This is a genomic window from Nesterenkonia halophila (assembly GCF_009467795.1).
GTDB classification, from domain to species: domain Bacteria; phylum Actinomycetota; class Actinomycetes; order Actinomycetales; family Micrococcaceae; genus Nesterenkonia; species Nesterenkonia halobia.
This window is the reverse complement of record NZ_WIAX01000007.1, coordinates 1-56299: the sequence shown is the minus strand read 5'-3', so window position 1 is coordinate 56299 and position 56299 is coordinate 1. Positions and strand designations below refer to the sequence as shown.

Below are 56299 nucleotides of genomic sequence, written 5' to 3'. Positions count from 1 at the left end.
CGAGCATGAGGATCAGGTTGGCGCTGATCAGCGAGAGCAGCGCGCGGTTGCCGAGCAACGCGCCGAGGCTGCGCATCAGTCCGCGCTGCTCGCGCTGCGGCGGAGCGGGGACCCGCTCCAGAGTCCAGCGGAAGCAGAACCTGTGCATGACCACTGCGCAGGCGGAGAAGCCGATCGCGACGAACACCAGGTTCGTGGGGATCACTTGCGAGCTTCCGTCGATCGTCCCGTAAATGAGCAGCGGCGGCAGCAGCGAGACGATCAGTCCGGCGACGCTGGCGCCGGCACCGCGAAAGACCGACAGCGCCGAACGCTCGCCCGGGTCGTCGGAGACGACCGAGACCATCGAACCGTAGGAGATGTTGACCATGGTGTAGAACACCGACCCCCAGAGCAGGTAGGTCAGCGCGGCGTAGCTGAATTTGGCGGCGTAGGCCCAGTCGGCGATGAACGGCATGTACAGCAGCGCGCTGGCCACACCGACCGGCAGGGCCATGCGACCGATCCAAGTCCGGAATCGGCCGGCCGGACGAGGGCGGTGGCGGTCGAGGAATCGGCCCCACCCGATGTCGGTGAAGGCGTCGACGAAGCGCACCACCAGGAACAGGGTCCCGACGTGCCCGGCATTCAGCCCTGCGACGTCGGTGTAGAAGACCATGAGGTAGGCGGAGGCGAAGATGAACATGAAGTCATTGCCCAGGTCTCCCGTCAGATAACCGAGCTTGTCCTTCCGCCCAAACGGGCGGACTCCCGATCCGCCGGTGGCCGTCGACGTCGTCGCCGTCGTTGACATAGGTGCTCCTCTGCAGTCCACGCACTGCTGTGAACCGAATCACTGATGATGGTCCGGATCACAGTACGGAGCTCAAACGTTTGATACTAGCCCTCAAACGTTTGATCTCACCTCGCACCCGCAACTGGCCGCCCCGATGTCGGCCATCACACACACGAGCGGGCGGGGCGCGCATCCCGCGCACCCCGCCCGCTCGGCGTCGATCTCATCGTCGGTCAGCCGCCGTCACCCGCGCCCTGGGCCGGCGGCGACGCCGACGGTCACTTTTCGCCGGAGCCCTCAGAGGACGAGCTGCCGCCGCCGGAGCCCTCGGATGAGGAACCGGAGCCGCTCGACTCCTCGACCTCGAGCTCGTTCTCGATGTCAGCGTCCTTCTTGAGCTTCTTCACCTCAGCGACCAGAACCTCGTTCTGCTTCTGCTGAGTCAGCTCCTTCTCGATGGAGTCGCGCTGATCCTTGAAGGAGGGGACCTCAGGAGCGCTGCTGGACTCGCCCGAGCCCTGCGACTGCTGGGCCTCCATCTGCGACTCCATCTGCTGCTTCTGCTGCTTGTAGGCCTCCTTGAGCTCCTTCTCGGTAGGCTCCTCGTAGCCCAGGTCCTCGGCCAGCTTCTCCAGCAGCACGCTGTCCTCCGCATTGCCGCGCAGGAACTCCTCGGACACGCCCTGCTCCTCGGCAGTGGACAACAGCTCGTCCACGGAGCTCAGCTGCTGCTGCTCAGCAGCCTCCTTCAGCTGCGCCTCGATCTCGTCGTCGGACGCCTCCAGGTCCCGGTCCTTCGCCTCCTGGAGCGCGAGCTCGGTGTCGATCATCTGCGTGGCGACCTGGGCTTGCATCTGCTTCCGCTGCTCCTCGGGCAGCTCCTGGCCCTGCATCTGCGCCTGCTGGGCGCTGCTCTGGAAGGCGGGCTGGTAGCGAGTCTCGAAATCATCCTTGGAGATCTCTTCGCCGTTGACCGTGGCCACCACGTCGGGCACGTCGGACAGGTCGGGCTCGGGTCCAGCAGACTGGCTCGAGGACGAGCCGGCATCCGCCTCGGAGCCGTCGCCGGAGTCATCGGAATCGCCGCAGGCGCTCAGGCCCAGCACCAGCGCGAGCATCGCCGCGCTGCTCAGCAGCTTCTTGGACATGGAACTACCTCATTCGGGTCGACGGGGGCCGTGCCGGCCTCCGCTCCACACTAGACCCTCTGTCACGCCGTCGGCTGGACAGATCCTCTCCGCGGGCTGATCGCCATGACGCCGACCCCGGCCCCTGAACCACGCCCGCGACGCCGTCGCTCCGGTATCGTCGGCGCCGATGACCACCGCGCTGATCACCGGCTTCGATCCCTTCGCCGGCGCCGACCACAACCCGTCCTGGGACGTCGCCGAGGAGCTGGCCGCCCGCGCCGCCGACGGTCACCTCATCGCCCAGGCCGAGCACACCGGCCTGACCGTCGACGTGCACCGGCTGCCGGTGGTCCACGGGGCCGCGCTGGAGGCCCTCGACGCCGCGATCGCCGCCGTCGCGCCCGACGTCGTCCTCTGCCTGGGCCTGGCCGACGGCACCGACGCCGTCCGCCTGGAGCGGGTCGGCCTGAACCTGCGAGACGCCCGCATCCCGGACAATGCCGGCGCCCAGCCGGTGGACGAGCCGATCGTCGACGGCGGCGCGCCGGCCCTGTTCAGCACGCTGCGCCTGAAAGCCGCCCATGCCCGCATCACCGCGGCTCAGATCCCGGTGCAGCTGTCGCTGAGCGCGGGCAGCTTCGTCTGCAACGAGGTCCTCTACGGGCTGCTCCACCGCCTCCACGGCGGATCGGCCGAGCAGCAGGATGACGACGAGGCGTCCGCGCCGGTCCGCGGCGGCTTCGTCCACGTGCCGTCGCTGCGCGAGGCGGACTGCCCAGTGAGCCTGCAGCAGGCCGTCGAGGCGGTGGATCTGCTGCTCGCCGCCTCGCTGGACGACCGACCCGACGTCGAACACCCGGGCGGCGCGCTGCACTGACGACGGCCTGCGGCGGACCGCGTCCCCGCACCCGGACGCGGAGGAAGCCCCCATCGATCGTCCAGCAGACGCCCAGCGCCGGGCGCTAGAGTCGCCGGTCATGATGACCAGTGCGGCCGCCGTCCGCGAGGGGCCTCGATGACGCCCCGCACCGCCTCCCGCGCCGACGCCCGCGACCCGGGCCCGGCGCCGCAGGCCGCGCGTCGCGCCATGGGCTTCGGAGTCTGGCTGATGGGCGGCATCCTGGTCTACCCGACAGTCCGCGGACTGGCGGAGATCGTGCTGTTCGCCGTGCGTCAGGGGCGACCGGCCGCCGACCTGCCCGTCGCGATGATCGTGCTGGCCGCAGTCCTCACCGCAGTCCCGGTGTTCCTGGGCCTGCTGATCGGCACGCTGCGCGTGCGACGCGCCCTGGCGCACACTCCCTGGATCACCACGCTCTGCTGTCTCCTGGTCGCCGGGACGACGCTGCTGCCCGCGCCGCCGGGCTGAGCCGCGCCCGCCCGCGATACCCTGACTGACGATGAGCGCGCCGAAGAGATCCCGCCCCGAGAAGACCGCGCCGAAGGCCTCCTCGACGTCGGCGTCGAGCTCCGCCTCGCGACCCGCCGGCCGCGGCTCGCGCATGCGCTGGGCCCGCTGGCTGTGGGCAGTGGTGATCACCGTCGTGCTGGGCGCGCTGCTCTTCGAGTTCACGATGGTCTGGACCATCGGCGTCGGCACCTACATGATCACCATGGGCGAGCTGACCGGGCTGTGGTTCCTGGTCGCCGGCTACGTGCTGGCCTGTGTGCCGCCGGCCTTCGGCCTGCTGGTGGGCACCGGCGGCTTCTGGCGCAGCATGACCCACGCGCTGTGGATCGGACTGATCTACGGCGTCGTCGGCTTCCTCTTCCTCGATCAGCTGGCCGGCCTGACCGTCTGACCCGTCGGGCGACGATCCGGGCCGCCCGCGCAAGGGGCCTGCCGCGTGTCCCCGGCGACTCCTAGGCTGTGACCATGGCGGACATCGACGGCCGATCCGTCCCGCCGCCCCCGCCCCGACCAGCAGGAGGCACGCCCCATGGACGCTGCACCCACCACCCCAGGCCCGACGTCGACCGCCGAGACCGGGCGGTGGCTCGTCGTCGTCGACACCGACGACGTCGACGTCCGCCACCGCGAGGTCCCCGAGATGCTGGCCGCCGAGGGGCTGAGCGTCGTCGGCTATTATCCGCGGCTGGGCGTGGCCGTCGTCGAGCGCGACGACGACCGCCTGGAAGGGCTGCGGCTGCGCTGCCGACAGCGGCGGCGCCCGCTGACCCTGCTGCCCGAACGCACGTACCAGGCGCTGGACCGACCGGGCGACGCCGCAGACTCGACCGCTCCGGCCGACCCGCCCTTCGCCGACACCGCCGAGCACACCTGGGGACTGCAGGCCGTGCGCGCCGTCGCCTCCGCAGCCACTGGAGCCGGGGTGAAGGTCGCCGTCCTGGACACCGGCTTCGCCGTGGACCACCCGGACTTCCGCGACCATCAGATCACCGCAGAGTCCTTCATCGACGGCGAAGGCCCCGAGGACGGCCACGGACACGGCACCCACTGCATCGGCACCGCCTGCGGCCCGCGCACCGCCGGGACGGTGCGCGGCTACGGCGTCGCACCGGAGGCCGAGATCTTCGCCGGCAAGGTGCTCGGCGCCGACGGCGGCGGATCGGACGCCTCGATCCTGGCCGGACTGGACTGGGCGCTGCAGCAGGAGTGTGCGGTGATCTCGATGTCGCTGGGATCCGACGTCCGCGAGGTCCACCCGCCCTATGTCGCCGCCGGGCGTCGGGCGCTGGAGCAGGGCTCGCTGATCGTCGCCGCCGCGGGCAACAACGCCTCCCGCTCCGCCGGCGACCCCGGATTCGTCGGAGCCCCGGCCAACAGCCCCTTCGTGCTCGCCGTCGGGGCTGTCGACGCCGAGCTGGGCATCGCCGACTTCTCGGCCCGGACGCTGCCCCGGCGCGGCGGGCAGGTCGACGTCGCCGCGCCCGGCGTGGAGATCTTCTCCTCCTGGGCCGGCGAGCAGCGGCACCGCACGATCAGCGGGACCTCGATGGCGACGCCGCACGTCGCCGGCGTCGCCGCCCTGCTGGCCGAGAGCACCGGACTGCGCGGCCGCGCCCTGTGGGCCGCGATCGTCCAGGAAGCGGTGCGGCTGGACCTGCCCTCGCTCGACGTCGGCTCCGGGCTGACCGTCGTGCCGCCGGTCGAGCAGCTCGCCGAGGCCCCTGCGGAGGAACCCGCCGAGGATCCCGCCACCTGAGCGGCGCCCGCCCCCGGCTCGGACGCCCGAGCCTGGGGCGGGCCCGCCGGGCCGGGCTACGCTGACCCCATGGCACACGATGAGCCGACCACCGCCTGGATCGTCACCGTCGACGAGCGCCGGACGGACTCCCTCGACGCGGTGGCCGCAGCGCTGGAGGCCTGCGGCCTCTGCGTCGACCGGGTGCTGCCCGCCGCCGGGATGATCCACGGCCGGGCGGACCGGGCCCGACGCGAGGCCCTGGCCGCCGTCGACGGTGTGGCCTCGGTGGACCCGGTCCGGGACGTGAGCATCGCTCCGCCCGAGGCCGACGTGCAGTGAGCCGGCCGGTCGGGCTCAGGCCGCCGCGCGGCCCGGCACCATGCCGTGCGGGTCGATGACGAACTTCCGCGCCGCGCCGTCGTCGAACGCCCGGTAGCCCTCCGGCGCACCATCCAGGTCGATGGTCGTGGCGTTGACCGCCTTGGCGATCTGGGCCTTGTCGTGCAGGATCATGTTCATCAGCTGCCGGTTGTAGGACTTCACCGGGCACTGACCCGTGGCGAAGGTGTGCGACTTCGCCCAGCCCAGTCCCAGCCGGACCCCGATCGTGCCCTCCTCGGCGGCGGCGTCGACCGCGCCGGGATCCCCCGTCACGTAGAGCCCGGGGATGCCGATGCCACCGCCCGCCGTAGTGACGGTCATACAGTCGTTGAGCACAGTGGCCGGCGCCTCTCCGGCACCTTCGCCATGAGCCCGCGCCTCGAAGCCGACGGCGTCGATCGCGGCATCGACTTCGGGAGCGCCGAGCACCTCGGCGATCTTGTCGGCCAGCTCACCGTCGGTGCTGAGGTCGATGCCCACGCAGCCGAAGCTCTCCGCCTGGTCGAGTCGAGCCCGGTTCATGTCGCCGACCAGCACCGCCGAGGCGCCGAGCAGCTGGGCCGAGTGCGCGGCCGCCAGGCCCACGGGCCCCGCCCCGGCGACGTAGACCGTCGATCCGGTGGTGACCCCGGCGGTGTAGGCACCGTGATAGCCGGTGGGGAAGATGTCGGAGAGCATGGTCAGGTCCATGATCTTGTCCAGAGCCTGGTCACGGTCCGGGAACTTCAGCAGGTTGAAGTCCGCATAGGGGACCATCACGTACTCGGCCTGCCCGCCGATCCAGCCGCCCATGTCCACATAGCCGTATGCGGCGCCGGCGCGGGCCGGGTTCACGTTCAGGCAGATGCCGGTCTTGCCCTCGTCGCACATCCGGCAGCGGCCGCAGGCGATGTTGAACGGCACCGAGCAGATGTCGCCCTCGCCGACGAAGAGCACGTCCTCGCCGGTCTCGACGACTTCGCCGGTGATCTCGTGGCCCAGGGTCTGGCCGACCGGGGCGGTGGTGCGGCCGCGGACCATGTGCTGGTCCGAGCCGCAGATGTTGCTGGTGACGACCTTCAGGATCGCGGCATGCGGAGCCTTCTTCGGGATGCCGAAGTGGTCCGCCACCTGACCGGGGATCTCCAGGGAGGGATAGTCCATCGACTGGACCTCCACCTCGCCGGGCGACTTATAGGTGACGATGCGATTCGAGCTGCTCATGGCTGGACTCCTGCTTCGCTGAGGATGATGTGTGTCACATTCCGCTCCTCACACTCACAGCCGCAGGCTCCCGTGGCAAGAGGTGCGGCCCTGCCTTTCCGAAGCCGCTGAGGTGGACCTCCGAGGGTCGGTCAGCTCGCCGCCGGGGCCAGCTCCCCGACGTCGACCCAGGCGCCCAGCACCCGGGCGATGCCCTCGTCGTCGTGGGTCGCGGTGACGACGTCGGCGGCCTCGCGCGTCTCGGCGATCGCGTTGCCCATCGCCACCCCGACGCCGGCGGTGCGCAGCATGGTCACGTCGTTGCCGTTGTCGCCGAAGGCCATGGTCTGCTGCACCGCGATCCCCTCGGCGCGGCAGAAGTCGGTCAGCGCGCTGGACTTGTCCACTCCCGAGATGGTCGCCTCCAGGTAGATCCGCGAGGAATACGTCAGCTCGATCTGCTCGGCGAAGCGCTCGCGCAGCGCGGCCTCGAGCACCTCCAGCTCGGCGCGCTCGGCGCAGAAGAGGATCTTGGTCGGGTCGAGGCCGGGCCGGGCGACGTCGTCGACCGCACGCAGCGCGAGCCCGTTGCCGGCGGCCTCGTGGATCGCCTGCGGGTGGGCGTCGTCGCCGACCACCAGCTCGTCGTCGTGCGGCAGCATGATCAGCACGCCGTGCTCGAGCCCGCAGGTGATCAGCGGCTCGGCCAGCGCCGGATCGACCGGATGCCGGGCCAGCTCCTCGCCGGAGGCCTGGTCGACGACCACCGACCCGTTGAGCCCGGCGAGGATGAGGTCCTCGCCCAGTCCGCAGCGCTCGGCCAGCGCCCGCAGCCCGGGGATCGGCCGGCCGGAGGCGAGCATGATGCGCGTGCCCGCCGCGCGCAGCCCGTCCAGCGCCCGCAGCGTGCCCGGCTGGGGCCGCTTCGTGGAGTCGAGCAGAGTGCCGTCGATGTCGAAGGCGACCAGACGGGGCGGGGCGGAGAAGGTCTCGGGCGTCATCTCAGTCGTCACGCCCCGATCCTATCGGCCGGGCTCACCGGTTGGTCATCTGCCGGTCGGCTCCCCGTCGCGCCGTCGCCATCTGCATCGAGGAGGATCGGCGACGGCCATCCCCGCGTTCGACCCGAGAGGGAGCATCGTGACCGACCGTCGCACCCATGTCCTGGCCGGCCTCGCCGCCGTCGCCTTCATCTCCGTGCCCACCGCCGCCCATGCCGCGCCCGCCCAGGCCGCCGCGTCCGCGCAGGACGGGCGTCCCGCCCACGTCGCGGTGACCGAGGTCGCCCACCGCGGCTCCAGCGCCGAGGCCCCGGAGAACACCCTCGCCGCCGTGCAGGAGGGCATCGCCGACCGCGCCGACTATGTGGAGATCGACGTCCAGCGCTCCGCCGACGGCGAGCTGGTGGTCATCCACGACGTCGACCTGACCCGGACCACCGACGTCGAACAGGTCTTCCCGGAGCGGGAGTCCTACCAGGTCGGCGACTTCACGCTGGCCGAGCTCAAGCAGCTCGACGCCGGCTCCTGGAAGTCCGCGGAGTTCGCCGGCGAGCGTATCCCCACCCTGCAGGAGGTGCTGGACGTGCTGCGCCCCTCGGCGTCCGGGCTGCTGCTGGAGATGAAGTCGCCGGCGCTCTACCCGGGCATCAGCGAGGACCTGGTGGCCGCGCTGCAGGCGCAGCCGGGCTATCTGCCCTCGACGACGGCGAACGACCGGCTGGTCGTGCAGTCCTTCGACTGGGAGTTCATGACCGAGTTCAACCAGCAGCTGCCGCAGGTCACCGCCGGGCTGCTCGGCGAGCCCACCGACGCGCAGATGGAGGAGTTCTCCTCCTGGGCCGATCAGATCAACCCGCATCACAGCGTGGCGACGCCGGAGTTCGTCGACCGGGTGCACGAGCTGGGCATGGAGACTCTGGTCTACACGGTCAACGACCCGGCGCGGATGGAGACGCTGGTGGACAACGGCGTCGACGGGATCATCACCGACGAGCCCGATGTGCTGGACGAGGTGCTGCGCGGGCTCTGAGCTGGAGTCCTGGGACGCCGCTCACCGCTGCGGCGCGTGCCGGGCGATCAGGTCCCGGCCGCGGGCGAGCATCGTCTCGCGCAGATGCTCCGGGGCGCGGACCTCGACGCCGGGCACGGCCAGCAGCTGGGCGGCCGCGATGTCCGCGCGCTCGACGGTGAGCTCCAGCACCAGCCGCTCACCGTCGTCGTCGGCCACGCTGTGGCCGACGGGGTGCTCCAGGGCGCCGTCGACGTCGACGCCGGGCAGCGCGGCGCGCAGCGCCGGGATCGAGGACTCCGGGATCTCCAGCCGCACCCGCAGGTGGAATACCGAGGCCTCGAACTCGGCCCGCGCGGCGCGCCAATGCTCGGCCAGCGAGAAGCACTCCGGTCGCCGGCACGGGTCCTCGCGGACGACGGCGTCGAGGATCCGCGCGAGCCGGTAGGTGCGCACCGTCCCGCGATGGGCGGCGACGAGGTACCAGCGGTCGGTCTTGAGCACCAGGCCGAGCGGGTCCAGCAGCCGGTCCGTCGGCGGGCGATCCGAGCGCTCGTAGCGCACCGACAGGCGCCGGTCCTGCCACACCGCGCGGGAGACCTCGGGCAGCGCCGGCGGGCGCTCTGGCTCGGTGAACCAGCGGCCGTGGTCGATGTGGACTCGCTCGGCCGCCCGTTCTGCTGCGCCGGCCGTCGCGCCGTCGGTCTCGGCGCCCGCCGTCCCGGGACTCGCGGCGAGCATCTTCGCCCGGGCGGCCTCGAACTCCGCGGCCAGGCCGAGCTCGCCCGCGCCGGCCGCGCCGATCAGCAGAGCCTGCACCTCGGCACCGGTCATCCCGGTCAGCGGCGAGCGCCAGCCCTCGACCAGCCCGACGCCGCCGGCCGGGCCCGTGCGCGTCCACAGCGGCACCCCGATCTCCTGCAGCGCGACCAGATCCCGCTGGACGGTGCGCTCAGAGACGCCGTGCCGGTCGGCCAGCCGGGCGACGGTGGTGCGGCGCAGCCGGGTGAGCTCCATGAGCACCGCGATCAGCCGTGAGGTCCGCATAGGAGGAATCCTAGAGATTCCCGACGCCGGTTGTCGTGGATCGCCGGCAGACTCACCGGCACGGCACATCCGTGATCGACGAGGAGGCATCCGATGACCGCACGTACCGAGCCCCATTCCACAGAGCCCGCACCCGCCGCCCAGCCGTCGACGCCGGACCTGACCGGCCGCATCGCCCTGGTCGCCGGCGCGACCCGCGGGGCCGGCCGGGCGATCGCCGTCGAGCTCGGCCGTGCCGGCGCGACCGTCTACTGCACCGGCCGCTCCACGCGCGGGGCTCCGTCGGACTACGGGCGCGACGAGACGATCGAAGGCACTGCCGAGCTGGTCGCCGCGGCCGGCGGGACCGCGCATCCGGTCGTCGTCGACCATCTGGACCCCGAGGCGGTGCGCGGGCTGATCGAGCGCCTCGACGCCGAGCAGGGCGGTCTGGACATCCTGGTCAACGACATCGGCGGCGAGGCCTACGTCGAGTTCGACGTCCCGCTGTGGGAGTACGACCTCGAGGCCGGACGGAGGCTCTTCGACACCGGGTTCCTCACGCATCTGACCACAAGCCAGCGTGCGCTGGAGCTGCTGATCCGACGGCCCGGCGGGCTGGTGGTGGAGGTGACCGACGGGACGCGGGACTACAACGCCGACCATTTCCGCGGCACGGTCTTCCTGGACGTCGCCAAGACCGCCGTGGATCGGCTGGCGTTCGCCGAGGGCCACGAACTGGCCGCCCACGGCGGGACGGCGGTGTCGGTGACGCCGGGCTGGCTGCGCTCGGAGATGATGCTCGAGGGCTTCGGCGTCACCGAGGAGACCTGGCGCTCCGCCGCGGAGGCCAACCGCGGGGTCTCCGGGGCGATGCCGCCCTACGAGTTCGTCATCTCGGAGACACCGACGATGCTCGCCCGCGGGATCGCCGCGCTGGCCGCCGACGACGAGCGCGCGGCGTGGAACACCCGTTCGACCAGCTCCCACGAGCTCGCCGAGCATTACGGGCTCACCGACGTCGACGGCTCCCGTCCGAACGCCTGGACCTTCATCCCGCTGCTGGAGACGACTCCGGCCGAGGAGATCGACGTCGCCGCGCACCGGTGAGCGACGCGACTCCCCGCGTCGAGCGGCGGGCGCTCACCGGCCATGGGCCCCGCCTGCCGCCTCGTCGCCGTCGTCGTCCTCGGTGACCGACCGCTCGGCCCGGCCTCTGGTCGGGTGCGGATGGTCGCGCCGGTAGCGGATCGTCTCGACCACGAAGTAGGCCAGCGGCCCGAGGAGCGGCACACAGACGATGATCACCGCCCAGGTCGCCGCCCGTGCGGGAGGGTGCCGGGCCTGGATGAGTGCCATCACCGCCGCCAGGGCCAGCATCCCGGCGGCGATCAGCCCGATGCGCAGCCACCAGGGGGCGACGACGTCGCCCGAGGCGTCCTGCGCGGCGGTGAGGACGAGCAGCGGCAGGTCGGTCATAGTCATGCCAGCGTAGGCCGCCAGCCCCACCGTTGACATCGACCGGCGGCTCCGCGCGCGATCCGGGTGTCACGTCCTCGCCCTGATGTCACGTCCGGGCCCGGACGTGAGATCAGGGTCAGGACGTGACACCTTGCGGCAGCGGTCCTACAGGTCCTGGGCCATGTCCTGGAAGCGGGCGTAGTGGCCCTGGAAGGCGACGACGATGTCCTTGGTGGGCCCGTTACGGTTCTTGGCGACGATGATGTCGGCCTCGCCGGCGCGCGGGGACTCCTTGTCGTAGACCTCCTCGCGATGGAGCAGCAGCACCATGTCCGCGTCCTGCTCGATCGAGCCGGACTCGCGCAGGTCCGAGACCTGCGGGCGCTTGTCGGTGCGCTGCTCGGACCCGCGGTTCAGCTGGGAGAGCGCGACGATCGGCACGTCGAGCTCCTTGGCCAGGAGCTTCAGCGTTCGCGAGAACTCGCTGACCTCCTGCTGGCGGGACTCGACGCGCTTGCCGGAGGAGAGCAGCTGCAGATAGTCGAGCACGATGACCTTGAGGTTGTTCTTCTGCTTCAGCCGCCGGCACTTCGCGCGGATCTCCATCAGCGACATGTTCGGCGAGTCGTCGATGAACAGCGGCACCTCGTTGAGCTTGTCCACCGCCAGCGACATCTTGTCCCAGTCGTCGTCGCGGATGTCGCCCTTGCGCAGATCCTGGAACTGGATCTTCGCCTCGGCGGAGAGCAGCCGCATCGCGATCTCGTTGCGCCCCATCTCCAGCGAGAAGAACGCCGCCGTCATCCCGTTGGTGACCGCCGCGGCGCGCGCGAAGTCCAGCGCCAGGGTCGACTTGCCCATCGCCGGACGCGCGGCGACGATGATCATCTGCCCGCCGTGGAAGCCGTGGGTGAGGTCGTCGAGGTCGCGGAAGCCGGTCGGGATGCCGGTCAGGCCGCCGTCGTGGTTGGCGTTGGTCTCGATCTCGTCGATCGTCGGCACCAGCACCTCGGAGAGCGCGACGTAGTCCTCACTCTGTCGGTTCTCGGCGACGTTGTAGATCTCCGCCTGCGCCTCGTCGACGATGCTCTCGACCTCGCCGTCGGCGGTATGGCCGAGCTGCGCGATCTTCGTTCCGGCCTCGACCAGCCGCCGCAGGATCGCCCGCTCGCGCACGATCTCCCCGTAGAAGGCCGCGTTCGCCGCGGTCGGCACCGACTGGGCGAGGTTGTGCAGATACGCCGGCCCGCCGGCGCGCTGCAGCTCCTGGCGCTTGGTCAGGTGGTCGGAGATCGTGACGACGTCGGCGGGCTCGCCGCGGCCGTAGAGGTCGACGATCGCGTCGTAGATCAGCTCGTGGGCCGGACGGTAGAAGTCATGACCCTTGAGGACCTCGACGACGTCGGCCACCGCATCCTTGGACAGCATCATGCCGCCGAGCACGGACTGCTCGGCCACCATGTCCTGCGGCGGAGTGCGGGCCTCCATGCTGGGCGGGGCGGCGTCGTAGGCTTCCAAGCTCACCGGTGATCCTCCGTGGGGTCGTGCAGCGGACAGTCGTCGCACAGCGACGCCGCCGGATCGGCGGCACCCTCCATCATGTCACCCTCGCCAGAACGCCGCGCCCGCGCCGGAAGGGCTGTGCAGGAGTCTGCCGGCGGCGCGCGGCCCGCCGGACGCGGACGACGACGGCGGCGCGAGCGGCTCGTGGGCGACCACATGCTCGGCGGCCCGCGCCGGCCAGGCGTCCAGCTGCTCGGGCGTCGCCGCGACCGCCAGCCGCGAGCCCTCGAGGAGCTCGTGCAGCCGCTCGGCGGTGGCGATCGGATGCGCCGGGTCCTCGGTCCAGGCCAGGAGCAGCGTGGGGATCTCCAGCCCCGCGATCCGCTCCGGGTCGGGCAGGTCGGAGTCGGCCGCGCCGCGCAGCACCGAACCCAGCACCTCGGCGGCGACGGCGGGCTCCTCGCGGCGGGGACGGCCGGCCAGCGCCGGCGGGGCCGCGGCCTGGGCACGGGCGCGCACGAAGCTGTCGACGCCGCGGGATTCGACGACGGCGGCGGTGCGGCGGTACTGCCCGGCCTGCGTCGCGCGGGTCTCCCAGGCGGTCGGCGGAGTCAGCAGAGTCAGCGAGGCGAATCGCTCGGGCTCGACCAGCGCGGCGTGCAGCAGCGTCGCCGCGCCCATCGAGGGGCCGACGGCGTGGACGGCCTCGCCGGGGAGGATCGTCTCCAGCACCCTCAGCAGATCCTCGGCCAGCCGCGGCCAGGTGTGGTCGGCGGCGACGGGACGGCCGGTCGAGGCCCCGTGGGCGCGGGCGTCGCAGCGCAGCACCCGGCGCTCGGCCAGCTGCCCGGTCATGTCCAGTCCGGACTCGCCCGCCCGGGCGGTGCAGGAGGTCAGTCCGTGCAGCTGCACGACGGGAGCGAGGTCCTCGCCGCCGGAGCCGCCTGCTCCCCCGGTGGGACGACTGAGCTCGCAGGCCAGCGTCGCGCCGTCGACGGAGATCGTCTCCACGCTGCTGCTCACCTCGTCCATCTGGTCATCGTGCTCGGTCATGGTGCCTGCGCGAAGCCGCCGGAGCCGCCTGCAAGCCTCACGGGCAGACCTCGACTCCCCAGACTACGCCTCGGCGGCCGACCGCGGCGTCCCGGCGTGGGCGCCGCCGGGATGCGCGATCCGCCGCAGCGGCCCGCGCCGTCGTCGCCCGATGCTCGGACGGACGACGACGCGGGCGGGCCGGGTCCTCGCGCCGCGCACCCCGGCCCAGAGGCGGCTCAGACCCGGCTCAGCTCTGTCCGCCGGCGGCCTTGACGCCGCCGGGCACCGGATCCTTCCCCTCGCGGCGACGCAGCACCAGCGATTCGTGGGTCGGGGCCTGGGGAGTGGTCTCCGGCGCGCGGGCGGCGACCTCCCGCCGCAGCACCGGCACGACCTCCTCACCGAGCATGTCGAGCTGCTCGAGCACCGTCTTCAGCGGCAGGCCCGCGTGGTCCATGAGGAACAGCTGACGCTGATAGTCGCCGGCGTACTCGCGGAAGCTCAGCGTGCGCTCGATGACCTGCTCAGGGCTGCCGACGGTCAGCGGGGTCTGCTCGGTGAAGTCCTCCAGCGACGGTCCGCCGCCGTAGACCGGGGCGTTGTTGAAGTACGGACGGAACTCGCGGACGGCGTCCTGGGAGTTGCGCCGCATGAACACCTGCCCGCCAAGCCCCACGATCGCCTGGTCGGCGGAGCCGTGGCCGTACTCCTCGTACCGCTGCCGGTACATCTCGATCATCCGTCCGGTGTGCTCCTTGTTCCAGAAGATGTTGTTGTGGAAGAAGCCGTCGCCGTAGTACGCGGCCTGCTCGGCGATCTCCGGGCTGCGGATGGAGCCGTGCCAGACGAAGGGCGGCACGTCGTCGAGCGGCCGCGGCGTCGCGGTGAAGCCCTGCAGCGCCGTGCGGAAGCGACCCTGCCAGTCGACGTCGCTCTCCCGCCACAGCCGGTGCAGCAGCGCATAGTTCTCCACCGCGAGCGGGATGCCGGCGCGGATGTCCTTGCCGAACCAGGGGTAGACCGGGCCGGTGTTGCCGCGGCCCAGCGTGAGGTCCACCCGGCCCTCGGCGAGGTGCTGGACATAGGCGTAGTCCTCGGCCAGCCGCACCGGATCAGTGGTGGTGATCAGCGTGGTCGCCGTGGAGAACCGGATGCGCTCGGTCTGGGCGGCGAGGTGGGCCATGAGGATCGGCGGGTTGGCCGGGGCGACGAAGGGCGGGTTGTGGTGCTGGCCCATCGCGAAGACGTCCAGGCCGACCTCCTCGGCCTTCTTCCCAATCGCGACCATGGCCTTGATCCGCTCGTGCTCCGTGGGGGTGCGACCCGTCGTCGGGTCCGGGGTGACATCGCCGATGCTGAAGATTCCGAACTGCATGTCCGCTCCTGACGTGATGGGGAGGAGCCGGGTCCGCCGGCTGCCTCGGAGGCTGAGTGTCGACGGCGGGGCCGCCGTCGAATATTTCAGATTTGAATCATCCAGTCCTTCTCAACACCTCGCCCCCGTCGGCTATTCCACCCTGACGGCGTCAGCGGGGCCCACCTCTCGGTGGCTGACCTGGAGCGCACTCTCCGGCGCGACACCTCTGCCCAGAGTGTGGAGATCCTGTGGATAATGGGCGCCCCAGAGGCTTATACACCCTCTGCGGACGGCGCGGCAAGGACTGTCCTCCACGACTCCATCCACGGGAAGAAATCCTGAATTCACAGGTGTGACGCCACGTCGCCCCAGGTCAGAAGCACTACTGGGGATGGCGGGGATGAATATCCACAGCGGGTCCCCAGGGTTGTGCACAGGACACGCCGCACACTTCACACGTTCTCCACAAGCTTGCCCCGGCGACCTGTTGCCAGTCTCACGGACGCGCCATATGGTGTCTGACATCCCCCACTCGCAGGGCGGGTATTGGCTGACTCCTTCGGCGTGCATCCGCCCACCTGCCGACCGGCTGCACTGACCGGCTCGGTCTCGGGAGTGCGGCGGTCGCCCGACCGGTGACCGTCGGTCCTCCGAGCCCGGTCGCAGGCCAGCCCGACCGGCCGGCAGTCGACGGCGGCAGTCACGCCGTCGTGCGAGTGACGGCGGCGAGGCCGACGAGGCCCCGCGCACGCCGCGGGCCGCAGCATGACGATCCGCCGGACCGGCTCGATGCCGGCCGGATGGTCAGCGCGGCGCGCGAGGATCGGGCGGAACACAGCATCGGATCGCCGAGCGTCCGGCGATGGGAAGGGAATCACGGCGCCGTCCGCCCGCGGACGGCCGCGCGGCCCCGGCCGACCGGCGCCGGCTCGACGGGCGACGTCGTGATTCTGCCGGACGCCCGGCGATCCGATCCCGCACGTCATGCCGCCCGGGCGCACCCCGTCCGGACACACCTCGGGCCCCGGAAGGACGGATCCTTCCGGGGCCCGAGGCGTATGGGCGGCCGGGCCCTCACCGGAGTCGCCGGCGGGCCCGTCGCATCACTTCTCCGCGACGACCTGCAGGTCGAGCGAGGCGGTGACGTCCGCGTGCAGCTTGACCGTGGCGGTGTACTCGCCGAGGGCCTTGATCCGCTGCGGGATCTCGACAGTGCGCTTGTCGATCGAGCCGAGGCCGGCGGACTCGACGGCCTGGGCCACGTGGGCCGGGCCGACGGTGCCGAACAGGCGGCCGTTCTCGCCGACCTTCACCGAGATGGTGACCTGGGCCGACTGCAGCTTCTCAGCCGCGGCGCGGGCCTCCTCCACGGTCTCGATCTCCCGGGCGCGACGAGCCGCACGGAGCCGCTCGACGTCCTTCTCGCCGCCCTTGGACCACGCCATCGCGTAGCCCTGCGGCAGCAGGTAGTTGCGCGCGTAGCCGTCCTTGACGTCGACGACGTCGCCCGCGGCACCCAGACCGGTGACTTCCTGAGTCAGGATGAGCTTTGCCATATCTGTGTTCCTTTCCTTCCCAGACAGTCTGAGGATCAGCCGCGGCCTGCGCCGGAGTACGGCAGCAGGGCCATCTCACGAGCGTTCTTGATCGCCTGGGCGATCTTGCGCTGCTCCTGGACGGTCACGCCGGTGACGCGGCGCGCACGGATCTTGCCTCGGTCGGAAATGAACTTCCGCAGCAGGGCGGTGTCCTTGTAGTCGATGACCGTGATGTCTGCAGCCTTCAGCGGGTTCGCCTTGGGCTTCGGCTTCTTGACGTCAGCCTTTGCCATCGTGGTGCTCCTTCACTGGATCGGAGCCCGCAGGTGATCCTGCGGGATGGTGGATGTGGTGTGGATGAGCCGTGGGCCCTCCGCTCCGGTCAGCGCCGGATCAGAAGGGGGGCTCGTTGCTGTCAGGCGTGTCCCAGCCTCCGCCGCCGGAGGGCTGGCCGCCCCACGGGTCGGAGGCGCCGCCGCCGAAGCCGCCGGAGGACTGCTGCGGGGCGCCGCCGAAGCCGCCGCCGGCCGGTGCGCCGCCGCCGAAGCCTCCGCCGGACTGTCCTCCGCCGTTGAAGCCTCCGCCGCCGCGGCCCTGGCGCGTGACGCTCGCCGTGGCGAAGCGCAGCGAGGGGCCGATCTCGTCGACGTCGAGCTCCCAGGCGGTGCGACGCTCGCCCTCCTTGGTGTCGAACGACCGGGCCTTGAGGCGACCCTGGGCGACCACGCGGGTGCCCTTGGTGAGCGACTCGGCGGCGTTCTCCGCCGCCTCCCGCCACAGGGAGCAGCGCATGAACAGCGTCTCGCCGTCCTTCCACTCGTTGGCCTGGCGGTCGAAGAACCGCGGCGTGGAAGCGATGGTGAAGTTCGAGACGGCCGCACCCGAGGGGGTGAAGCGCAGCTCCGGGTCCGCCGTCAGGTTACCGACAACGGTGATGATGGTCTCGCCGGCCATGTTCAGCTCCTAAGAAGGGGGTGCCTGACAGGTGGATCGGCTCGCGGAGGAGCCGGTCCGTGCAGAGGATCAGGCGACGCGCTGGTCCTCGGGACGGATGATCTTGGTGCGCATGATCGTCTCGTTCAGGCGCAGCAGACGGTCGAGCTCGGCAGCCGAGTCCGGGGTCGCGTGGAAGTCGACGACGGCGTAGACGGCCTCGTTGTTCTTCTTGATCTCGTAGGCCAGGCGACGACGTCCCCAGACGTCGATCCCCTCCACGGAGCCGCCGTCGCGCTTGACGATCTCCATGTACTTGGCCAGGGTCGGCTCCACGGTGCGCTCGTCCACCTCGGGGTCGACGAGCACCATCAGTTCATAGTGACGCATTGTGTGAACCCACCTCCTTCGGTCTTGCGGTCACGGGCCTTCCGTAACAGGAGGTTCTCTCTGCGTGTGCTGTCGCCGCCGCGGCGCGGAGGGTTCCGCGCCGTCGCCGCTCATGCCGGAGGGCAGGCGGCATCGGTCGGCAGACAACCTGCACCATGCTACCGGGTCTGCGCCTTCGACACTAACCGGGCGCCGTCGCCGGCGGAACCCCTGTGCAGGAGCGCGGCGGGGCGGGCGGACTCCGGGGCGTCCGCCCTGTCCGGCGCGCGCCTCGGGACTCGAAGTCAGACCCGCCGTCGCGCCGTCGATCCCCGTGCTCCCGCAGGATCACCGTGCTCCATCACGGTGCTCCTGCGAAGACTCGGGGATCCCGGGAGCAGGGACTCCCGAACCGGCCCGGACCGCGCCTCAGGCGCTCAGCTCGGCGGTGAAGAACGCCGCGACCGCATCCCGCAGGTGGGCGACGTCGTCGACGCCGCACATCTCGCGGGCCGAATGCATGCTCAGCAGCGGCATCCCGACGTCGACGGTGCGGATGCCCAGCCGCGTGGCGGTGATCGGCCCGATCGTCGAGCCGCAGGGGATCGCGTTGTGCGAGACGAACTCCTGACTCGGCACGCCGGCGGCGCGGCAGACCTGCGCCCACATCGCCGCGCCGGGGGCGTCGGTGGTGTAGCGCTGGTTCGCGTTGATCTTCAGCAGCGGCCCGCCGTTGGGCAGCGGCCGGTTCGCCGGGTCGTGGTGGCCCGGGTAGTTCGGGTGCACCGCGTGGCCGGCGTCGGAGGAGAGGTGCCAGGAGGCCGCGAGCGCCTGCGCCCGCTGGCCGGCCGTCGCCCCGAGACCCTCCTGGATGCGGGCGAGGACCTCCTCCAGGAACGGCCCCGCCGCGCCCGAGCGCGAGGCCGAGCCCAGCTCCTCGTGGTCGAAGGCCGCCAGCATCGGGATCGCCGCACCCTGCTCGCCGCGCTCGAGCTGCGCCGCCGCCTGCTCGAGCGCGACGACGCCGGCGTGCACGGAGGAGAGGTTGTCCAGCCGGCCCGAGGCGAGGAACTCCCCGCGGCCGCCGCGGCCGGCGCCGAAGCGGGCCGGGGCCTGGGCGTCGGCGACGACGACGTCGTAGCCGTCCACCTGGGCCGGGTCGACGCCGGCGGACTCCGCCACCACGCCCAGCACGTCGGCGGAGGCGGCGGCCTCGGCGTCGGCGGCCACGGAGAGCACCGGACCGGTGTGGGCCTGCTTGTCCAGCGTCAGCCCGTCGTTGACCTGCCGATCCAGGTGGATGGCCAGCTGCGGGATGCGCACGACCGGGCCGGTGGCGGCCAGGCGGGTCGCGCCGTCGCGGGTGACCAGCCGCCCGGCCAGCACCAGCTCGCGGTCCAGCCAGGAGTTCAGCAGCGGCCCGCCGTAGACCTCGGTGCCGGCCTGCACCCAGCCGTGCGAGACCACTGTGGACTTGGGCTTGAGCTTGAAGCCGGGCGAATCGGTGTGCGCGCCGAGGATGCGCAGCGGAGTGGTCGGCGTCGCCGCCTCCGGCACGATCCAGGCGAGGACCGCACCGTCGCGGACCGCCAGGTAGCGCCCCGGCGCCGTCGGCCAGTCCTGCTGCTCGTCGAGCCGGGTGAAGCCGGCGGCGGTCAGTCGGCGCGCGGCCTCGGCGGCGGCGTGGTACGACGACGGCGCCGCGGTCACGAAGGCGCCGAGGTCTTCGACCAGGGCGTCGACGTCGCGCGGACCGGGGCCGGGCACGGACGGTGTCGCGGAGCTGTTCTCAGACATGGGCTCATCCTATGCCGGGGCGGTCGAGGTGCTCAGCCGTACTCCGGCATCGAGTGGCCGCCGATGACGAGAGTTCCGGGCGGCGCGGCCCTGGACGCGGGTCATTCCTCGTCACGAGTGGCCGCTCGATGCGCCGCCCCGCCCCGGGCGGCCTCCGCGCTCACCGCACCAGCCCCGTCTGGTATGCGTAGACCACCGCCTGCACGCGGTCGCGCAGCTGCAGCTTGGTGAGGATGCGCCGCACATGGGTCTTCACCGTGGCCTCGGAGAGGAAGAGCCGGGCGGCGATCTCCGCATTGGACAGCCCCTCGGCGACGGCGAAGAGCACTTCGGCCTCGCGCTGGGTCAGCGGCTCGCGCACCACGCCGTCGTCCAGGGCCGCGGCGATCCGCGCGCCGTCGGGCCGGCTCCGCTCGGCGTCGTCCGCCGCGTCCGGGGGCTCTGCGACGGGGGCCGACGACGGCGCCGCCGACCGGAGCGCCGCCGGCGCCTCGCCGCGCTCCTCCGGCGAGCGCACATAGGTCTCCAGCAGCCGCTGGGTGATCCGCGGGGCGACGACGGCGTCGCCCTCCGAGACCACACGCACCGCGCTGACCAGATCCTCCGGGGCGACGTCCTTGAGCAGGAAGGCGCTGGCCCCGGCCTGCAGCCCGGAGAAGGCGTACTCGTCGACGTCGAAGGTGGTCAGGATGATCACCCGCACCTCGGGCAACTCCTCGACGATCCGCCGGGTCGCCTCGATGCCGTCCATGCGCGGCATCCGCACGTCCATCAGCACCACATGCGGCCGGGTCTCCGGCCGCTGGCCGCGCAGCGTCTCCAACGCCTCGACGCCGTCGGCGGACTCGCCGACCACGTCGACGTCGTCCTCGCCCTCGAGGATCAGCCGGAACCCCATGCGCAGCAGGTGCTGGTCGTCGACCAGCATCACGCGCACCGGCCCCTCGAGCCGCTCCGCGGCGCCCGGACTCCCGGCACCCTGACTCTCGGCGCCGGACGCCTCGCCCTGGGTCTCATCGTCCATCGTGGCCCCCCTCGTCGCTCCCCGCATCAGTCCCCTGATCATTCCCCTCGTTCGTCGTCGCGGGCCCGCCCCGGGCGCCGCTCTCCGGCTGCCGGGGCGGCTCGAGCACCGCCCGGACCACCCAGCCGCGGCCGGCCCGCGGCCCGGCATAGACCGATCCCCGGTAGAAGCCGGCCCGCTCCCCCATGCCGCGGATGCCCTGCCCCGAGCCGACCGACTCGCGCGGGGTCCCCTGGTCGGGCGGCAGGCCGTCGTCGGCGACGGTGAGCACCACCTGCCCCTCGGGGCAGAGTCCCAGAGCTCGCTGGTCCTCGACGGAGAGCCCCTGCTCCTCGTGCCGGGCGCGCTCGTCGGCGTCGTGGCCGGGATCGTGCTCGATGCTGACCTGCACGTCGGTGACCCGTCGACCGTAGCGCAGCACATTGGTCAGCGCCTCCTGCATGATCCGGTGGACGGTCAGCTCGAAGGCCGCGTCCTCGGGCAGCGGCGGGCCGGAGATGGTCACCGTCAGCGGCAGGCCCACGCGACGGAAGCCCTCGAAGAGCTCGTCCAGCGACTCCTGCGCCGGCCGGCGGGCGCTCTCCACGTCCTCGCCCTGCCGGAGCACGCCGATGACCCGGCGCATGTCGGCCAGCGCCGTACGCCCGGTCGAGGAGAGCTCGCCGAGGACCTCCTCGGCCCGGTCCGGGTCACGGCGGGAGACCACCCGGGCGCCGTCGGCCAGCGAGATCATCACCGACAGCGAGTGGGCGACGACGTCGTGCATCTCCCGGGCGATCCGATTGCGCTCGCCCAGCTGGGCCAGGTCGCCGGCGCGACGAGCCCATTCCAGAATCTCCCGCTGATGCTCACGGCCGCGGCGCACCGAAGCGCCGATGCCGCCGGAGAGGATGCCCGCCAGCAGCATCATCGCCACCGACGGCAGCACCGCCTCCTGCGGACTCGAGTAGACCGGGAAGAACTCGTGCCAGAAGTCGGCGTCGGGATGCGCCTGCTGCCAGGCGTCGAAGCGCAGCATCGGCGTGTACCCCAGGCCGATCGCCAGCACCGCGGTGATCATCGCGGTGCGCAGTCCGCGATGCAGGCCGACGCAGTAGAGCGCGAAGCAGGTTCCCAGCATCTGGGCGCCCTGCCAGGGGTAGAGCCAGAGACTCGACGCTTCGGCGGCGGTGACCAGCATGGTGATGACCAGCGGCCACCGGTGCCGGGCGAGCAGCAGCAGCGTGATGGCGCCGCAGGCGGCGGCCACACCCCAGGCCTCGGCCCCGATGTCGAGGAAGGCCACCGGCAGCGTCCAGGCGGCGACCAGCAGATAGATCCCGCTGACGGTCAGGTTCATCACCCGTGGGTGGCGGCGGAACCAGCCGCGCACCCCGCGCTGGCGCACCATGGCCAGCTGGTCCCAGCCCGGCGGCTGCCTCACCTCGGCCGGGCCGACGGCCGGATCGGCGGCGACGCCGTCGTGCGCTGCGCCGCCGCGGGCTGTGGACACGGACTCCATGGTCAAGAGCCTACTGGGCGTCGGCGGCGGGGATCAGCCGGCGGCCGCCCTCCGCCGCCGCCGAGCAGGGCCGGCTCACACGTCCCTCTTCTGGAACAGCACCGCCGCCGGGACGATCACCGCGGCCAGCCAGGCCAGCAGCCCGAGGATCGCAGTGCCGGTGGTCACCGAGAGGTCGTAGTCCTCACCGGTGGGCTCGCTCAGCTGGGTGAGGCTGGTGAGCAGGTTGCCGAACTCCCAGGTGCTCAGGAACTGGACGAACTCGGCGTTCTGCGTCATGCCGGAGAGGATGCCCAGCGCGATCTGCACCACGAACAGGAACATCGTCAGCGTGACGATCGCCCCGGCCGTGCTGCGCAGCAGCAGTCCCAGCCCGCAGGCCAGCAGCGTCACGACGATCATCGACAGCCAGTTCGTCAGCACCGACTGCATGATCTCGCCGGTGTCGGCGGCGCCGAGCAGCCCTTCGCCGGCGGCGAAGGCCAGGATGACCGCCGTGGAGGCGACGACCAGCACCGCGCCGACGACGGCGGCGGTGATCGCCACGGCGGTCATCTTCGCGGCCGCGAACAGCCCGCGGCCGGGGACCGCGCTCATCGAGGAGCGGATCGATCCGGTGCCGAACTCCGAGGAGATCGCGATGATGCCCACGCAGCCCAGCAGGATTCCGGCGAAGGTCAGCCCGCCGGTGCCGGAGGTGAGCAGCTGGCGCATCAGCTCCGCGTCGCTCGACTCGGGCATCTGGGCGCCCGACGAACCCTGCTGCACGGAGCGCATGGCGTTGTAGGACAGCAGGGCCAGTCCGGTGAAGCCGACCATGAGCACCAGCGCGATGCCGGAGAGCCACCAGCTGGAGCGCAGCACGCGGATCTTCATCAGCTCGGCGCGCAGCGCGCGGGGGAAGCTCAGCCGACCCTCGACGGACGACGTCGCCGAGGACGTCGGTGAGCCGGTCGCCGCGACCGCTCCGGTGCCGGGGGAGTCCATGGAACTGGTGTTCAGTCGATCGGCGGTAGTCTGCGGGGTCATCAGCGCACTCCTTCCGGGGCGGCGGCAGCGGCATCGGCCGGGGCGACGTCGGCGACGGCCGCCCCGCTGCGGTACTGGACCGCGTGGTCGGTGAGCTTCATGTAGGAGTCCTCCAGCGAGGACTGCAGCGGGGTGAGCTCGTGCAGCACCGCGCCGACATCCTGGGCCCGACGGCCGACGGTGCGGGCGTCGAGGCCGGTGACCTCGAAGGTCTCGGCGTCGCGGGCGACGAGGGTGACGTCCTGGGCCGACAGCGCGTTCATCAGCGTCGAGGCGTCCTGCGAGCGCACCAGCACCCGCGCCTCGCCCGAGGCGTCGATGAGGTCCTGGATGGGCATGTCGGCGAGCACCCTGCCGCGGCCGAGCACCACCAGGTGATCGGCGGTCTGGGCCATCTCGGCCATCAGGTGCGAGGAGATGAAGACCGTCCGGCCCTCGGCGGCGAGCTGACGGACCATCTGCCGGACCCAGCGCACGCCCTCCGGGTCGAGGCCGTTGACCGGCTCGTCGAAGATCAGCGTGGCCGGGTCGCCCAGCAGCGCGGCGGCGATGCCCAGCCGCTGGTTCATGCCCAGCGAGTAGCCGGCAATCCGCTTGGTCGCCGCCGAGTCCATGCCGGTCAGCTCGATGACGTCGTCGACGCGCCGCCGGCCGATCCCGTGGGTGGCGGCCAGCACCTGCAGGTGCTGCCGGCCGGTGCGGCCCGGGTGGGTCGCGCCGGCGTCGAGGACTGCGCCGACCTCGCGCAGCGGGGCGCGGTGCTCGACCATCCGGCGGCCGTTGACGGTGATCGACCCGTGGGTGGGGCGGTCCAGCCCCATGGCCATGCGCATCGTGGTGGACTTCCCGGCCCCGTTGGGCCCCAGGAATCCGGTGACGCGCCCCGGCTCGGCGGTGAAGCTGACGTCGTCGACCGCGGTCGTGCTCCCGTAGGTCTTCGTCAGGGATTCTGCGGTGATCATGGATCTCCCTTCCCGTGTGATCTCCAGATCCACGCTATGCCGCGCGGCGCCGTCGGTCCTCACCCTGCGGGGGGATCTTGTCCGGGACGAGCGACGCCGGCGGGAGCCCGCCGTCATCCTTCCGGCGGAGGGGCGGTCCGGCGCCGGTCGGCGTAGGTGATCGCGCGCAGCGGGGTCTCCAGCGGACCGGTGCGGAACCGACGCATCCACAGCGCCGAGACCAGCAGCTGCCCGCCCCAGATCCCCAGGACCAGCAGACCGACGACGACGCCGGGGACCTCGCCGGCCAGTCCGAGGCCGAGTCCGGAGAAGAGCAGCGCGAGCACCAGCGACTGGCCCAGGTAGTTGGTCAGCGTCATCCGTCCCGCCGGGGCCAGCGCGGCGATGAGCCGGGCGCCGGGTCGGCTGCGCAGCACCAGCAGGACCAGGACCGTCGCGCCGGTCGCCTGGATCGGCCCGGCGACCAGGCTCATCCCGGAGGACAGCAGGCTCTCGGCCGGATCCGGCGTCGTCGGCGCCCCGGGGAGTCCGTGGCGCAGCACCGCCGCCGTCGTCGACAGCGCGACCCCGACCAGCAGGCTCGGCAGCAGGATCGCGACCAGCCGCCCGGTCGCCGCCGGGCGTGCGGCCGACCGGTCGAGGATGCGCTCGAGCACCTGGGCGCGGGCCGCGGCGAGGCCGACGAGGAAGGCGGCGAAGGCCATGATCCCCTGGCCGAGGAGGATCGACGGCGCCAGCGCGGCCCACCGGGCCAGCTGGAAGGCCAGGTACTCGGGCACCGGTCCGGTGTAGGAGGCGACGGCGGCCGCGGCGTCGGGGGACTCCGGCATCGCCGCGGCGAACCCCGGCGTGCCGGCGAGCAGCGTCGCGAGCACCCCGAAGCCGAGGATCACCAGGGAGAAGCCGGCGGCGACGACGACGGCGAGCGCCAGCGCCGTGCGGGCGCGCATCCCGCGCAGCGCCAGCAGCAGCACCCCGAGGATCGCGTAGGTCAGCAGGATGTCGCCGGCGAAGAGCAGGATCCCGTGCACCACGCCGAGCACCGCGAGCACCAGCATCCGACGCAGCGTCCGTCCGGTCTCCGAGGCGCCGGCGCGCCGGGCGGCGGCCTGCTGGTGGACGAAGGAGAGGCCGAAGAGGAAGGAGAAGAGCACATAGGACTTCGCCTCGAAGACCACGGTGACGACCAGCTCGACCAGCTGATCGGCGGTGCTCTCCGCCGGCGTCGTCGGCTCGCCGCCGATCAGCCGGACCGGGTCGGCGAAGAACCAGATGTTGACCGCGAGGATCCCGAGCAGGGCCAGCGCCCGCAGCGCGTCGACGGCGGGCAGGCGGCGCGGCCGGGTCTCGGCCGAGGGACGAGGCTTCGGGGCCGGACTCATGGCCCCAGCCTAGAGGTGACGCGGGGCCCCACCGTCCCCGTCCATCGGGTGGCGGCTCCCCGCTCGATCTGCCCCCACGACACGGCGTGTCGACGGGGAGATGCCGCGGGGAGCCGCCGCTCGATGCAGGGGGAGCCGCTCAGCGCTCGCGTTCGCCGCGGATGAAGGCCTCCACATGCTCCCGGGCGACGGTGTCATGCAGCTGCTCCGGCGGAGACTTCATGAAGTAGCTCGACGCCGAGGTCAGCGGCCCGGCGAGGCCGCGGTCCAGGCCGATCTTCGCCGCGCGGACCGCGTCGATGATCACTCCGGCGGAGTTCGGCGAGTCCCAGACCTCGAGCTTGTACTCCAGCGCCACCGGGGCGTCGCCGAAGGTGCGCCCCTCCAGGCGGACATAGGCCCATTTGCGGTCGTCGAGCCACTGCACGTGGTCCGATGGGCCGATGTGCACATCCCCAGCGCCGAGCTCGGCGGAGGTGTTGGAGGTGACCGCCTGCGTCTTGGAGGTCTTCTTCGACTCCAGCCGCTCGCGCTCGAGCATGTTCTTGAAGTCCATGTTGCCGCCGACGTTGAGCTGGTGCGTCCGGTCCAGCGTCACCCCCCGGGACTCGAAGAGCGCGGCCAGCTCGCGGTGGGTGATCGTCGCCCCGATCTGCGACTTGATGTCATCTCCGACGATCGGCAGTCCGGCGGCGACGAACTTCTGCGCCCACTCCTCGGTGCTGGCGATGAACACCGGCAGTGCGTTGACCACGGCGACGCCGGCGTCGAGGGCGGCCTGGACATAGTGCTCGGTCGCCTCCTGCGAGCCCACCGGCAGGTAGATCACCAGCACGTCCACCTCCGCGGTGCGCAGCGCGGCGGCGACGTCGACCGGTTCGGCGGAGGACTCGTCGATGGTCTCGCGGTAGTAGCGGCCCAGCCCGTCGAGGGTGGGGCCGCGCTGGACGGTCACTCCGGCGTGCGGGACCTCGGCGAGCGTCATGGTGTTGTTCTGCGAGGCGTGGATGGCCGCGGAGAGGTCCAGGCCGACCTTCTCCGCGTCGACGTCGAAGGCGGCGACGAACTGCACGTCGGCGATGTGGTGCTCGCCGAACTGCACGTGCATCAGGCCGGGGACGTCGTCGTCGGTGCGGGCCTCGCGGTAGTACTCCACGCCCTGGATCAGGGACGAGGCGCAGTTGCCGACGCCGGCGACGGCGACGCGGACGGGGTTGGGGGACACAGGCGCTCCTCGGTTCGTCGATGGGGACGTGATGTCCGACACTGCCGACGGCGATTCTATTCCCCGGTCCCGCACCTCAGAGCCGCCGCGGCGAGGCACAGATCGCCCGCCGGGCCTGCCCGGCCGTCGGCCGCGCAGCGCCTATCGTGGAGGCGATGGACGCCCCCACCCGCTCCGATCCGCTGATCCGGCAGCTCTCCGACCGCCTCGGCGGACCGGCCGGCCGCCGACTGGGCGACCCCGGCCGCGGCCGCTTCTGGACGGTCCCGCGGATCCTGGTGGCCATGACGCTGGTCAGCATCCTGCTCTCGGTGCTGTCCATGCAGCACTGCCGCGCCCACGGCTGGGGCGGCGACGCGGTCTACCTGGCCGGCTGCTACTCCGACGTCGCCGCGCTCTACTCCCACCGCGGCTTCGACGCCGCGGCCTGGACGCCCTTCCTCGACGGCGGCTCCTTCGAATACCCGGTGCTCACCGGGCTGGTCGCCTCGCTGGCGGCGGTGCTCACCTCCGGGATCGACGGCGCCGTCGGCGCGCTGGCCCCGATGCTCGACTGGTGGGGCGAGCGCAGCTCGCTGCTCTACTGGGACGTCACCTTCCTGGGGCTCGCGGCGGCGTGGATCGTGCTGGTGCTGGCGGTGATGGCCGCCGCCGGCCGACGACGCTGGGATGCGGCCATCGTGGCGACCTCGCCGGCGATCATCCTCGGCGCCGGGATCAACTGGGACCTCTGGGCGACGACGGCGATGATCCTGGCGCTGCTCTGCCACCTGCGCGGCCGCGACCTGGCCGCCGGGGCGCTGATCGCCGTCGGCGTCTCCTTCAAGCTCTTCCCGCTGTTCCTGCTGGGCGCGCTGCTGGTGCTGGCGCTGCGCGACGACGGGATCGGGCTGCGCCGCTTCGGACGCACGCTGGCGGCGACGGCGGGGGTCTGGCTGGGGCTGAACATCCCGGCGATGCTGATCAGCTGGGAGAACTGGAGCGAGTTCTTCGTCTTCTCCGCCGAGCGCGGCGTCGGCTACTCTTCGCCCTGGTACGTCTGGCAGCTCATCGCCGAGGCGAACGGCGGCTCGGGGCCCTCGGCCGAGCTGGTCAGCCTCGCGGCCCTGGGGCTGTTCGTCGCCGCCTGCGCCGGGGTGCTGGTGCTGGGCCTCGCCGCGCCGCGCCGACCGCGCGCCGCCCAGCTGATGCTGCTGATCGTCGCGGCCTTCCTGCTGGTCAGCAAGGTCTACTCGCCGCAGTTCATGATCTGGCTGGTGCCGCTGATCGCGCTGGCCGCCCCGCGCTGGCGGGATGCGATCATCTGGCAGGCCCTGGAGGCGGCGCACTTCTGGGCCGTCTGGATGCACCTGGCCGCACTCACCTCCGACTTCGAGACCCGCCACACCATGGACGACGTCGTCTACGTCGCCGCCGTGCTGGGGCACATGGCCGCGACAGTGTGGATCATGGCCGTCGTCGTCCGCGACATGATGCGGCCGGAGCAGGATGCGGTCCGGTCGGAGCAGGAGCCGACGGCTCACCCCGCGGCCGCGCGGAGGGTCTCCTCGAGCTGATCGGCGGCGCGGCGCAGCGACGGCAGCAGCCGCGCGACGGCCTCCTCGGCGCTGAGATCGCCGTGCGGCGCCCTCGGGGCCGTGCTCATCGAGACGTTCAGGGCCGCGACGACGGCGCCGTCGGCCCCGTGCACCGGCACCGCCAGCGAGCGCAGCCCCGGCTCCAGCTCCTGGTCGACCAGCGCCCAGCCCTGGGCGGCGACCTGCTCGAGCACGGCGCGCAGCTGGTCAGGGTCGGTGAGCGTGCGCTCGGTGAGCGCCTCCAGCGACCGGCCGGCCAGCCGGCTCATCCCCTCCTCGACGCCGATCCCGGCCAGCAGCACCCGGCCCATCGATGTCGCCTGGGCGGGGAAGCGCGAGCCGATGCTGATCCCCACCCGCATGATGCGGCGGGTGTGCACCCGGGCGGTGTAGACGATCTCCGCCCCGTCGAGCACGGAGACCGAGGCCGACTCATCGACGGCGGCGGAGAGCTCCTCGAGCACCGGCTGCGCCAGCTGGGAGAGGCTGTGTCCTGAGAGGTAGGAGTACCCGAGCTGGAGGACGGCGGCGGTGAGCTCGAACTGCCGCCCGTCGCCGCGCACGTAGCCCAGCGAGACCAGCGTGTGCAGCAGCCGCCGGGCGGTCGCGCGGGAGAGCCCGGCCCGTGCGGCGACCTCGGTGAGCGTCATCTGCGGATGATCGGCGTCGAAGGTGCGGATCACCGCCAGCCCGCGGGCCAGCGACTGGACGAACTGCCCGGACGCGGCGGGCGTCGCCTCGGGATCCGCGGCGGGGTCTCCGGCAGGATCCTGCGGGCGGTCCGCGGAGGGCTCGGCCGCCCCGGCGGCGTCGGCCTCGGCCATGGGGGACTCCTCTCAGACGGTGGGGACCGTCACCGCTCCATCGTAGAGGGGCGCGCACGGGGAGCCCGCATGCCCGCGGCGGGCCCCGTCCACGGCGCGGTCATCGCTCGCCGCATTCCACGGTCGCCGGCAGCCAGGCGGCGAGCTGCTCGCGGTCGACGCCGTGGACCGAGCGCACCCGCACCGTCGGCTCGCGGCCGCCGTCGTCGGCAGCGCCGTCGCCGCCGGATCGTCCGGGCTCGATGTCGAAGACGGCGTACTCGGTGTAGACCCGGCTCACGCAGCCCAGCCCGGTGGCCGGGTAGCTCAGCGCCTCGACGAGCTTGGCCTGCCCGTCCTTGGTGAACAGCTTCATCATCACCCAGGTCCGCTGCGCGCCGACGGCGAGGTCCATCGCGCCGCCGACCGAGGGGATCGCCTCCGGGTCGCCGGTGTGCCAGTTGGCCAGATCCCCGCCGACCGAGACCTGATAGGCGCCGAGCACGCAGACGTCGATATGCCCGCCGCGCATCATCGCGAAGGAGTCGGCATGGTGGAAGTAGCTCACCCCCTCGGCCTCGGTCACCGGGACCTTGCCGGCGTTGACCAGGTCGGGGTCGATCTCGTCGTCGACGGCCTCGTGGCCCATGCCCAGCATGCCGTTCTCCGTGTGCAGCGTGACGTCCTGCTCGGCGGCGAGGTGGTTGGCCACCCGCGTGGGCTGGCCGATGCCCAGGTTCGCCACCGACCCGGGGGCGATGTCGGCGGCGACGACGGCGGCCAGCTGGTCACGGTCCAGCGGCTCGGCGGTGTCCCCCGCCGGCGCCTGTGCGGGATCCTGCTGGTGCGGGTTCATCAGCTCCTCCTGACCTCGACGAGGGTGTCGACATAGATGCCGGGGGTGACCACCGTCTCCGGGTCGATCTGACCGGTCTCGACGATCCGGTCGACTTCGACGATGGTCGTCGACGCCGCCGCGGCCATGATCGGACCGAAGTTGCGGGCGGTCTTGCGGTAGACGAGATTGCCGGCATGGTCGCCGCGATGGGCGGAGACCAGCGCGACGTCGGCGGCGAGCGGGAACTCCAGCACATGGTCCACCCCGTCGATGACGCGGGTCTCCTTGCCCTCGGCGAGCCGCGTGCCGTAGCCGGTGGGCGTGTAGAAGGCCCCGATGCCGGCGCCGGCGGCGCGGATGCGCTCGGCCAGGTTGCCCTGCGGGGTCAGCTCCAGCTCGACCTCGCCGGCGCGATAGGCCGCGTCGAAGTGCCAGGAGTCCGTCTGCCGCGGGAAGGAGCAGACGACCCGGCGCACGCGGCGCTGGTGGATCATCCGCGCGATGCCGCCGTCGCCGCCGCCGGCGTTGTTGCTGATCACCGTCAGGTCCCGCGCCCCGGAGTCCAGCAGCGCGTCGATCAGATCGAACGGCTGCCCGGGAATCCCGAAGCCGCTGATCATCACCGTCGCGCCGTCCTCGACGCCGGCCACCGCCTCCGCGGCGGTCTCGGCCAGTTGGGCTCTCATCGTCTCTCCTCTCTGCGACGCCGGCTCAGCCGGCGTCGGGGTTCTCCAGCACCACGGCCAGGCCCTGCCCGACCCCGATGCACAGCGTGGCGACCCCGTGGCGGACCCTCTCCTCGCGCATCCGGGCGGCCAGCGTGCCGAGCACGCGCGCTCCGGAGGCGCCCAGCGGGTGTCCCAGGGCCAGCGCGCCGCCCCAGGCGTTGACGAGCTCGAGGTCGGCCAGCCCGGCGGCCAGCCACTGCCGGGTGCAGGCCAGCGACTGGGCGGCGAAGGCCTCGTTGAGCTCGACGGCGCCGACGTCGGACCAGCTCAGCCCGGCCCGGCGCAGCGCGATCTCGGCCGCCGGCACCGGGGCCTCGCCGAAGTACTGCGGCTCGACGGCGGCGGCGCCGCGGCCGACGATCCGCGCGACCGGGTCGCGGCCGAGCAGCTCGGCGGCCCGGGCCGAGCCCAGCCAGGCGGCCGCCGCACCGTCGCTCATCGGCGAGGCGTTGCCGGCGGTGACGGTGGCCTGGGGGTCCTCGCGGCGGAAGACGGTGGGCAGCTCGGCCAGCGTCTCGACGCTCGTCTCCGGCCGGATGCTCTGGTCGGCGGTGATCGGCGCATCCTTGGCCCGCCGGCCGGGCACCGCGACCACCAGCTCGTCATAGCGTCCCTGCTCCCAGGCGTCGGCGGCCAGCCGGTGGGAGCGGGCGGCGAAGGCGTCCTGGTCCTCCCGGGTGATCCCGTGCTTCTCGCGCAGCTGCTCAGTGGCCTCGCCGAGCGAGACGGTCCATTCCGCGGCCATCCGCGGGTTGACCAGCCGCCAGCCCAGTGTGGTGCTGGACAGCTGGGCGTCGCCGGCCGGGTAGGGCTTCTCGGTCTTGGGCAGCACCCAGGGCGCGCGGGACATCGACTCGACGCCGCCGACCAGCATCAGGTCGGCCTCGCCGAGGTCGATCTGCCGGGAGGCCTGCATCGCCGCGTCCAGCGAGGAGCCGCAGAGCCGGTTGACCGTGGTGCCGGGCACCGAGACGGGCATGTCGGCCAGCAGCGCGGCCATCCGGGCGACGTTGCGGTTCTCCTCGCCGGCGCCGTTGGCGTTGCCGAGGACGACCTCGTCGACGACGCCGGCGTCGCCCGGACCGCCGAGCGTCGGAGCGCGCTCGATCAGCGCGGAGACCAGGTGCGCGGCCAGATCGTCGGGCCGGCGGCCCGCGAGGTCGCCGCCGATCCGACCGAACGGCGTCCGCACGGCGTCGTAGAGCCAGGTCTCGGGCATGCGATCCCCTCCTTCGGAGCGTCCGCCCGACGAAGCGCCGGGAAGTTCGTCTTGCGCACATGCGTACGTAGGACGAACATTACGGGTGAGGAGCCTCACTCGGCAACCCGTCGGGCACCGATACAGTCGCCCCATGGCCAACTCCCCCTCCGGCGACGCCGTCGTCGACCGCCTGGTGCGGGTGCTCGAGACCTTCGACAGCCGGCACGCCCGGCTCAGCGTCGGCGCGATGGCCCGGCGCGCGGACCTGCCGCGGAGCTCCGCCTATCGCCTGGTGCGCCAGCTGGTGGAGCACGGACTGCTGAGCCAGCACGACGACGGACGGATCTCGCTGGGGCTGCGGCTGTGGGAGCTCACCGCCCGCGCCTCCTCGGCCGCGGACCTCAGCCGGATCGCCCAGCCGTACCTCGAGGACGTCAACCAGGTCATCCGGCAGCACACCCAGCTGGGGATCCTCCATGAGGACGAGGTGCTCGTGCTGGAGCGCCTCTCGCGGCCGGGGGCGGCGATCAATCAGGCGCATGTCGGCGAGCGCCTGCCGGTCCACCGGACCAGCCTGGGCATGGTGCTGCTGGCCCACGCCGCCGACTCGGTGCGCGAGGACCTCCTGGAGCGCCGAGCCGCGGAGCTCGCCGCCCACCACCGCGACATCCGCCGGGAGCTGGCCCATATCCGCCAGCACGGCTGCGCGACCTTCGACGGCTTCCTCGACCCGGAGACCACCGGTGCGGCCGCCCCGATCCTGGACTCCCGCGGCCGCGCGACCGCCGCCGTGGGGATCGTGGTCCCGCGGGACTCCGAGGTGCTGCCCTCGGCCCTGATGGTCCTGCGCACCGCCGCCCGCGGCATCTCCCGCGCCCTCGCGGCCAGTTCCCTCGACCCCGACGCCCTGGACGCCCGCGGCTGAGCCGCGGCGCGGGGAGCGCCGCCGCACCGCCGGACCGCCCGCCGTCGGCCTGCGCCACCTCGGCGATCTCGTTCAACGAGATGCGGTTCGCCGCCGCTGTGCTCCGCACCACACACTGATCGGGGCCGGACGCCTCGTCGATCGGCCCCGACCGGCCCCGGCCGGCCCCGACCGCCCGGCTCCGCCTCAGGAGGTGCTCCCCGTGCCCGCCGCATCCGCCGAGACCACCCAGGTCGCCGTCGTCGGCGGCGGCCCCGCCGGGCTGATGCTCTCGCATCTGCTGGCCCGCGCCGGCGTGGAGTCCATCGTCCTCGAGGCCCGCACGCATGAGGAGATCCGCACCACCCATCGCGCCGGCATCCTGGAGGACCAGGCAGTGCGGCTGCTCACCGAGACCGGCGTGGACTCGAGGGTGCGCAGCCTCGGCGACGAGCACACCGGCATCGATCTGCGCTTCGCCGGAGAGTCCCACCCGCTGGACTTCCACGAGCTGGTCGGCGCGACGGTCACCCTCTACCCGCAGAACGAGGTCTTCGTGGACCTGGCCGCGACCCGCGCCCGCGACGGCGGCGACGTGCGCTTCGGCTGGACGGTCACCGCGCTGGCCGACCTCGAGACTGAGCGTCCCCGGCTGACCTGCACCGACGCCGAGGGCGTCGAGCACGAGATCGTCGCCGACGTCATCGTCGGCGCCGACGGCTCGCGCAGCCTCTGCCGCCGGGCCGTCGACGGCGCCCAGGACTACCGCACCAGCTACCCCTTCGCCTGGTTCGGCATCCTCGCCGAGGCGGAGAAGAGCGCGGCGGAGCTGATCTACACCAACTCCCCGCACGGCTTCGCGCTGATCTCCCAGCGCTCGGAGACCGTGCAGCGGATGTACTTCCAGTGCGACCCGGAGGAGGACGTCGCCGACTGGAGCGAGGACCGGATCTGGTCGGAGCTGCAGCGCCGGGTGGCCGGCGCGGACGGCTTCGAGCTGGCCACCGGGCCGATCCTGGAGAAGACGGTGCTGCCCTTCCGCTCCTTCGTGCGCGAGCCGCTGCGCCACGGCCGGCTGCTGCTCGCCGGCGACGCCGGCCACACCGTCCCGCCCACCGGGGCGAAGGGGCTGAACCTGGCGCTGGCCGACGTCGCGCTGCTCGGCGAGGCGCTGGCCGCCTGGTACGTCGACGGCGACGTCCGCCCGGTGGACGCGTACTCCGACAAGGCGCTGCGCCGCATCTGGCGGGCCCAGCACTTCTCCTCCTGGATGACCGCGATGCTGCACACGCCGCCCGACGCCGACCCGTTCAGCATCCGCCGGGCGCTCGGCGAGCTGGAGACGCTGACCAGCTCCCCGGGCGGGATGCAGCACCTGGCCGAGTGCTACACCGGCTGGCCGAACACCTGACCGCCCCGCCCCGAGAGGAGTCCGACGTGGACGTACAGCCCCCGCCCCTGGATCCGGCCGCGACGATGGAGTCGCAGCAGACGCTGTCGGCCGAGATCGCCGCCATCCATCAGCAGCACCGCGACGCCGTCGCCGCCGGCGAGACCCCCGAGACGCAGCCGCGACGGAACTTCCCGCCCTACCGCTCCTCGCTGCTGCGCCATCCGACCAAGAGCCTGCACCATGCCGATCCGGAGACCATCGAACTGGTCAGCCCGGCCTTCGGCGAGCGCGACGTGCATCCGCTGGAGGCCGACCTGACCATCCAGCACGACGGCGAGCCGATCGGCGAGCGCATCGTCGTCGCCGGCCGGGTGCTCGACGGCGACGGCCGTCCGGTGCGCAACCAGCTCGTCGAGGTCTGGCAGGCCAACGCCGCCGGCCGCTACGTGCACAAGCGCGACCAGCATCCCGCGCCGATCGACCCGAACTTCACCGGCGTCGGCCGGGTGATCACCGGCGACGACGGCGAGTATCGGTTCACCACCATCAAGCCCGCGCCGTACCCGTGGAAGAACCACCACAACGCCTGGCGCCCGGCGCACATCCACTTCTCGCTGTTCGGCACGGAGTTCACCCAGCGGATCGTCACCCAGATGTACTTCCCCGGCGACCCGCTGTTCGACCTGGACCCCATCTACCAGTCGATCACCGACCAGCGCGCCCGCGACCGGCTGGTCGCGGTCTACGACCACTCGCTGACCAGCCACGAATGGGCCACCGGCTACCGCTGGGACATCGTGCTCACCGGCGGCGACCGCACCTGGACCGAGGACGACGCCGAGGCGGAGGAGCACTGATGAGCAGCCACCACGAGAGCACCCGCGCCGCCGACGACCAGCTGGTGCCCACCCCGGGCCAGACCGTGGGCCCGTTCTTCGGCTACGCGCTGCCCTACGCGCAGGACGGCGAGCTGCTGGCCCCCGGCCATCCGCGCTCGATCCGGCTCTACGGCACCGTCACCGACGGCGCCGGACAGACGCTGCCGGACGCGATGATCGAGATCTGGCAGCCCGACGAGCACGGGAGGGTCCCCCGCGAGACCGGCTCGCTGGTCCGCGACGGCTACACGTTCACCGGCTTCGGCCGCACCGGCGTCGACGACGCCGGCCGCTACACCTTCACCACAGTCGACCCCGGAGCCACCGAGCCGGGGAAGGCGCCGTTCATCGCCGTCGCCGTCTTCGCCCGCGGACTGATGAACCACCTGCACACCCGCGTCTACCTGCCCGAGGACGCCGCGGCGCTGGCCGCCGATCCGCTGCTCTCCTCGCTGGAGCCGGACCGCCGGGAGACGCTGATCGGCGTCCGCGAGCCCGACGGCGCGCTGCGCTTCGACATCCGGCTGCAGGGCGAGGGCGAGACGGTGTTCCTCGCGTTCCCGCACCATCACGATCCCGACGACGCCGCCTCGCCCGGCCAGAGCCCGCACGGACGCGCGGGGACCGGCGACGCCGGAGCTCAGTAGGCTGGCCGGCATGAGCACCTCGCACGCCTCTGCCTCTGCCTCCGTCTCCGGCACCGCCGACGTCGGCCTGCTGCGTCCGGCCTCGGCCGGCTCCCCGGCGGCCGCGCAGGCGGGCGACGCCGCCGTGCTGCAGGCCATGCTCGACGTCGAGGCCGCCTGGTCGCAGGTGCTCGGCGAGCAGGGCGTGATCGACCCCGCCGACGCCGCGGCCGTGGCCCGGCGCGCCCGGGCCGAGGACTTCGACCTCGCCGGCCTGGCCGCAGCCTCCCGCAGCGGCGGCAACCCGGTCATCCCGCTGCTGGCCGAGCTGCGCGCCGGGCTGCGCGCCGACGGGGCCGCTCGGGCCGGGGAGACGCTGCATCTGGCCGCGACCAGCCAGGACGTGCTGGACACGGCGCTGCTGCTGGTCGCCCGGCGCACGGCGGCGGCGCTGCGGAGGGACCTGCACCGCGCCGCGGCGGCACTGGACGAGCTCGCCGGCGCCCATCGCGACACCCTCTGCGTGGCCCGCTCGCTGACCCAGCACGCGCTGCCGACGGTCTTCGGGCTGCGCGCAGCCCAGTGGCTGCGCAGCCTGGCCGAGGCGGCCGAGGCGCTCGACGTCGTCACCGCCGATCTGCCGCTGCAGTGGGGAGGGGCGGCGGGCACCCAGGCGGCGCTGACCGACCGGCTGGCCGGGACCTCCCGAGCTGAGGCCGCGCCCGAGTCTGGGAGCGGGGCCGCGCCGGCGACCGGCGTCGCCGTCGAGGACCTCGTCGATGCGCTGGCCGAGCGGCTGGGGCTGCGCACGCCGTCGGCCCCCTGGCACACCGCTCGGGCGCCGATCACCCGACTGGGCTCGGCGCTGGCCGAAGTCACCGCGGCGACCGGGACGATGGCCGCCGACGTGCTGCAGCTGGCTCGGCCGGAGATCGCCGAGGTCCGCGAGCCCGCGGGAGCCGGACGCGGCGGCTCCTCAGCGATGCCGCAGAAGCGCAATCCGGTGCTCTCGGTGCTGCTGCGCGAGACCGCCCTGGAGGCGCCGCACCATCTGGCACGCCTGGTCTCCGCGGCCGGGACGGCCGTCGACGAGCGGCCCGACGGCGCCTGGCACGCCGAGTGGACCGCGCTGCAGCAGCTGCTGCAGGCGACCGCCGGCGCCGCCGCCCAGGTCGCCGAGCTGGCCGAGGGGATGACCGTGGACGCCGCGGCGATGCGGGCGAATCTGACGCTCACCGGCGAGGGCCTGCTCGGCGAGCGCCTCGTCCCCGCCCTGGCGGAGCTGCTCGACGGCGGCCGCGAGGAGGCGAGCGCGCTGATCCGCGAGTCCGCGGGCGTCGACGACGCCGACAGTGCCCACGGCGCTCTGCGGGACCTGGTCCGACGGCGGGCCTCCGCCGACCGGCTCGAGCAGGCGGGGCTCGACGCCGCCGGACTCGACGCGCTGCTGGACCGCCTGCTGGACCCCGCCGACTACCTCGGCCGCGCGCCGGAGATGGTCGACCGGCTGCGCGCCGAGGCCGCCCGCCGGATCCGCGACGACGTTCCCGACTCCGCCCGCCCCCAGGAGGACCTGTGAGCATCCCCGAGCTGACCCCCACACTGCTGACCGCCCCGCAGGACGCCGCCGACGCGCCGGGATCCGCGGGGCCCCGGCCGACGCTGATCGTCGGCCCCTCGCTCGGGACCGGCGTGCGCGAGCTGTGGGAGCCGGCGGTGCCGCATCTGCGCGGGCGTGTGCAGGTCATCGGCTGGGACCTGCCCGGCCATGGAGTCGGAGCCCCGGCCGCGGAGAGCTTCAGCGTCGCCGAGCTCGCCGCGGCGGTGGCCACGATGATCGAGCGGCTGTGCTTCCGCGGCGTCGTCGACGCCTCCGCCGGACTCGCCGTCGCCGGCGTCTCGCTGGGCGGCGCGGTGACCCTGCAGCTGGGCGCGGACCGGCCGGGCCTGGCCGACGCGCTGGCGATGTTCTGCTCGGCGGCGCGCCTCGGCACCGCCGAGTCCTGGCACGAGCGCGCCGAGCTGGTCGAGCGGGCCGGCACCCCGACGATGGTCGCCGGATCGACCGAACGCTGGTTCGCCCCCGGGTTCCTCGCCGCCCAGCCGCGGATCGCGACGAACCTGCTGCACAGCCTGCAGCACGCCGACCGGCACAGCTATGCCCACGCCTGCCGCGCGCTGGCCGCCTTCGACCTGCGCGAGCGGCTGGGCGAGATCACCGATCCGCTGCTGGCGGTGGCCGGCGTCCACGACGCGGTCACCCCGCCCGCCGATGCCGAGGCTGTCGCAGCAGGTGCCGCGCAGGGGCGCAGCGTCGTCGTCGACGGCGCCGCGCATCTGGTGCCCGCCGAGGCCCCGGAGGAGACCGCGCGGCTGCTCCGCGAGCTGCTCGCCCCGTTCCTCGCCGAGGGAGAGGCCTCCTCCGGCGGGACGTCCGGCACGGTGCCCGGCGGAGCCGTCGCCGAGCGCCTCCCCGGCGACCCCCACGACGCCGGCATGCGGGTGCGCCGCGAGGTGCTCTCCGACGCGCATGTCGACCGCGCGCAAGCCCGGACCACCGACTTCACCGCCGACTTCCAGGAGCTGATCACCCACTACGCCTGGGGGAGCATCTGGACGCGGGACGGGCTGCCGCGGACCACCCGCAGCGCGATCACGCTCACCGCGCTGATCGCCGGCGGCTACTGGGAGGAGCTGGAGATGCACGTCCGCGCGGCCCGCCGCAACGGGATGACCGTCGCGGAGATCAAGGAGGTCTTCCTGCAGGCGGCGATCTACTGCGGCGTGCCGGCGGCCAACACCGCCTTCAGCATCGGGCAGCGAGTGCTGGACGAGGACGACGACGCCGGCTGAGGCTCACTCCTGCTCGGCCCACCAGTCGCGCAGCAGCCGCTCGGCTTCGTCCTGTGCGATCGGGCCGTGGTCCATCCGGTGCTCCAGCAGGAAGCGGTAGGCCTTCCCCACGTCGGGGCCCGGGGAGATTCCGAGGATCTCCATGATCTGCTCGCCGTCCAGATGCGGGCGGATCCGGGCCAGCTCCTCCTGCTCGGCGAGCTCGGCGATGCGCTGCTCGAGGTCGTCGTAGGCCCGGTCCAGCCGCGCGGCCTTCTTCCGATTGCGGGTGGTCACGTCCGAGCGGGTCAGCCGGTGCAGCCGCTCGAGCTGGTCGCCGGCGTCGGTGACGTAGCGCCGCACCGCCGAGTCGCTCCAGCCGGCGTCGCCGTAGCCGTAGAAGCGCATGTGCAGCTCCACCAGCCGGCCGACGGCCTTGATGGAGTCCTTGTCGAAGCGCAGCTCCTGCATGCGCTTGCGCGTCATCTTCGCCCCGACGACGTCGTGGTGGCGGAAGCTCACCGCCCCGCCGGGCTCGAAGCGCCGGGTCCGCGGCTTGCCGACGTCGTGCATCAGCGCGGCGAAGCGCAGGACGAAGTCCGGCCCCGGCACCGGACCGTCTGCGTCGGTCTCCAGGTCCACGGCCTGCTCGAGCACCTGCAGGGAGTGCTGGTAGACGTCCTTGTGCCGGTGGTGCTCGTCGCCGGCCAGCCGCAGCGCCGGGATCTCGGGGAGGACGACGTCGGCCAGCCCGGTCTCCACCATCAGGTCCACCCCCTGCCGCGGATGCGCGCCGGTGATCAGCTTGACCAGCTCCTCACGGACGCGCTCGGCGGAGACGATCTCCAGCCGGTCGGCCATCGCGGTCATCGCCTCGCGGACCTCGACGGCGACGTCGAGGCCCAGCTGGGAGGCGAAGCGGGCCGCGCGCATCATCCGCAGCGGGTCGTCGGAGAAGGACGCCTCCGGGGTGCCGGGAGTGCGCAGGTGCTTCGCCACCAGGTCGCGCACCCCGCCGTGCGGGTCGACCAACTCGAAGCTCGGCAGCTGCAGCGCCATCGCGTTGACGGTGAAGTCGCGGCGGACCAGGTCGTCCTCCAGCCGGGAGCCGAAGCTGACCTGCGGCTTGCGGGAGTCCGGGTCATAGGCCTCGGCGCGGTAGGTGGTCACCTCGAGGATGTCGTCGCCCTTGCGGATCCCGATGGTGCCGAAGTCGCGGCCGATGTCCCAGTGGGCGTCGGCGAAGCCGGAGACCGCGGCGATGATCTGGTCCGGGTCGGCGTCGGTGGTGAAGTCCAGGTCCGGCGAGCTTCGCCCCAGGAAGAGATCGCGGACCGGCCCGCCGACCAGCGAGAGCTCGTGGCCGTGGGCGGCGAACTGTTCTCCGAGCGCGACGACGACGTCCGGCACCCAGGCGCCGTCGGGGAATCCAGCGGGAAGATAAGGCATGACGTGGAACAGTTTCGCACAGCCGCTCCGCGCAGCCTCTGGAACGCTCCGGCGCCGGCGTCGACGACCTCCTCGACGCCGCGACGTCGGCGGGTCGCCCACCAGCGCGCCGGTCGGCGCGGACCGCGGCGACGTCGACGCGGGCCCACGATCTGCGAGCGCTAGAGTGGTGTTCATGACAGGAACCGGAGCCGGCGGCGAACGCTGCACCCCGCTGACGGCGTCAGTGGGCGCGCGACGCGCGTCGGCGGACCGGTCCGGACGCCACGCCGGGGGGCTGCCGACTGTGGAGGAGGTCAGCGCCGGCGGCGTGGTGATCCGCCCGGCCGTCTCCGGCTTCGAGGTCGCGATCATCGCCCGCTACAACCGCGGCGGCCGGCTCGAGTGGTGCCTGCCCAAGGGCCATCCCGAGGGCCCCGAGGACCACGCCTCCGCAGCGGTGCGCGAGGTCGAGGAGGAGACCGGGATCTCGGGCAGCGTGCTCACGTCGCTGGGCAGCATCGAGTACTGGTTCACCGTGCCGACCCATCGGGTGCACAAGACGGTCCACCACTTCCTGCTGGAGGCCGTCGGCGGGGAGCTGACCACGGAGAACGACCCGGACCACGAGGCCGTCGACGTCGCCTGGGTCGCCCTGGACCAGCTCGAGCGCCGGCTGTCCTTCCCGAACGAGCGCCGCATCGTCACCACCGCCCGGCAGGTCATCGACGACACGCTCTGACCGGCGGCGGGGCGGCCGCCGCGCGCCCCGTCGAGCCGTCGCGCCGACTGAGGCGCTATAGTCACAGCCGATGCAGTCGACTTCCCCCCGCGACGCCGCCCGGACCTCCTCCGGAGACGACTCCGGCGCGTCCCGCACCGCAGAATCCCCCGCAGAACCGCGCGCCGACGCCGCCGCGGAGACGACCGGCGAGACACCCGGCGAGACGACGGGCGAAACCCCCGCCGCCGACTCCCACGTCCCCGCCGGCGGCATGGCCCGGGCCAGCACCCTGATGGCCTCCGGGACGCTGATCTCGCGGCTGCTGGGCTTCATGCGCACCATGCTGCTCGCCGTCGCCCTGGGCGGCACCGCCCTGGTGGCCGACGTCTTCGAGAAGGCCAACACCGTCCCGAACGTCATCTACATGCTGCTGGCCGGCGGCATGTTCAACGTCGTGCTGGTCCCGCAGCTGATCAAGGCGGCGAAACGGTCCGACGGCGGCGCCGACTACACCGCGCGGCTGCTCACCCTGGCGACGCTCGTGCTGGGCGCGGCCACGCTGCTGATCACCGCGCTGGCCTATCCGCTGATGACCGCGCTGACCAAGGACTGGTCCGAGCCGATGCTCGCGCTGGGCACCTCATTCGCCGTCTGGACGCTGCCGCAAGTCTTCTTCTACGGCCTCTACGCGGTGATCGGCCAGGTCCTCAACGCCAACGCCAAGTTCGGCTGGTACATGTGGGCGCCGGTGCTGAACAACCTCATCGCCATCGCGGTGATCGGCGCCTACATCGCGATGTTCGGCGCCTACGCCGTCGGCGGCGACCAGCTGGCCGAGTGGACCACCGCCCAGACCGTCTGGCTGGGCGCCGGCCACACGATCGGCATCATCGCCCAGGCGCTGATCCTGCTGTGGCCGCTGCGCACGCTGGGGATCCCGCTGCGGCCGCGCTTCGGCTGGCGGGGCCTGGGGCTGCGCGCCACCGGGCAGATCGCGGCCTGGACGCTGGTGACCATGCTGATCTCCAACATCGGCAATCTGCTCTACATGCGGCTGATCTCCGGGGCGACGGCGAGCCGGCAGGACGCCGGCGGAGATCCGTCCATCCCCGGAGAGTACGCCGCCAACGCCGCCCAGCTCATCGCCGTGCTGCCGCACTCGGTCTTCGTGCTCTCGATGGCCACCGTGCTGTTCAACCAGCTGGCCCGCTCGATGGACCTCGGCCGGCTGGGCGAGGTCCGCGACATCATCAACCGCGGGCTGCGGATGTTCGCGCTGCCGGTGATGTTCTGCATGATCGCCATCCTGGTGCTCGCCGGGCCGCTGGGCCGACTCTTCGGCGGCTCCTCGAGCGCCTCGGTGCTCTCCGGCGCGGCGATCGCCCAGCTGCTGGTGCTGCTGGCGCTGGGCATGCCCTTCCGCTCGGCGAACTTCTACCTGATGCGCGTCTTCTACTCCGCCGAGGACGCGCGCACCCCGATGCTGGTGCAGACGATCATCGTCGGCCTGGGACTGACCATCTCGCACAGCCTGGCCGCGGTGCTGCCGAACACCGCGCTGCCGTTCATCGTGGTGGGCATGTTCTCCGCGCTGCACGTGGTCCAGTATGTGATCTGCCATGTGCGCGTCGTCCGCCGCTGGGGGTCCTTCGACGTCGGCTCGGTGGTGGCCTCCTACGCCCGGGCCGGCTGGGCCGCGGCGGGCGCCGGCGTCGTCGGCGTCGCGGTGCTCTGGCTGCTGGGCGGCTACCGCACCGGTGCGGACCTCGGCTTCGCCTGGGAGTCCATCGGCACCGCGGTGATCACCTGCGCGGCGGTCGGCGCGGCGATGGCCGCGGCCTTCGTGGTGCTGCTGCGGGTGATGCGCGTGCCGGAGTTCGGCGACCTCGTCGAGACGCTCTCCCGGCGGCTCCCCGCGCTGAGGAGGTTGGCGCCTCCGGTCCGGTAAGGTGGCCGAGCAGAGGGCAGATCGACCGGCGATACTCAGGAGGACCCGTGGCCCAGCCGTTCGGCGTCGGCGATGTGGTGAGCGGACGCTACCGCATCACCCATCATGTGGTGACCTCTGCGGACCAGGACATCGTCTTCCAGGCCGTCGATCAGGTGCTCAGCCGCGATGTGAGCGTGCTGCTGGCCTCGCCGGCCAACGCCAAGCAGGTCGCGATCTCGGCGCGCGAGCTGGCCACGGGGGACCGGACGTCCGAGGTGCAGGTGCTCGACCTCGGCCTCTCGGCGGACCGCACCTACCTGATCTCGACGCTGACCCACCCCAACGACCTCCTCGATCTGGTCGTCCCCGACGCCGCGCCGTATGTGGAGCCGTTCTTCACCGATTCGCTGGGCCAGGAGCTCTTCGGCCAGTCCCGGGTGATGGAGCCGGAGACCTACGCCGACGACGAGGAGTACTACGCCGAGCTGCAGGACCACCTCGCCGAGTCCGACGACGTCCCGGAGGAGGAGACCGAGGACGCCGGCACCCGCTTCCGCCGGGGCCGTCCGGCCTTCCTCTCGCGCGTATCCGACAGCATCAATCGACGCTTAAGAACTGACCGCGATGCCGATCGGCGCGCCGCCGGCGACGCGCCGGACGCGGCCGCGGCGGGAGCGCTGGCGGGCACCTCCGGCGGCGCGCTGGACGACCTCGAGGTGGTCGACTCCCGCGCCGAGGCCGACACGGAGGAGACCTTCACCGCCGAGGCCGCGGCGCCCGCAGGCCGGGCGGAGTCGAGCGCCCCGGTCTCCGACGCCGGGATCACGACCGATTCCACGGCCTTCGTGGACGATGCCGGTGCTGGCGCCGCTGCTGGCGCCGGGGCCAGTGCTGACGACGGCGGCCGTGCCGCCAGCGCTGCCGCCGAGGCCGAGGCCCTGGAGCAGCAGGCCCGGGACGAGGAGGTCGTCGACGATCCGCCGGCTGCTCCGCCGACGACTCCGCCGGCCGATGTGCAGTCGGTCCCCGCGGCCGCGCAGGTCGAGCAGGACCGCCCGAGCTTCACCGGTCTCATCACGCCGATCGGCCGCGAGGAGGACGCGCGGGACGAACTTGCCGCCGCCGGCGTCTCGGGCGCCGCCGCGGCCGCCGGCGGATCGGCCGGAGCCGACGCGGAGACCGAGGAGCATGAGCCGTCCGAGGAGTCCGAACGCTCCGGCGGGGCCGGGCGCTGGCTGGCGCTGGCCGCTCTGGTCGCCCTCGTCCTCGTCGGCGCCGTCGTCGCCTTCCTGCAGCTGCGCGGCGCCGAAGGGCCGGAGACCCAGGCCGGCGCGGACTCCTCCGCCGAGGAGCCGACGGAACAGTCCTCCGAGTCCGCGACGGAGTCGCCGTCGGGCTCCTCCTCGCCCAGCGAGACCGCTCAGGCCGAGCCGCTGGCGCTCAGCGGCGTCACCCGCGAGGTGCCGGACAGCCCGGGCCTGAACTCCGAGACCGACGGCGAGCTGCCGAACCTGATCGACGACGATCCCTCCAGCACCTGGACCACCTTCAACTACGGCTCCGCCGCGTTCGGCGGCTTCGCCTCCCAGCTGGACCTGGTGGTGGAGCTCGAGGAGAGCGCAGAGGTCACTGCCGTGACGCTGACCCAGCAGACCGACACCGACGGCGGCTCCTTCGAGGTGCTCGTCGGCGACTCCGCCTCCGGCGAGGGGGCGACGAGCGTGGGCTCCGGCACGTGGAACTGGAACGACACCACGATCGAGCTCGAGGAGCCCGCCGAGGGGCAGTACGTCATCATCCGCACCACGGAGCTGCCGCTTCAGACCAGCCCCAGCAACCCGGACCTGCCGTACTCGCTGGCGGTCGGGGACATCGAGGTCGACGGCCGCTGACCTCCGGCGCGACGCCGGGCATCGGCTCCGAGCGCCGTGCGGCGGCGTCGGCGCGCCTGCCGACGCCGCCGCACGCTGCTGGCTCTCCTCAGCCGCTCGCAGGCCGCGCAGGGCCCCGGACAGGCCCGGAGGTGTCCCGCCGTGACGCCCGCCCGGCGTCATCGGGCACGGAATACCCTCCGGCCTCGTATAGTTTCACCACTGACGGCTCCGACAGCGGCCGTCCGTCCATTCCTCCTCGACCTCGAAGGACGCGACCTCGTGACTGAACAGACTCCCGACCAGGTGCATGACGTGGTGATCGTGGGCTCCGGCCCCGCCGGCTTCACCGCCGCGACCTACACCGCCCGCGCGAACCTGCAGCCGGTGATGCTGGCCGGCTCGGTGACGACCGGCGGCGAGCTCATGAACACCACCGACGTGGAGAACTACCCCGGCTTCCCCGACGGCGTGATGGGCCCGGACCTCATGATGAAGATGGAGGAGCAGGCGACCCGCTTCGGCGCCGACATCCGGCGCGAGGACGCCACGGCGCTGCATCTGGACGCGCCGATCAAGGAGATCACGCTGGGAACCGGCGAGGTCGTGCGGGCCCGGGCGGTCATCCTCTCCACCGGCTCCGCCTACCGCGAGCTGGGCGTGCCCGGAGAGAAGGAGCTCTCCGGCCACGGCGTCTCCTGGTGCGCCACCTGCGACGGCTTCTTCTTCCGCGAGCAGAACATCGCCGTCGTCGGCGGCGGCGACTCCGCGATGGAGGAGGCCCTCTTCCTCACCAAGTTCGCCTCCAAGGTCACCGTCGTCCACCGCCGCGACAGCCTGCGCGCCTCGCAGATCATGATCGACCGGGCTCTGGCGAACGAGCGGATCGAGTTCGTCTGGAACGCCGAGGTCACCGAGGTCCGCGGCGAGGGCAAGGTCAGCTCCCTCGCGCTGAAGGACACTGTCACCGGCGACGAGTCCACTCTGGACGTGACAGGTCTCTTCGTGGCCATCGGTCATGACCCGCGCGTCGAGCTCTTCGCCGGTCAGCTCGACCTGACCGCCGAGGGCACCGTCCAGGTCGAGGGGCGGTCCTCGAAGACCTCGCTGCCGGGTGTCTTCGCCGCCGGCGACGTCCTCGATCCCACCTACCGCCAGGCGGTGACCGCGGCCGGGTCGGGCTGCGTCGCCGCCATCGACGTCGAGCACTGGCTCGCCGCCGCGGCGGATCCTGCCGAGGACGACTCCGCCCGCGTCGCCGCCGCGACGGCCTGATTTCCTCCCTGCTCTCCATACCGCACGAAAGGACAGACACCATGGCAGATCTCAAGAGTGTCACCGACGACAGCTTCGACCAGGACGTACTCCAGGCCGACAAGCCGGTCATCGTCGACTTCTGGGCGGAGTGGTGCGGCCCGTGCCGCATGCTCACCCCGATCCTCGAGGAGCTGGCGACCGAGAACCCCGAGTCTCTCGAGGTGGTGAAGCTCAACGTCGACGAGAACCCGGGCACGGCCGCCAAGTTCGGCATCACCTCGATCCCGGCCGTCTACGGCTTCAAGGATGGCGAGCACGTCATCTCCTCGATCGGCGCCAAGCCGAAGCAGGCCCTCGAGCAGGAGTTCGCCGACTTCCTCGGCTGACCCGGCCTCCGGGGGTTCCACGTGAAACCCCACGCGACACACGACGAAGGCCCCGGATCCGCGATGGCGGATCCGGGGCCTTCGTGCATCCGGGCCGGCCCTCCCCGACGGTCGGGCGATCGGCCGCCGGGGAGGCATCAGCTGCTGGTGGACTGTCCGATCATCTCCATCAGCCGATGCAGGTCCTCGATGGAGCCGAAGTCGATCGCGATCCGGCCCTTACGCGCACCCAGGGTGATCTTGACCTGCGTATCGAGGCGGTCGGTGAGCGCATCGGCGTATTCGTCGAGCTGCTGATAGCGCGTGTTCGACGGGAGCCGGGTCGCCGCTTCATGTGAAACGTCAGTCTCCTTCTGGGGCTGCTGCATCATCGTCACGGCTTCCTCCGTCGCCCGGACGGATAGACCCTCTGCCACGATGCGCGCAGCGAGCTCCTCCATCTGCTCCTGCGTGGAGAGACCGAGCAGCGCCCGCGCATGGCCGGAGGAGAGCACACCGGCCGCCACCCGCCGCTGCACGCCCGGAGGCAGCTTCATCAGACGCAGCGTGTTGCTGATCTGCGGACGAGACCGGCCGATGCGCGTGGCGAGCTCATCCTGAGTGCACCGGAAGTCGTCGAGCAGCTGCCGATAGGCGGCAGCCTCCTCAAGCGGATTGAGCTCGGAGCGGTGGATGTTCTCCAACAGCGCGTCGCGGAGCAGGTCGATGTCGTCGGTCGCACGGATGATGGCGGGGATCTCGGTCCGCTCCGCCGCCTTCGAGGCACGCCACCGACGTTCGCCCATGACCAGTTCGTACTGATCGTCAGCGATCCGCCGCACGACGATCGGCTGCAGGACACCGATCTCGCGCACGGAGTGCACGAGCTCGGCCATGTCCTCCTCGTCGAACTCCTGCCGGGGCTGGCGAGGGTTCGGCACGATCGCTTCGACGCGGACCGACCGGAACTCGGCGCCGTCGACGCTTCCGCCGACGGCGCCGTCCGTTCCACGTGGAACATCGTCTGCCGCCGCGGCCGCAGGAGCCGGCCTCTCGATCGGGGAGACACCGTTAGTCTGCGCCGCGGACGCGCTCGTCGCCGCCTCTGTCGTCGTGACGTCGCTCGCGGATCCGCCCTCAGAGATCGCAGCGTCAGTGTGCGCGCTCTGGGAGGCCGCCGCCTCAGGGATCGAGCTCTTCCTCGTCCGCTTCGTCCGTTTCGGCGCAGAAGCCTTCTCAGCCGTCTCAGCGGGGCCCTGCGCCTCCGGGGTCGAGGAGCCATTGGTCGTGCTCTCTGCCGACGACTCTTCGAGCTCGGCGGGTGACGGAACTTCGGACGCTACCGCGGCCTCGGCAGTCTCACCCGTCCGGGCGACCTCTGCCGAGGCTGCCGAGGGCGCCGATTCCGTGCTCACTGCAGAATGAGGACTCCTCCGCGCGCGATCGCCGAGGACGTCCGGCATCTCCACTCGGCCGTTGCCCCGGCCGCGGCGACTCGTCGTGGTGCGTGTGCTGGATCCAGCGGTTCCACGTGAAACACGCTGCGTGTCCAGATGCGACTTGGCGGAGAAGAAGACGTCGATCGGGCGTTCCGGCGCCTCGACGCCGATTCTCGTCTCGACCTTATCGACTGTCTCGACGGCTCCGTCCGATGCGTCGTTCGAACCATCGTCGAGGACGTCCGTCCCGTCCTCCGGGGCCTCGTGGTTCGAGCCCGCGTGCTCGTCGGTTTCCGGCTGCTCCTCGGGGACGGCGGCGTCTTCGTCCTCAGGCAGGGAAGCAGGCTCGCCATCCGCCGATTCCTGCGTCGTGGTGGAGCTTCCCTCGAACGGATCGGCCGCCGTGGCCTCCGGACCGCCCTCGTCGGAGCCGGCATCCAGCGTCTCCGCGGCATCCACCGGTGTTTCACGGGAAACATTCTCCGGCGCCTCCGGCTCGACGGCGTGCGCCGTCGCCCTGGATTCTTCAGCCTCCTGGCCATCACTGTTGATCAGCGCACCGAGGCCGCGCCCCAGCCCTCGCCGCTTCCGTTCTGTCATGGAGTCCCTCCACCTTCTTGAGCCCGGACCGACCGTCCCGGTCGACAACTCCTCCATTCTAAAGACCGAAGCTGTACAGCTGCGCACTTTCTGTCCACGGCGTTCCACGGGAAACACGACGTCGGGCTCGAGGTCGGCGGATGGACTGTTTCACGTGGAACGCAGGCCGCCGCGAATGTGTGCGGGCAGCGCTCGGGCGTGCCGAGCGACGCATCCATCGTCCACCCCATTTGGGAAGGAGCCCGGCGCCCACCGCCTTCACCCACTAGCGATCCCGTGGAGGATCCTCCCGGGGGAGCTCGCCGCGAGAAAGCAGTTGTATCCGGAGATGCACGCCGGCGACCGGCGGCGTTGGTCGAGCCCTCTTCGAACGAGACTTTCTGTTCCACGTGGAACACTCGTCGTGCTCCCTTCACCACCGTCTCCTGCCGGGTGCCGAGAAATCCGAAGACCGGGCACCCCGGAGCGCTGCGTCGCGGGGAATGAGCCGATCGGGCAGAGCATCGCGCGGGCGACCACCATGCAGCTCGACAGATCGACTCGAGGTCCGGAGGAGGGGTCGCCACGTCCTCGCGTCGCTCTCAGTGACGATGTTTCACGAGAAACATACGAGTTGTCTCTCGGCTCGCACCGACGACGGCCCGGGCAGTGCGGAACCAGACCCGCCGGCGCCCAACAGGAGCACCATGCCGATCTGTGAGACGCCCAGGTACGTCCTAGTCCTTGTGCAGTCACCGTCGCCCAGCTGGCGGTTCTCACCCGCTTCTGCCGTCTCCCTGACGGTGTCGAGCAGAGTGGCAGTCCATCAGGCACCACACCATGCCATCGCCGGACGCCACATGCCGACTGATCGCTCGACCGCCGCAAGTTTCCCGTGAAACACGTCCGACGTCCGTGTCACCGTCACAGCGGATCCTCTCTCCGCGCTGCGGAGTCACTTCGTGCCCGCGCCATCCACCTTCGTGTCCACCTTCTGTCCGCCCCGACGCACGAGCCTCGGGAGGCGACGACTTGGACACGATGAGGGCTCACCACCTTCCGATCACCAGTGCGGTCGGCGTTCCACGGGAAACGTCGGGTCTGCATGCGCTGAGGCACGACGACCCGAAGTACGCCTGCCTGGAGCGGCGTCGCCGCCTCTGCAGACGAGGCGAGCGTCGACGAGGCGCGTCTCCAGGGCTGCAGGTTGATCCAAGCCTGGCTCCCGGGCATCACACGCCACACCTCCCTGCGGGCGATCCCCGGGATCGGATCCCCTCATCGGCGCGAGGGCCATTGCAAGCCGTCCCCGCGGCACGAGGATTCCTGCCCCGGAGAGCGCCTCCATGGAGACTCCTTCGCACGCTGCGCACCGCGGCGTGCGCGCATCGACACCTTTCTGCGTGTTTCACGGGAAACGCATACCGTCTCCGCTGCCGCGCATCGGGAGGCTCTTTCAGGTGGTGGACGGTGCGGCGACACGTGCCAGCCTGGAGATGCGGAACTTCAGGGGTGCGAGGAGTGCCAGGAGAGCCAGGGGTACCAGGGAGATTCTGGGCCGCAGGACGTGTCGACGTCGAGGGCAGGGGACCGGCGCAGGATGCCGAGGCAATGCCGGTGCGGTTCCGGTGCAACCCTGCTCCGGTGCCGGCGATGTTTCCCGTGAAACCTCTACTCCCGACCCGACCGAGGCCGGCGCCTATCGGGTGAGCACCTCTCCCGGAGTGAGAGTCGGGAACTCCGCACATGAACGCACATCGCCCGGCCGCCTTATCCACACCCATTCTCCACAGACGCTGTCCACAGGAATTATCCACAGGATTCCTCCACAGCTCCCCCTCCGGCGACGGGGCACGGAGCACGCTTCCTTCAGCGTGTCGCGCATCACGCCTGACTGGACAGACAGTCCTGAACATTTCCCCTCGCCCTGAACAAGGAGTCGTCGATGAACATACTGTGGGCATAGGCCACTTGTGTTCACCGGTCCAGGTCAGTCGCTCATGCGATGATCGACCTCATCGTGTCCGCATGGTTCGTCCGTGGCCGGTTCCTCCGGCATCGACAGGACCGTCAGTTCCATCGCTGCCGTCGTCGTCGCCGCCTCACCACACCCCCGCCCGAGGCCCGGCCCAGGGACCGATGCGCGGGGACACGCTCCTCGCCCGGCGCTCCGACGCCCGCGTTCTGCACAGGGGAGCACGGCATGGGCGCAGACGAGAAACGCCCTCCCGTGCCCGTCGATGATCCGACGAGCACGGGAGGGCGTGCACTTCTCGCGGCGGCTCCGCAGGGACGCGGACCCGCCGCACCGGTCAGCGGCCGGCCTCCTCGCCGCGCGCGACGATCTCGGCGGCGGCCTCCAGATAGGCCAGCGCTCCGGTGGAGCCGCGGTCATAGCTGATGACGCTCTGCTGGTAGGACGGCGCCTCGGAGATCCGCACATTGCGCGGGATCAGCGTCTCCAGCACGGCATCCGGGAAGTGCTCGCGCACTTCCTCGGCGACCTGCGCGGCCAGGCGGGTCCGTCCGTCGTACATCGTCAGCAGGATCGTCGAGACCGTCAGCGGCGGGTTCAGATGCTTCTGGATCATCTGGATGTTGTTGAGCAGCTGGCTCAGCCCCTCCAGCGCGTAGTACTCGCACTGGATGGGGATGAGAACCTCCTGCGCGGCGACGAAGGCATTGACCGTCAGCAGCCCCAGGCTCGGCGGGCAGTCGATGAACACGAAGTCCAGACGTTCCTCGCCCTGCTCCTCTCGGTACCGGTGGTACTGGTCCAATGCCCGCTGCAGCCGCTGCTCGCGCGCGACCAGCGAGACCAGCTCGATCTCCGCACCGGCCAGGTGGATCGTCGCCGGGACGACCTGCAGCCGCTCGATGTCCGGGCAGTCGGTCACGACGTCGGCGAAGGCCAGATCGTCGATGAGCACGTCATAGACCGATTCCTCGTCGGCCGAGTGCGGCACGCCCAGTCCCGTCGAGGAATTGCCCTGCGGGTCGATGTCGATGACCAGTACGTTGAAGCCCTGGGCGGCCAGCGCGGCGGCGATGTTCACCGTCGTGGTGGTCTTGCCGACGCCGCCCTTCTGGTTCGACACGGTGATGGTCCGCGTCGTCTCCGGGCGCTCGAGCTCCGTCTCGGAGAGCGCCTGACGGCGGCGCCGCTCGTCGGCCAGCTCGGCGCCCAGCGGCGACGACCCGTCCATGCTGTCCAGGATGGAGGATCCGCGGGCCGCCTCGGCGGCCTGATGGGCCGCTTCGCCCGCGCCCGCGCTCGGCCGGCTCTCGCGTGCAACGTCCTCGCTGGCCACGTGTGTCCTTCCCTCCGTCGGTTCACTCGGCGGACGCCCTGTCGGCGCCCGGTGTCGCCCCTGGAGCAGTCTAAGCCACCGCCGCCGGGAGCATCAGCCCGCCGGCCGTCAGCGACGCCGGCAGCGCACCACAGTCGTCGGCTCCTCGAGGAGGGCCTCGCCCAGCCTCAGCACTTCGGGCTGTTCCATCCGGTGCTTGGAGAACGCCTTCGACGCGGCCTCGATCTCCTGATCGACGCTGCGCCCCTTGAGGAGCATCAGCTGACCCTCCTCGGCGAGCAGCGGCACCGTCAGCGGCACCAGCTTCTTCAGCGCCGAGACCGCGCGGGCGGTGACGACGTCGGCCATCACCTCGTCGGTGACCTCCTCCGCACGTCCGCGGATCAGCGTGACGTTCTGCAGGCCCAGGTCCTTGACCACTTCGCTGAGCCAGTCCACCCGACGCTCCATCGGCTCGATGAGCGTGAAGTAGACGTCCTCGCGGGCGATGGCCAGCGCGATCCCGGGGAGCCCGGCGCCGGAGCCGACGTCGGCGACGTCGCCGCCGGTGGGAAGCTCGGGGCCCAGCACCGCGCAGTTGAGCACGTGCCGGGACCACATGCGCGGGACCTCCCACGGACCCAGGAGCCCATGCTCGATGCCCGTGGTGCAGAGGTGGTCGACGAACCGCTCGGCCAGCGGCAGCCGGTCGCCGAAGAGCTGCTCGGCCGCCGCCCGCTCGGAGTCGGTCAGCTGCGGGCGCTCCCGCGGCACCGGCTGCGCGTCCTCCGCCGGGGCGGCCGCATCCTCCACGGACGCGCCCTCCACGGACGCCTCCTGATGCCGGTCGGCGTCCTGGGTGCTTCGGTCCTGCTCGGTCATGCGGTCCCCTCCGTCGGGTCGGTCGGCTCGGGCGGCTGACGCTCGGTCCGTCGCGTCACTCGGCGGTGACGACGACGTGGCGCCGCTTCCCCTCGCCCTCGGACTCGCTGACCAGTCCGGCCTCCGCGATGAAGTCGTGGACGATCTTGCGCTCGTAGGAGCTCATCGGCTCCAGGTGCACGTCCTGGCCGTTCTCGCGGACCGTCTCGACGGCGTCGTCGGCCTGCTCCTTGAGCTCGCCGCGGCGCGTCTCGCGATGGCCGGCGACGTCGAGGACCAGTCGGGTGCGCCCGCCGGTGGCGGTCAGCACGGCCAGGCGGGTGAGCTCCTGCAGCGCGTCCAGGACCTCTCCCCGGCGGCCGACGAGGTCGTCGAGCTCCTCCTCGCCCTCCTCGGCCACCACCGAGACGTAGGTCCGCTCGCCGCGCACCTCGATGTCGATGTCGCCGTCGAGGTCGACGATGTCCAGCAGCTCCTCGAGGTAGTCCGCGGCGATGTCGCCCTCGTCCGGAGTGTCCTGCTCCTCTGCATCCTCGGCGCTCTCAGCGCCCTCGGCCTGGTCCGTCTCCTCGGCCGCGCCGGCGTCGTCCTGCCGGGGGTCCTGCGGTGCGGCGGCCGATGCCTGCTCGGCCTGGTCAGCCTGCTCGGCGTCCTCGGGGTGCTCCGTCCGGGTCTGGCTCATCAGCTCTTCTTCCTCTTCTTCTTGGAGGGCTGGGCGCCCTGGCCGAGATGCTTCCCGGTGGGCTTCTCCCGCTGCTCCTCGGCGGCCTGGGGCTTCTCGTTGATGGGCGTGAGACCCTTCGCGGCGCGGCGGAGGTTGAGCTCCTTCTCCGCCTGCGAGCCGGGCGTCGGGTTGTTGCGGATGACCCACCACTGCTGGCCCATCGTCCAGAAGTTCGTGGCGGTCCAGTAGATGAGCACGCCGACCGGGAAGTTCACACCGCCGATGACGAAGACCAGCGGCAGCATGTAGAGCATGATCTTCTGCGTCTGGGCGAACTGCCCCTGCAGGGCAGACTCGGACATGTTCTTGCTCATCAGCTGCTTCTGCGTGAAGAACTGGGTGAGCACCATGGTGATGATCATCAGCGAGGTCAGCAGCACCACGTCCCAGCGCGTGGGATCGGCTTGGAAGGACGGCAGGAAGCTGTCCGAGGTGCCGACGCCGAAGATCGACGAGGCGTCGAAGCTCTGGACCTCCGCGGGGCTCAGCGCGCCGTAGCCGTCAGTGCGGTACTGCTCCTGGCGCATGCGGTTGAGCATCCAGAACAGCGCGATGAACACCGGCATCTGGGCGAGCAGCGGCAAGCAGGTCATGAACGGGTTGACCTTGTGCTTGCGGAACAGCGCCTGCTGCTCCTGGGCCATCGCCTGGCGCGAGACCGGGTCCTTCTTGCCCTTGTACTTGGCCTGGAGCTTCTGGATCTCCGGCTGGATAATCTGCATGCCGCGCTGCGATTTGATCTGCCGGACGAACAGCGGGATCAGGATCACCCGGATGACGATCACCAGCATGACGATCGACAGCGCCCAGTTCCATCCCGAGGCCGCCCACTCGGCGTCGTCGCTGAACAGGGTGAGCAGCTGGTGGAACTTGCTCAGCAGCCAGGAGACCGCCCAGGTGAACGGCATCAGGAGTGTGTCGAAGAAGCCCATGTGTCTCTCAAGTCGTCGTGGCGGCCGACGCCCGCTGACGCGGCGTCGTGCTCGGGACCGGACGACACACGTGAGCCCTGCCGGCGTCGGGAGCCGCGCTCGGCAGGGTCATTGATCATGCTCCGCGGGAGCACAGTCGTCGTCCGGTGGGATCGGCGGATGGTTTGTCTCTATGATCGACGGTGCGGAGCCCTGGGGCCAAATCCTCCGCGCGGGCGGAACGTGGTCGACGCCGCCGGATCCGAAGGGGTTGCAGCGCAGGATCCTCCAGACCGTCAGCGGCACCCCGCGCAGCACCCCGTGGACGCTCACCGCCTCCAGCCCGTAGGCCGAGCAGCTCGGGTAGTAGCTGCACACCTGACCGTACAGCGGCGAGATCACCGTCCGATAGGCGATGATCAGCCCGGCCAGCAGCGCCGACGGCGTCCGACGGATCCGCCCCCAGCGCTGACGGCGCAGCTCCTCGGTCGTCGGCGGCGGCCCGGGCCGTCCCGGCGTGGCGCCGTCGGGCACATAGTAGTCGGCGTGCCTGATCCAGACCTGGACGGCGGTCTCCCCGTCCGGCTCCGATCCGGAGGCGCCGGTCCTCATTCCGCGCCCCCGGCACGCGCCGTCTTCTCCGAGCCTCCTGCGCCCCCGCGACGGCGGCGGCCTCCGCGCGCACGGCGCAGCGCACGCTCCAGGCCGGAGGCGACGTCGTCGCGCAGCGTGGCGTGGTCGGCCTCCGCGGCGGCCGGCAGCGCGCGCACGACGACGTCGAGCGCCGGTGCGGACGGGACGGAGCCGGGATCGGCGGGATCCGTGGGGTCGGCGGGACCTTCGACGGTGGGGGAGTCCGGCGCCGGGATCCGCTCGGGCACCAGCTCGGCGACCAGATGCCGCAGCCGGCGCTGGGCGCGGTGGCGCACGACGGCGTTGCCGACGGCCTTGGAGACGATGAACCCGCAGCGCCAGGGCGCGGCGGGGCCGTCCGACGCCGTCTCGCCGACCGGCCGCAGAAGCACGCTGACGACCACGGTGTCGGTGCCCGCCCGCGCACCCCCGCGCATCACGGCGCGGAAGTCCTGCGAGCGGGTGATCCGATGCTCACGCGGCAGCATGCGACCTCCTGCAGGGTCTCGGCGGACGGGGGCGGGATGCGCGGATCCGGACCGCCTCCCGCCCCCGGATGCACCGACGGCCCGCACCCGAGGAACGGGGACGGGCCGTGGCGAAGGCGGCGATCGACGGGCGCTGCCCGGCGACGCCGCGGGCCGCCGTCGCGGCGGCCGGATGCGTCGGGTCAGGCCGAGAGGTTCTTGCGGCCCGAGCTGCGGCGGGCCGAGATGATGGACCGGCCGGCACGGGTGCGCATCCGGGAACGGAAGCCGTGCTTGCGGCTGCGACGACGATTGCTCGGCTGGAAAGTCCGCTTGCTCACTGTGTACTCCCACTGGATGGTTGCGAAGTCCGGAAGGGAGCCGGGCCCGAGGGCGGTCGACTCCGGCGGCCTGCCGCAGCGGTCGTCCGCAGGACGCCGCCGAGAATCGGCCGGCCGCTCCGAGCGCGCGGTGGTACACCTGCGCCCGCAGATTGACCTGTCAACACTAGACGCCCCGTCGGCGCGTCGTCAAGCGTCGACCGGGCCGCACGGCCTGTCGACCGGCGCGACGACGGGATCTTGACAGCTGAATGAACGTTAAGTCAGCCTGAGGGCATCATCTGCTGAACAGTCATTCAGCCTCCCTGCCGCCCTCCGGAAAGGTGACCATGACCGATACTCCGCCCTCTCCGTCGACCGAGCGCGAGGGCGCCGAGCGCATCCTCGACGCCGCCGTCGAGCTCTTCGGCCGGCACGGCTTCTCGGCGACGAGCCTGAAGGCCATCGCCGCCCACGCCGACGTCTCCGCGCCGCTGGTCATCCACCACTTCGGCTCCAAGGCGGGGCTGCGCCGCGCCTGCGACCAGCACGTCGCCCGCCTCCTCCACGACTCCAAGGACGCCGCCATCGAGGACTCCGTAGGCGGACTGCCGCGGAACCACGTGATGGAGATGATCCACGAGTCCGGGCCGCTGATCCGCTACCTGCTGCAGGCCTTCCTCGCCGGCGGCCAGGAGATCGACGCCCTCTTCGACCGCCTGGTGGACGACTCGCTGGAGTACACCTCCCGCGCCCAGGACCTCGGCCTGGTCACCCCGAGCGAGAATCCGCGCGACCGCGCGGCGGTGATGCTGCTGCACTCCTTCGGCGCCCTGGTGCTGCACCGCCAGATGAAGCGGCAGTTCGGCGTCGACCCGTTGGAGGACCCGCCCGAGGAGATGACCCGCTACATGTCGGCGGTCCTCGAGC

General features: G+C 71.9%; 53 protein-coding genes (1 of these 53 cut by a window edge). 20 read left to right on the top strand and 33 right to left on the bottom strand.

What is annotated here, in order from left to right; genetic code table 11:
• Together GCL72_RS03485 and GCL72_RS03480 are read right to left on the bottom strand one after the other, a co-directional pair.
• On the bottom strand, window positions 1–793 hold the 5' portion of the coding sequence (locus GCL72_RS03485) for an MFS transporter (RefSeq protein ID WP_153143327.1). 629 nt of this gene lie to the left of the window's left edge; only the first 793 of its 1422 coding nucleotides appear in the window; it begins with the start codon at window positions 791–793; its stop codon lies beyond the left edge, outside the window.
• A 260-nt stretch (window positions 794–1053) separates the two neighbouring features.
• Window positions 1054–1923, bottom strand: a complete 870-nt coding sequence (locus GCL72_RS03480; protein ID WP_153143326.1) for a SurA N-terminal domain-containing protein — start codon at window positions 1921–1923, stop codon at window positions 1054–1056.
• A 169-nt stretch (window positions 1924–2092) separates the two neighbouring features.
• On the opposite strand from GCL72_RS03480, the gene GCL72_RS03475 reads away from it, so the two are divergent.
• From GCL72_RS03475 to GCL72_RS03455, 5 genes are all read left to right on the top strand, one after another.
• A complete protein-coding gene (locus GCL72_RS03475; RefSeq protein WP_153143325.1) occupies window positions 2093–2782 on the top strand; it encodes a pyroglutamyl-peptidase I in 690 nt (229 codons plus the stop codon).
• Window positions 2783–2920: 138 nt separating this feature from the next.
• Window positions 2921–3274 (top strand): hypothetical protein, encoded by a 354-nt coding sequence (locus GCL72_RS03470; protein WP_153143324.1) that lies wholly within the window; start codon window positions 2921–2923, stop codon window positions 3272–3274.
• Window positions 3275–3305: 31 nt separating this feature from the next.
• Complete coding sequence (locus GCL72_RS03465) at window positions 3306–3707, top strand: hypothetical protein (protein ID WP_153143323.1); 402 nt, start codon at window positions 3306–3308, stop codon at window positions 3705–3707.
• Window positions 3708–3845: 138 nt separating this feature from the next.
• Window positions 3846–5072, top strand: coding sequence for a S8 family serine peptidase (locus tag GCL72_RS03460; RefSeq protein WP_153143322.1), 1227 nt, complete (start codon window positions 3846–3848; stop codon window positions 5070–5072).
• Window positions 5073–5141: 69 nt separating this feature from the next.
• Window positions 5142–5393, top strand: coding sequence for a hypothetical protein (locus GCL72_RS03455; protein WP_153143321.1), 252 nt, complete (start codon window positions 5142–5144; stop codon window positions 5391–5393).
• 15 nt (window positions 5394–5408) lie between these two features.
• Here the strand turns inward: GCL72_RS03455 and fdhA are convergent, their stop codons facing one another.
• Both fdhA and GCL72_RS03445 read right to left on the bottom strand, forming a co-directional pair.
• Window positions 5409–6638, bottom strand: a complete 1230-nt coding sequence (gene fdhA, locus GCL72_RS03450) for a formaldehyde dehydrogenase, glutathione-independent (protein WP_153143320.1) — start codon at window positions 6636–6638, stop codon at window positions 5409–5411.
• Between the two features lie 131 nt (window positions 6639–6769).
• Window positions 6770–7630 carry an HAD family hydrolase gene (locus GCL72_RS03445; RefSeq protein WP_153143319.1) on the bottom strand — a complete coding sequence of 287 codons (861 nt, stop codon included), beginning with the start codon at window positions 7628–7630 and terminating at the stop codon, window positions 6770–6772.
• 127 nt (window positions 7631–7757) lie between these two features.
• Here GCL72_RS03445 and GCL72_RS03440 point away from each other — a divergent pair, with 127 nt between their 5' ends.
• On the top strand, window positions 7758–8648 hold the full coding sequence (locus GCL72_RS03440) for a glycerophosphodiester phosphodiesterase (protein WP_153143318.1): 891 nt from the start codon (window positions 7758–7760) through the stop codon (window positions 8646–8648).
• Window positions 8649–8669: 21 nt separating this feature from the next.
• Here the strand turns inward: GCL72_RS03440 and GCL72_RS03435 are convergent, their stop codons facing one another.
• Entirely contained in the window at window positions 8670–9674 is a 1005-nt protein-coding gene (locus GCL72_RS03435) for a helix-turn-helix transcriptional regulator (RefSeq protein ID WP_170289547.1), read from the bottom strand.
• 93 nt (window positions 9675–9767) lie between these two features.
• Between GCL72_RS03435 and GCL72_RS03430 the strand changes: the two genes are divergently transcribed.
• The gene (locus tag GCL72_RS03430; protein WP_153143316.1) at window positions 9768–10763 is read left to right on the top strand and encodes an SDR family oxidoreductase; all 996 of its coding nucleotides are present in this window, start codon (window positions 9768–9770) and stop codon (window positions 10761–10763) included.
• Window positions 10764–10796: 33 nt separating this feature from the next.
• Here GCL72_RS03430 and GCL72_RS03425 read toward each other — a convergent pair whose 3' ends face one another.
• The 15 genes from GCL72_RS03425 to GCL72_RS03355 all read right to left on the bottom strand — a co-directional run bounded on the left by GCL72_RS03425 (window position 10797) and on the right by GCL72_RS03355 (window position 26769).
• The gene (locus tag GCL72_RS03425; protein ID WP_170289546.1) at window positions 10797–11138 is read right to left on the bottom strand and encodes a PLD nuclease N-terminal domain-containing protein; all 342 of its coding nucleotides are present in this window, start codon (window positions 11136–11138) and stop codon (window positions 10797–10799) included.
• A gap of 141 nt (window positions 11139–11279) precedes the next feature.
• Window positions 11280–12602, bottom strand: coding sequence for a replicative DNA helicase (dnaB, locus tag GCL72_RS03420; RefSeq protein WP_153143347.1), 1323 nt, complete (start codon window positions 12600–12602; stop codon window positions 11280–11282).
• A gap of 114 nt (window positions 12603–12716) precedes the next feature.
• Entirely contained in the window at window positions 12717–13670 is a 954-nt protein-coding gene (locus tag GCL72_RS03415) for an alpha/beta fold hydrolase (protein WP_246160989.1), read from the bottom strand.
• Window positions 13671–13899: 229 nt separating this feature from the next.
• A complete protein-coding gene (locus GCL72_RS03410) occupies window positions 13900–15027 on the bottom strand; it encodes an LLM class flavin-dependent oxidoreductase (RefSeq protein ID WP_153143314.1) in 1128 nt (375 codons plus the stop codon).
• Between the two features lie 1085 nt (window positions 15028–16112).
• The gene (rplI, locus tag GCL72_RS03405) at window positions 16113–16565 is read right to left on the bottom strand and encodes a 50S ribosomal protein L9 (protein ID WP_153143313.1); all 453 of its coding nucleotides are present in this window, start codon (window positions 16563–16565) and stop codon (window positions 16113–16115) included.
• A gap of 35 nt (window positions 16566–16600) precedes the next feature.
• On the bottom strand, window positions 16601–16840 hold the full coding sequence (gene rpsR, locus GCL72_RS03400) for a 30S ribosomal protein S18 (protein ID WP_010525624.1): 240 nt from the start codon (window positions 16838–16840) through the stop codon (window positions 16601–16603).
• Between the two features lie 100 nt (window positions 16841–16940).
• Window positions 16941–17501: a single-stranded DNA-binding protein gene (locus tag GCL72_RS03395; RefSeq protein ID WP_153143312.1), complete on the bottom strand. Its 561-nt coding sequence runs from the start codon at window positions 17499–17501 to the stop codon at window positions 16941–16943.
• 69 nt (window positions 17502–17570) lie between these two features.
• Complete coding sequence (rpsF, locus tag GCL72_RS03390) at window positions 17571–17870, bottom strand: 30S ribosomal protein S6 (protein ID WP_153143311.1); 300 nt, start codon at window positions 17868–17870, stop codon at window positions 17571–17573.
• Between the two features lie 408 nt (window positions 17871–18278).
• Entirely contained in the window at window positions 18279–19646 is a 1368-nt protein-coding gene (locus GCL72_RS03385) for a M18 family aminopeptidase (RefSeq protein WP_153143310.1), read from the bottom strand.
• 160 nt (window positions 19647–19806) lie between these two features.
• Complete coding sequence (locus GCL72_RS03380; protein WP_170289548.1) at window positions 19807–20574, bottom strand: response regulator; 768 nt, start codon at window positions 20572–20574, stop codon at window positions 19807–19809.
• Between the two features lie 85 nt (window positions 20575–20659).
• Window positions 20660–22171: a sensor histidine kinase gene (locus GCL72_RS03375; protein WP_153143308.1), complete on the bottom strand. Its 1512-nt coding sequence runs from the start codon at window positions 22169–22171 to the stop codon at window positions 20660–20662.
• Window positions 22172–22246: 75 nt separating this feature from the next.
• The gene (locus tag GCL72_RS03370) at window positions 22247–23200 is read right to left on the bottom strand and encodes an ABC transporter permease subunit (RefSeq protein ID WP_153143307.1); all 954 of its coding nucleotides are present in this window, start codon (window positions 23198–23200) and stop codon (window positions 22247–22249) included.
• Window positions 23200–24162, bottom strand: a complete 963-nt coding sequence (locus GCL72_RS03365; protein ID WP_153143306.1) for an ABC transporter ATP-binding protein — start codon at window positions 24160–24162, stop codon at window positions 23200–23202. Before GCL72_RS03365 ends, GCL72_RS03370 begins: the two co-directional genes overlap by 1 nt.
• 113 nt (window positions 24163–24275) lie before the next feature.
• Window positions 24276–25544 (bottom strand): DUF418 domain-containing protein, encoded by a 1269-nt coding sequence (locus GCL72_RS03360; protein WP_153143305.1) that lies wholly within the window; start codon window positions 25542–25544, stop codon window positions 24276–24278.
• Window positions 25545–25683: 139 nt separating this feature from the next.
• The gene (locus tag GCL72_RS03355) at window positions 25684–26769 is read right to left on the bottom strand and encodes an inositol-3-phosphate synthase (protein WP_153143304.1); all 1086 of its coding nucleotides are present in this window, start codon (window positions 26767–26769) and stop codon (window positions 25684–25686) included.
• A gap of 155 nt (window positions 26770–26924) precedes the next feature.
• Between GCL72_RS03355 and GCL72_RS03350 the strand changes: the two genes are divergently transcribed.
• Window positions 26925–28325 (top strand): glycosyltransferase family 87 protein, encoded by a 1401-nt coding sequence (locus GCL72_RS03350; RefSeq protein WP_153143303.1) that lies wholly within the window; start codon window positions 26925–26927, stop codon window positions 28323–28325.
• Here the strand turns inward: GCL72_RS03350 and GCL72_RS03345 are convergent.
• From GCL72_RS03345 to GCL72_RS03330, 4 genes are all read right to left on the bottom strand, one after another.
• A complete protein-coding gene (locus tag GCL72_RS03345) occupies window positions 28289–29170 on the bottom strand; it encodes an IclR family transcriptional regulator domain-containing protein (protein WP_153143302.1) in 882 nt (293 codons plus the stop codon). The genes GCL72_RS03350 and GCL72_RS03345 overlap by 37 nt on opposite strands.
• A gap of 100 nt (window positions 29171–29270) precedes the next feature.
• Window positions 29271–30005: a CoA-transferase gene (locus tag GCL72_RS03340; protein WP_153143301.1), complete on the bottom strand. Its 735-nt coding sequence runs from the start codon at window positions 30003–30005 to the stop codon at window positions 29271–29273.
• Complete coding sequence (locus tag GCL72_RS03335; protein WP_153143300.1) at window positions 30005–30673, bottom strand: 3-oxoacid CoA-transferase subunit A; 669 nt, start codon at window positions 30671–30673, stop codon at window positions 30005–30007. Before GCL72_RS03335 ends, GCL72_RS03340 begins: the two co-directional genes overlap by 1 nt.
• Before the next feature lie 25 nt (window positions 30674–30698).
• Entirely contained in the window at window positions 30699–31934 is a 1236-nt protein-coding gene (locus GCL72_RS03330; RefSeq protein WP_153143299.1) for a thiolase family protein, read from the bottom strand.
• Window positions 31935–32067: 133 nt separating this feature from the next.
• Here GCL72_RS03330 and GCL72_RS03325 point away from each other — a divergent pair, with 133 nt between their 5' ends.
• From GCL72_RS03325 to pcaDC, 6 genes are all read left to right on the top strand, one after another.
• A complete protein-coding gene (locus GCL72_RS03325) occupies window positions 32068–32841 on the top strand; it encodes an IclR family transcriptional regulator (RefSeq protein WP_153143298.1) in 774 nt (257 codons plus the stop codon).
• 265 nt (window positions 32842–33106) lie between these two features.
• Window positions 33107–34231 (top strand): 4-hydroxybenzoate 3-monooxygenase, encoded by a 1125-nt coding sequence (locus tag GCL72_RS03320; protein ID WP_153143345.1) that lies wholly within the window; start codon window positions 33107–33109, stop codon window positions 34229–34231.
• A 65-nt stretch (window positions 34232–34296) separates the two neighbouring features.
• The gene (gene pcaH, locus GCL72_RS03315) at window positions 34297–35070 is read left to right on the top strand and encodes a protocatechuate 3,4-dioxygenase subunit beta (protein ID WP_153143344.1); all 774 of its coding nucleotides are present in this window, start codon (window positions 34297–34299) and stop codon (window positions 35068–35070) included.
• Window positions 35070–35738, top strand: a complete 669-nt coding sequence (gene pcaG / locus GCL72_RS03310) for a protocatechuate 3,4-dioxygenase subunit alpha (RefSeq protein WP_153143297.1) — start codon at window positions 35070–35072, stop codon at window positions 35736–35738. The genes pcaH and pcaG overlap by 1 nt, the downstream gene beginning before the upstream one ends.
• 10 nt (window positions 35739–35748) lie before the next feature.
• Window positions 35749–37296: a lyase family protein gene (locus tag GCL72_RS03305; RefSeq protein WP_153143296.1), complete on the top strand. Its 1548-nt coding sequence runs from the start codon at window positions 35749–35751 to the stop codon at window positions 37294–37296.
• A complete protein-coding gene (gene pcaDC / locus GCL72_RS09960; RefSeq protein WP_211364954.1) occupies window positions 37293–38570 on the top strand; it encodes a bifunctional 3-oxoadipate enol-lactonase/4-carboxymuconolactone decarboxylase PcaDC in 1278 nt (425 codons plus the stop codon). Before GCL72_RS03305 ends, pcaDC begins: the two co-directional genes overlap by 4 nt.
• A 3-nt stretch (window positions 38571–38573) precedes the next feature.
• On the opposite strand, the gene GCL72_RS03295 is transcribed toward pcaDC, so the two are convergent.
• Complete coding sequence (locus tag GCL72_RS03295) at window positions 38574–39998, bottom strand: CCA tRNA nucleotidyltransferase (protein WP_153143295.1); 1425 nt, start codon at window positions 39996–39998, stop codon at window positions 38574–38576.
• Window positions 39999–40173: 175 nt separating this feature from the next.
• On the opposite strand from GCL72_RS03295, the gene GCL72_RS03290 reads away from it, so the two are divergent.
• From GCL72_RS03290 to trxA, 5 genes are all read left to right on the top strand, one after another.
• Window positions 40174–40719 carry an NUDIX hydrolase gene (locus GCL72_RS03290; protein WP_246160988.1) on the top strand — a complete coding sequence of 182 codons (546 nt, stop codon included), beginning with the start codon at window positions 40174–40176 and terminating at the stop codon, window positions 40717–40719.
• Between the two features lie 70 nt (window positions 40720–40789).
• Complete coding sequence (gene murJ / locus GCL72_RS03285; protein ID WP_153143294.1) at window positions 40790–42649, top strand: murein biosynthesis integral membrane protein MurJ; 1860 nt, start codon at window positions 40790–40792, stop codon at window positions 42647–42649.
• Window positions 42650–42696: 47 nt separating this feature from the next.
• On the top strand, window positions 42697–44523 hold the full coding sequence (locus GCL72_RS03280; protein WP_153143293.1) for a hypothetical protein: 1827 nt from the start codon (window positions 42697–42699) through the stop codon (window positions 44521–44523).
• 261 nt (window positions 44524–44784) lie between these two features.
• Window positions 44785–45777, top strand: a complete 993-nt coding sequence (gene trxB, locus GCL72_RS03275; RefSeq protein ID WP_153143292.1) for a thioredoxin-disulfide reductase — start codon at window positions 44785–44787, stop codon at window positions 45775–45777.
• Between the two features lie 41 nt (window positions 45778–45818).
• A complete protein-coding gene (gene trxA, locus GCL72_RS03270; protein WP_153143291.1) occupies window positions 45819–46145 on the top strand; it encodes a thioredoxin in 327 nt (108 codons plus the stop codon).
• Window positions 46146–46282: 137 nt separating this feature from the next.
• Here the strand turns inward: trxA and GCL72_RS03265 are convergent, their stop codons facing one another.
• The 8 genes from GCL72_RS03265 to rpmH form a co-directional block, all read right to left on the bottom strand.
• Window positions 46283–48163, bottom strand: a complete 1881-nt coding sequence (locus GCL72_RS03265) for a ParB/RepB/Spo0J family partition protein (RefSeq protein ID WP_425486758.1) — start codon at window positions 48161–48163, stop codon at window positions 46283–46285.
• A 2291-nt stretch (window positions 48164–50454) separates the two neighbouring features.
• On the bottom strand, window positions 50455–51453 hold the full coding sequence (locus GCL72_RS03260) for a ParA family protein (protein WP_246160987.1): 999 nt from the start codon (window positions 51451–51453) through the stop codon (window positions 50455–50457).
• Between the two features lie 108 nt (window positions 51454–51561).
• Window positions 51562–52314: a 16S rRNA (guanine(527)-N(7))-methyltransferase RsmG gene (gene rsmG, locus GCL72_RS03255; protein WP_246160986.1), complete on the bottom strand. Its 753-nt coding sequence runs from the start codon at window positions 52312–52314 to the stop codon at window positions 51562–51564.
• Window positions 52315–52369: 55 nt separating this feature from the next.
• Window positions 52370–52996: a Jag family protein gene (locus tag GCL72_RS03250; protein WP_153143290.1), complete on the bottom strand. Its 627-nt coding sequence runs from the start codon at window positions 52994–52996 to the stop codon at window positions 52370–52372.
• The gene (yidC, locus tag GCL72_RS03245; RefSeq protein WP_153143289.1) at window positions 52996–53970 is read right to left on the bottom strand and encodes a membrane protein insertase YidC; all 975 of its coding nucleotides are present in this window, start codon (window positions 53968–53970) and stop codon (window positions 52996–52998) included. The genes GCL72_RS03250 and yidC overlap by 1 nt, the downstream gene beginning before the upstream one ends.
• A 108-nt stretch (window positions 53971–54078) precedes the next feature.
• Window positions 54079–54561 (bottom strand): membrane protein insertion efficiency factor YidD, encoded by a 483-nt coding sequence (gene yidD / locus GCL72_RS03240; RefSeq protein ID WP_153143288.1) that lies wholly within the window; start codon window positions 54559–54561, stop codon window positions 54079–54081.
• On the bottom strand, window positions 54558–55070 hold the full coding sequence (locus GCL72_RS03235) for a ribonuclease P protein component (protein WP_153143287.1): 513 nt from the start codon (window positions 55068–55070) through the stop codon (window positions 54558–54560). The genes yidD and GCL72_RS03235 overlap by 4 nt, the downstream gene beginning before the upstream one ends.
• 182 nt (window positions 55071–55252) lie before the next feature.
• Window positions 55253–55390: a 50S ribosomal protein L34 gene (gene rpmH / locus GCL72_RS03230; RefSeq protein ID WP_010525598.1), complete on the bottom strand. Its 138-nt coding sequence runs from the start codon at window positions 55388–55390 to the stop codon at window positions 55253–55255.
• A gap of 329 nt (window positions 55391–55719) precedes the next feature.
• On the opposite strand from rpmH, the gene GCL72_RS03225 reads away from it, so the two are divergent.
• A partial coding sequence (locus GCL72_RS03225; RefSeq protein WP_153143286.1) for a TetR/AcrR family transcriptional regulator occupies window positions 55720–56299 on the top strand: 580 nt, incomplete at its 3' end.

Coding starts and splice junctions, on each gene's coding strand:
- GCL72_RS03480 (WP_153143326.1), bottom strand. CDS start 1,923: ATGTCCAAGAAGCTGCTGAGCAGCGCGGCGATGCTCGCGCTGGTGCTG.
- GCL72_RS03475 (WP_153143325.1), top strand. CDS start 2,093: ATGACCACCGCGCTGATCACCGGCTTCGATCCCTTCGCCGGCGCCGAC.
- GCL72_RS03470 (WP_153143324.1), top strand. CDS start 2,921: ATGACGCCCCGCACCGCCTCCCGCGCCGACGCCCGCGACCCGGGCCCG.
- GCL72_RS03465 (WP_153143323.1), top strand. CDS start 3,306: ATGAGCGCGCCGAAGAGATCCCGCCCCGAGAAGACCGCGCCGAAGGCC.
- GCL72_RS03460 (WP_153143322.1), top strand. CDS start 3,846: ATGGACGCTGCACCCACCACCCCAGGCCCGACGTCGACCGCCGAGACC.
- GCL72_RS03455 (WP_153143321.1), top strand. CDS start 5,142: ATGGCACACGATGAGCCGACCACCGCCTGGATCGTCACCGTCGACGAG.
- fdhA (WP_153143320.1), bottom strand. CDS start 6,638: ATGAGCAGCTCGAATCGCATCGTCACCTATAAGTCGCCCGGCGAGGTG.
- GCL72_RS03435 (WP_170289547.1), bottom strand. CDS start 9,674: ATGCGGACCTCACGGCTGATCGCGGTGCTCATGGAGCTCACCCGGCTG.
- GCL72_RS03430 (WP_153143316.1), top strand. CDS start 9,768: ATGACCGCACGTACCGAGCCCCATTCCACAGAGCCCGCACCCGCCGCC.
- GCL72_RS03425 (WP_170289546.1), bottom strand. CDS start 11,138: ATGACTATGACCGACCTGCCGCTGCTCGTCCTCACCGCCGCGCAGGAC.
- dnaB (WP_153143347.1), bottom strand. CDS start 12,602: ATGGAGGCCCGCACTCCGCCGCAGGACATGGTGGCCGAGCAGTCCGTG.
- GCL72_RS03415 (WP_246160989.1), bottom strand. CDS start 13,670: ATGACCGAGCACGATGACCAGATGGACGAGGTGAGCAGCAGCGTGGAG.
- GCL72_RS03410 (WP_153143314.1), bottom strand. CDS start 15,027: ATGCAGTTCGGAATCTTCAGCATCGGCGATGTCACCCCGGACCCGACG.
- rplI (WP_153143313.1), bottom strand. CDS start 16,565: ATGGCAAAGCTCATCCTGACTCAGGAAGTCACCGGTCTGGGTGCCGCG.
- rpsR (WP_010525624.1), bottom strand. CDS start 16,840: ATGGCAAAGGCTGACGTCAAGAAGCCGAAGCCCAAGGCGAACCCGCTG.
- GCL72_RS03395 (WP_153143312.1), bottom strand. CDS start 17,501: ATGGCCGGCGAGACCATCATCACCGTTGTCGGTAACCTGACGGCGGAC.
- rpsF (WP_153143311.1), bottom strand. CDS start 17,870: ATGCGTCACTATGAACTGATGGTGCTCGTCGACCCCGAGGTGGACGAG.
- GCL72_RS03385 (WP_153143310.1), bottom strand. CDS start 19,646: ATGTCTGAGAACAGCTCCGCGACACCGTCCGTGCCCGGCCCCGGTCCG.
- GCL72_RS03380 (WP_170289548.1), bottom strand. CDS start 20,574: ATGCTGGTCGACGACCAGCACCTGCTGCGCATGGGGTTCCGGCTGATC.
- GCL72_RS03375 (WP_153143308.1), bottom strand. CDS start 22,171: ATGGAGTCCGTGTCCACAGCCCGCGGCGGCGCAGCGCACGACGGCGTC.
- GCL72_RS03370 (WP_153143307.1), bottom strand. CDS start 23,200: ATGACCCCGCAGACTACCGCCGATCGACTGAACACCAGTTCCATGGAC.
- GCL72_RS03365 (WP_153143306.1), bottom strand. CDS start 24,162: ATGATCACCGCAGAATCCCTGACGAAGACCTACGGGAGCACGACCGCG.
- GCL72_RS03360 (WP_153143305.1), bottom strand. CDS start 25,544: ATGAGTCCGGCCCCGAAGCCTCGTCCCTCGGCCGAGACCCGGCCGCGC.
- GCL72_RS03350 (WP_153143303.1), top strand. CDS start 26,925: ATGGACGCCCCCACCCGCTCCGATCCGCTGATCCGGCAGCTCTCCGAC.
- GCL72_RS03345 (WP_153143302.1), bottom strand. CDS start 29,170: ATGGCCGAGGCCGACGCCGCCGGGGCGGCCGAGCCCTCCGCGGACCGC.
- GCL72_RS03340 (WP_153143301.1), bottom strand. CDS start 30,005: ATGAACCCGCACCAGCAGGATCCCGCACAGGCGCCGGCGGGGGACACC.
- GCL72_RS03335 (WP_153143300.1), bottom strand. CDS start 30,673: ATGAGAGCCCAACTGGCCGAGACCGCCGCGGAGGCGGTGGCCGGCGTC.
- GCL72_RS03330 (WP_153143299.1), bottom strand. CDS start 31,934: ATGCCCGAGACCTGGCTCTACGACGCCGTGCGGACGCCGTTCGGTCGG.
- GCL72_RS03325 (WP_153143298.1), top strand. CDS start 32,068: ATGGCCAACTCCCCCTCCGGCGACGCCGTCGTCGACCGCCTGGTGCGG.
- GCL72_RS03320 (WP_153143345.1), top strand. CDS start 33,107: ATGCTCTCGCATCTGCTGGCCCGCGCCGGCGTGGAGTCCATCGTCCTC.
- pcaH (WP_153143344.1), top strand. CDS start 34,297: ATGGAGTCGCAGCAGACGCTGTCGGCCGAGATCGCCGCCATCCATCAG.
- pcaG (WP_153143297.1), top strand. CDS start 35,070: ATGAGCAGCCACCACGAGAGCACCCGCGCCGCCGACGACCAGCTGGTG.
- GCL72_RS03305 (WP_153143296.1), top strand. CDS start 35,749: ATGAGCACCTCGCACGCCTCTGCCTCTGCCTCCGTCTCCGGCACCGCC.
- GCL72_RS03295 (WP_153143295.1), bottom strand. CDS start 39,998: ATGCCTTATCTTCCCGCTGGATTCCCCGACGGCGCCTGGGTGCCGGAC.
- GCL72_RS03290 (WP_246160988.1), top strand. CDS start 40,174: ATGACAGGAACCGGAGCCGGCGGCGAACGCTGCACCCCGCTGACGGCG.
- murJ (WP_153143294.1), top strand. CDS start 40,790: ATGCAGTCGACTTCCCCCCGCGACGCCGCCCGGACCTCCTCCGGAGAC.
- trxA (WP_153143291.1), top strand. CDS start 45,819: ATGGCAGATCTCAAGAGTGTCACCGACGACAGCTTCGACCAGGACGTA.
- GCL72_RS03265 (WP_425486758.1), bottom strand. CDS start 48,163: ATGACAGAACGGAAGCGGCGAGGGCTGGGGCGCGGCCTCGGTGCGCTG.
- rsmG (WP_246160986.1), bottom strand. CDS start 52,314: ATGACCGAGCAGGACCGAAGCACCCAGGACGCCGACCGGCATCAGGAG.
- GCL72_RS03250 (WP_153143290.1), bottom strand. CDS start 52,996: ATGAGCCAGACCCGGACGGAGCACCCCGAGGACGCCGAGCAGGCTGAC.
- yidC (WP_153143289.1), bottom strand. CDS start 53,970: ATGGGCTTCTTCGACACACTCCTGATGCCGTTCACCTGGGCGGTCTCC.
- yidD (WP_153143288.1), bottom strand. CDS start 54,561: ATGAGGACCGGCGCCTCCGGATCGGAGCCGGACGGGGAGACCGCCGTC.
- GCL72_RS03235 (WP_153143287.1), bottom strand. CDS start 55,070: ATGCTGCCGCGTGAGCATCGGATCACCCGCTCGCAGGACTTCCGCGCC.